43 protein-coding genes, 5 tRNA genes, 2 pseudogenes and 1 riboswitch (1 of these 51 running past the window's edge) are annotated in these 57,671 nt (G+C 71.5%); of the genes and pseudogenes, 22 read left to right on the forward strand and 28 right to left on the reverse strand.

Features of this window, described 5'->3' with window-relative positions; genetic code table 11:
- Nucleotides 1–367: 367 nt before the first annotated feature.
- Nucleotides 368–916, reverse strand: a complete 549-nt coding sequence (locus tag HN013_RS20530; RefSeq protein WP_171168318.1) for a MarR family winged helix-turn-helix transcriptional regulator — start codon at nt 914–916, stop codon at nt 368–370.
- 161 nt (nt 917–1,077) lie between these two features.
- Here HN013_RS20530 and HN013_RS20535 point away from each other — a divergent pair, with 161 nt between their 5' ends.
- Nucleotides 1,078–2,394 carry an MFS transporter gene (locus tag HN013_RS20535; protein WP_171168320.1) on the forward strand — a complete coding sequence of 439 codons (1,317 nt, stop codon included), beginning with the start codon at nt 1,078–1,080 and terminating at the stop codon, nt 2,392–2,394.
- 109 nt (nt 2,395–2,503) lie between these two features.
- On the opposite strand, the gene HN013_RS20540 is transcribed toward HN013_RS20535, so the two are convergent.
- Both HN013_RS20540 and HN013_RS20545 read right to left on the reverse strand, forming a co-directional pair.
- On the reverse strand, nt 2,504–4,234 hold the full coding sequence (locus tag HN013_RS20540) for an ATP-binding SpoIIE family protein phosphatase (protein WP_171168322.1): 1,731 nt from the start codon (nt 4,232–4,234) through the stop codon (nt 2,504–2,506).
- Between the two features lie 266 nt (nt 4,235–4,500).
- Nucleotides 4,501–5,859, reverse strand: coding sequence for an NAD(P)/FAD-dependent oxidoreductase (locus tag HN013_RS20545; protein ID WP_171168324.1), 1,359 nt, complete (start codon nt 5,857–5,859; stop codon nt 4,501–4,503).
- A 380-nt stretch (nt 5,860–6,239) separates the two neighbouring features.
- On the opposite strand from HN013_RS20545, the gene HN013_RS20550 reads away from it, so the two are divergent.
- On the forward strand, nt 6,240–6,986 hold the full coding sequence (locus HN013_RS20550) for a TetR/AcrR family transcriptional regulator (protein WP_171168326.1): 747 nt from the start codon (nt 6,240–6,242) through the stop codon (nt 6,984–6,986).
- Between the two features lie 943 nt (nt 6,987–7,929).
- Complete coding sequence (locus HN013_RS20555; RefSeq protein WP_171168327.1) at nt 7,930–9,924, forward strand: sigma-70 family RNA polymerase sigma factor; 1,995 nt, start codon at nt 7,930–7,932, stop codon at nt 9,922–9,924.
- A gap of 5 nt (nt 9,925–9,929) precedes the next feature.
- Here the strand turns inward: HN013_RS20555 and HN013_RS20560 are convergent, their stop codons facing one another.
- Nucleotides 9,930–12,095, reverse strand: a complete 2,166-nt coding sequence (locus tag HN013_RS20560) for an asparagine synthase-related protein (protein WP_171168330.1) — start codon at nt 12,093–12,095, stop codon at nt 9,930–9,932.
- 760 nt (nt 12,096–12,855) lie between these two features.
- Here HN013_RS20560 and HN013_RS20565 point away from each other — a divergent pair.
- From HN013_RS20565 to HN013_RS20585, 5 genes are all read left to right on the forward strand, one after another.
- Complete coding sequence (locus tag HN013_RS20565; protein WP_171168332.1) at nt 12,856–14,307, forward strand: MFS transporter; 1,452 nt, start codon at nt 12,856–12,858, stop codon at nt 14,305–14,307.
- 366 nt (nt 14,308–14,673) lie between these two features.
- Nucleotides 14,674–15,882: an L-2-hydroxyglutarate oxidase gene (gene lhgO, locus HN013_RS20570; protein ID WP_171168334.1), complete on the forward strand. Its 1,209-nt coding sequence runs from the start codon at nt 14,674–14,676 to the stop codon at nt 15,880–15,882.
- 66 nt (nt 15,883–15,948) lie between these two features.
- Nucleotides 15,949–16,779, forward strand: a complete 831-nt coding sequence (gene trmB / locus HN013_RS20575) for a tRNA (guanosine(46)-N7)-methyltransferase TrmB (protein WP_171168335.1) — start codon at nt 15,949–15,951, stop codon at nt 16,777–16,779.
- A 134-nt stretch (nt 16,780–16,913) separates the two neighbouring features.
- On the forward strand, nt 16,914–18,326 hold the full coding sequence (locus tag HN013_RS20580) for a PrsW family intramembrane metalloprotease (RefSeq protein ID WP_171168337.1): 1,413 nt from the start codon (nt 16,914–16,916) through the stop codon (nt 18,324–18,326).
- Nucleotides 18,327–18,387: 61 nt separating this feature from the next.
- Nucleotides 18,388–18,864, forward strand: coding sequence for a very short patch repair endonuclease (locus tag HN013_RS20585; RefSeq protein ID WP_312018665.1), 477 nt, complete (start codon nt 18,388–18,390; stop codon nt 18,862–18,864).
- Here the strand turns inward: HN013_RS20585 and HN013_RS20590 are convergent.
- From HN013_RS20590 to HN013_RS20605, 4 genes are all read right to left on the reverse strand, one after another.
- Nucleotides 18,781–19,977, reverse strand: coding sequence for a DNA cytosine methyltransferase (locus HN013_RS20590; protein WP_171168339.1), 1,197 nt, complete (start codon nt 19,975–19,977; stop codon nt 18,781–18,783). The two genes, HN013_RS20585 and HN013_RS20590, sit on opposite strands and share 84 nt — an antisense overlap.
- Before the next feature lie 148 nt (nt 19,978–20,125).
- Nucleotides 20,126–21,940, reverse strand: coding sequence for a DEAD/DEAH box helicase (locus HN013_RS20595; RefSeq protein WP_171168341.1), 1,815 nt, complete (start codon nt 21,938–21,940; stop codon nt 20,126–20,128).
- Nucleotides 21,940–23,367 (reverse strand): hypothetical protein, encoded by a 1,428-nt coding sequence (locus HN013_RS20600; RefSeq protein ID WP_171168343.1) that lies wholly within the window; start codon nt 23,365–23,367, stop codon nt 21,940–21,942. The genes HN013_RS20595 and HN013_RS20600 overlap by 1 nt, the downstream gene beginning before the upstream one ends.
- 23 nt (nt 23,368–23,390) lie before the next feature.
- The gene (locus HN013_RS20605; protein ID WP_171168345.1) at nt 23,391–24,083 is read right to left on the reverse strand and encodes a hypothetical protein; all 693 of its coding nucleotides are present in this window, start codon (nt 24,081–24,083) and stop codon (nt 23,391–23,393) included.
- Nucleotides 24,084–24,415: 332 nt separating this feature from the next.
- Between HN013_RS20605 and HN013_RS20610 the strand changes: the two genes are divergently transcribed.
- On the forward strand, nt 24,416–25,174 hold the full coding sequence (locus HN013_RS20610) for a hypothetical protein (RefSeq protein ID WP_171168347.1): 759 nt from the start codon (nt 24,416–24,418) through the stop codon (nt 25,172–25,174).
- A gap of 133 nt (nt 25,175–25,307) precedes the next feature.
- Here HN013_RS20610 and HN013_RS20615 read toward each other — a convergent pair whose 3' ends face one another.
- Nucleotides 25,308–26,540, reverse strand: coding sequence for an MFS transporter (locus HN013_RS20615; RefSeq protein ID WP_171168349.1), 1,233 nt, complete (start codon nt 26,538–26,540; stop codon nt 25,308–25,310).
- Nucleotides 26,541–26,613: 73 nt separating this feature from the next.
- On the opposite strand from HN013_RS20615, the gene HN013_RS20620 reads away from it, so the two are divergent.
- Nucleotides 26,614–27,591, forward strand: coding sequence for a helix-turn-helix domain-containing protein (locus tag HN013_RS20620; protein WP_312018666.1), 978 nt, complete (start codon nt 26,614–26,616; stop codon nt 27,589–27,591).
- 146 nt (nt 27,592–27,737) lie between these two features.
- Nucleotides 27,738–28,043 (forward strand): hypothetical protein, encoded by a 306-nt coding sequence (locus tag HN013_RS20625; protein WP_171168457.1) that lies wholly within the window; start codon nt 27,738–27,740, stop codon nt 28,041–28,043.
- A gap of 60 nt (nt 28,044–28,103) precedes the next feature.
- Here HN013_RS20625 and HN013_RS20630 read toward each other — a convergent pair whose 3' ends face one another.
- The 7 genes from HN013_RS20630 to HN013_RS20660 form a co-directional block, all read right to left on the reverse strand.
- Nucleotides 28,104–29,060: an aldo/keto reductase gene (locus HN013_RS20630; RefSeq protein WP_171168351.1), complete on the reverse strand. Its 957-nt coding sequence runs from the start codon at nt 29,058–29,060 to the stop codon at nt 28,104–28,106.
- A 77-nt stretch (nt 29,061–29,137) separates the two neighbouring features.
- Nucleotides 29,138–30,604, reverse strand: coding sequence for an MFS transporter (locus HN013_RS20635; protein ID WP_312018667.1), 1,467 nt, complete (start codon nt 30,602–30,604; stop codon nt 29,138–29,140).
- A 164-nt stretch (nt 30,605–30,768) separates the two neighbouring features.
- Nucleotides 30,769–32,010 carry a M23 family metallopeptidase gene (locus HN013_RS20640; RefSeq protein ID WP_312018668.1) on the reverse strand — a complete coding sequence of 414 codons (1,242 nt, stop codon included), beginning with the start codon at nt 32,008–32,010 and terminating at the stop codon, nt 30,769–30,771.
- Between the two features lie 11 nt (nt 32,011–32,021).
- Nucleotides 32,022–32,178, reverse strand: a riboswitch (cyclic di-AMP (ydaO/yuaA leader).
- 202 nt (nt 32,179–32,380) lie between these two features.
- Complete coding sequence (locus tag HN013_RS20645; protein ID WP_312018669.1) at nt 32,381–33,550, reverse strand: PP2C family protein-serine/threonine phosphatase; 1,170 nt, start codon at nt 33,548–33,550, stop codon at nt 32,381–32,383.
- A 111-nt stretch (nt 33,551–33,661) separates the two neighbouring features.
- Nucleotides 33,662–35,239: a DEAD/DEAH box helicase gene (locus HN013_RS20650; protein WP_171168355.1), complete on the reverse strand. Its 1,578-nt coding sequence runs from the start codon at nt 35,237–35,239 to the stop codon at nt 33,662–33,664.
- A gap of 396 nt (nt 35,240–35,635) precedes the next feature.
- Nucleotides 35,636–35,839 carry a cold-shock protein gene (locus tag HN013_RS20655; protein ID WP_171168357.1) on the reverse strand — a complete coding sequence of 68 codons (204 nt, stop codon included), beginning with the start codon at nt 35,837–35,839 and terminating at the stop codon, nt 35,636–35,638.
- 255 nt (nt 35,840–36,094) lie between these two features.
- Entirely contained in the window at nt 36,095–36,895 is an 801-nt protein-coding gene (locus HN013_RS20660) for a DUF6227 family protein (RefSeq protein WP_171168359.1), read from the reverse strand.
- A gap of 217 nt (nt 36,896–37,112) precedes the next feature.
- Here HN013_RS20660 and HN013_RS20665 point away from each other — a divergent pair, with 217 nt between their 5' ends.
- Together HN013_RS20665 and HN013_RS20670 are read left to right on the forward strand one after the other, a co-directional pair.
- Entirely contained in the window at nt 37,113–37,442 is a 330-nt protein-coding gene (locus HN013_RS20665; protein WP_212764607.1) for a nuclear transport factor 2 family protein, read from the forward strand.
- A gap of 202 nt (nt 37,443–37,644) precedes the next feature.
- On the forward strand, nt 37,645–38,031 hold the full coding sequence (locus HN013_RS20670; RefSeq protein ID WP_171168363.1) for a winged helix-turn-helix domain-containing protein: 387 nt from the start codon (nt 37,645–37,647) through the stop codon (nt 38,029–38,031).
- Nucleotides 38,032–38,237: 206 nt separating this feature from the next.
- Here the strand turns inward: HN013_RS20670 and HN013_RS20675 are convergent.
- The 5 genes and pseudogenes from HN013_RS20675 to HN013_RS20695 form a co-directional block, all read right to left on the reverse strand.
- Nucleotides 38,238–38,310 (reverse strand) — tRNA-Lys (locus tag HN013_RS20675).
- Between the two features lie 151 nt (nt 38,311–38,461).
- Nucleotides 38,462–40,198: pseudogene (locus HN013_RS20680) on the reverse strand (helicase-related protein); the annotation flags it as partial.
- A gap of 14 nt (nt 40,199–40,212) precedes the next feature.
- Nucleotides 40,213–40,704 (reverse strand): annotated as a pseudogene (locus HN013_RS20685) (DEAD/DEAH box helicase); the annotation flags it as partial.
- 286 nt (nt 40,705–40,990) lie between these two features.
- The gene (locus tag HN013_RS20690) at nt 40,991–41,551 is read right to left on the reverse strand and encodes a hypothetical protein (protein ID WP_171168365.1); all 561 of its coding nucleotides are present in this window, start codon (nt 41,549–41,551) and stop codon (nt 40,991–40,993) included.
- A gap of 98 nt (nt 41,552–41,649) precedes the next feature.
- A complete protein-coding gene (locus HN013_RS20695) occupies nt 41,650–42,000 on the reverse strand; it encodes a metallopeptidase family protein (RefSeq protein WP_171168366.1) in 351 nt (116 codons plus the stop codon).
- Between the two features lie 289 nt (nt 42,001–42,289).
- Between HN013_RS20695 and HN013_RS20700 the strand changes: the two genes are divergently transcribed.
- From HN013_RS20700 to HN013_RS20725, 6 genes are all read left to right on the forward strand, one after another.
- A tRNA-Glu gene (locus HN013_RS20700) sits at nt 42,290–42,362 on the forward strand.
- Nucleotides 42,363–42,399: 37 nt separating this feature from the next.
- Nucleotides 42,400–42,474: transfer RNA gene (locus HN013_RS20705), tRNA-Asp, on the forward strand.
- A gap of 24 nt (nt 42,475–42,498) precedes the next feature.
- Nucleotides 42,499–42,575: transfer RNA gene (locus HN013_RS20710), tRNA-Phe, on the forward strand.
- Between the two features lie 109 nt (nt 42,576–42,684).
- Nucleotides 42,685–46,638 carry an ATP-dependent RNA helicase HrpA gene (hrpA, locus tag HN013_RS20715; protein ID WP_171168368.1) on the forward strand — a complete coding sequence of 1,318 codons (3,954 nt, stop codon included), beginning with the start codon at nt 42,685–42,687 and terminating at the stop codon, nt 46,636–46,638.
- Nucleotides 46,639–46,722: 84 nt separating this feature from the next.
- Nucleotides 46,723–46,797: transfer RNA gene (locus HN013_RS20720), tRNA-Asp, on the forward strand.
- 177 nt (nt 46,798–46,974) lie between these two features.
- On the forward strand, nt 46,975–47,190 hold the full coding sequence (locus tag HN013_RS20725) for a DUF6274 family protein (RefSeq protein WP_171168370.1): 216 nt from the start codon (nt 46,975–46,977) through the stop codon (nt 47,188–47,190).
- Between the two features lie 531 nt (nt 47,191–47,721).
- Here HN013_RS20725 and bldC read toward each other — a convergent pair.
- The gene (bldC, locus tag HN013_RS20730) at nt 47,722–47,928 is read right to left on the reverse strand and encodes a developmental transcriptional regulator BldC (protein ID WP_003980577.1); all 207 of its coding nucleotides are present in this window, start codon (nt 47,926–47,928) and stop codon (nt 47,722–47,724) included.
- A 475-nt stretch (nt 47,929–48,403) separates the two neighbouring features.
- Nucleotides 48,404–49,282: a hypothetical protein gene (locus HN013_RS20735; RefSeq protein WP_171168372.1), complete on the reverse strand. Its 879-nt coding sequence runs from the start codon at nt 49,280–49,282 to the stop codon at nt 48,404–48,406.
- Between the two features lie 203 nt (nt 49,283–49,485).
- Here HN013_RS20735 and HN013_RS20740 point away from each other — a divergent pair, with 203 nt between their 5' ends.
- Both HN013_RS20740 and HN013_RS20745 read left to right on the forward strand, forming a co-directional pair.
- The gene (locus tag HN013_RS20740; protein WP_312018670.1) at nt 49,486–50,613 is read left to right on the forward strand and encodes a Glu/Leu/Phe/Val dehydrogenase dimerization domain-containing protein; all 1,128 of its coding nucleotides are present in this window, start codon (nt 49,486–49,488) and stop codon (nt 50,611–50,613) included.
- Between the two features lie 358 nt (nt 50,614–50,971).
- Nucleotides 50,972–51,229 carry a DUF3073 domain-containing protein gene (locus HN013_RS20745; RefSeq protein WP_171168374.1) on the forward strand — a complete coding sequence of 86 codons (258 nt, stop codon included), beginning with the start codon at nt 50,972–50,974 and terminating at the stop codon, nt 51,227–51,229.
- 68 nt (nt 51,230–51,297) lie between these two features.
- Here HN013_RS20745 and purM read toward each other — a convergent pair whose 3' ends face one another.
- From purM to HN013_RS20765, 4 genes are all read right to left on the reverse strand, one after another.
- A complete protein-coding gene (gene purM / locus HN013_RS20750) occupies nt 51,298–52,368 on the reverse strand; it encodes a phosphoribosylformylglycinamidine cyclo-ligase (RefSeq protein ID WP_171168377.1) in 1,071 nt (356 codons plus the stop codon).
- Nucleotides 52,369–52,393: 25 nt separating this feature from the next.
- Nucleotides 52,394–53,911 carry an amidophosphoribosyltransferase gene (gene purF / locus HN013_RS20755; protein ID WP_171168380.1) on the reverse strand — a complete coding sequence of 506 codons (1,518 nt, stop codon included), beginning with the start codon at nt 53,909–53,911 and terminating at the stop codon, nt 52,394–52,396.
- A 92-nt stretch (nt 53,912–54,003) separates the two neighbouring features.
- Nucleotides 54,004–54,834 carry a sterol carrier family protein gene (locus HN013_RS20760; RefSeq protein ID WP_171168382.1) on the reverse strand — a complete coding sequence of 277 codons (831 nt, stop codon included), beginning with the start codon at nt 54,832–54,834 and terminating at the stop codon, nt 54,004–54,006.
- A gap of 10 nt (nt 54,835–54,844) precedes the next feature.
- Nucleotides 54,845–55,507: a TetR/AcrR family transcriptional regulator gene (locus HN013_RS20765; protein WP_171168384.1), complete on the reverse strand. Its 663-nt coding sequence runs from the start codon at nt 55,505–55,507 to the stop codon at nt 54,845–54,847.
- A gap of 285 nt (nt 55,508–55,792) precedes the next feature.
- Here HN013_RS20765 and HN013_RS20770 point away from each other — a divergent pair, with 285 nt between their 5' ends.
- Nucleotides 55,793–57,355: an MFS transporter gene (locus HN013_RS20770; protein WP_249375189.1), complete on the forward strand. Its 1,563-nt coding sequence runs from the start codon at nt 55,793–55,795 to the stop codon at nt 57,353–57,355.
- Between the two features lie 73 nt (nt 57,356–57,428).
- Here the strand turns inward: HN013_RS20770 and purL are convergent, their stop codons facing one another.
- Nucleotides 57,429–57,671 carry the 3' portion of a phosphoribosylformylglycinamidine synthase subunit PurL gene (purL, locus tag HN013_RS20775; protein WP_171168388.1) on the reverse strand. It continues 2,007 nt past the right edge of the window, so only the last 243 of its 2,250 coding nucleotides appear in the window; the start codon falls outside the window, past its right edge; it ends in the stop codon at nt 57,429–57,431.

Raw genomic sequence — 57,671 nt, forward strand, 5'->3', positions numbered from 1 at the left:
CGGTATTTCGTGTTTCCAACCCTACCAGATCCGTTTTCCGTTCCGTTTCCGGTTCGGAATCCTTTTCCGGTCCCTGTTGGAGGGGGTTTGTTTCGCGCCTTCCGGCGTGATCACTACTTTAGCGGATTCCCCCGGCGACTCCTAATCGGAGTCCGGAACCGAATTCCGGCATGCCGAAATCAATCCCGTTCAAGGGCCGTGCAGTAGTGGATCCCGCCGAGTGGCGTGAGGTACCGCCGCTGAGAACCGGGTCGGCTTCGCGGCAGCTCGGAGTACATTACGGATCCGCTGCCCCAGTGTCAACCCGGAGTCCCGCAGGGGTTCAAGCAGGGGTTCAAGCAGGGGTCGGCAGGCAGCCGACGGGGCGTCAGTCGAGGTCCCTGAGGCGGCCGCCGGCGTCCGGTTGGGCCGTCTCGACCCGGCGGAGCAGGCGGATCAGGAGCTCGCCGAGCTTGCCGCGGTCCTCGCCGGAGAGGTCCTGGAGGAGTTCCTCCTCGAAGACGGAGGCGAGGCGCATGGCCTCCAGCCACTTCTCGCGGCCGTCCTCCGTGATGCCGACGATGACGCGTACCCGGTTGCTGCCGTCGCGCTCCCGGGTGACGAGGCCCTCCGCGACCATGCGGTCGATGCGGTGGGTCATGGCGGCCGGGGTGAGGCCCAGTCGCTTCGCGAGCTCGCCCGGGCCCAGGCGGTACGGGTGGCCGGCGAGGACGAGGGCCTTGAGGACCTCCCACTCGGCGTTGCTGATGCCGAGCTCGGAGGTCTGGCGTCCGTAGGCGACGTTCATGCGTCGGTTGAGCCGGCTGAGGGCCGAGACGACCTTCTCGACCTGCGGATCGAGGTCCTGGAATTCGCGCTGATAGGCGGCGATCTGTTCTTCGAGGCTCGGCTCGGCGGAGCCGGGGGTGTCAGCCATGGGCCGCAGTATGACACGACCGCTTGCCGCTAAAGCCCTTTGATGTGTACTCTTTAGCTTCGAAATTTACATCTGAAGTCTTCAGGCCTGGACTGTTGCTTCCTGGGTGCTCCGCCCCAGGGCCGCCGGTCCAGGCCGTTCCACGACCTAGGAAGGTGAGTGTGACCACCGCGATGGGCGCAGCACTGCGCCGGATCCAGCTGGGCAACGCGCTGAGTGCGTTCGGCAACGGCTTCACGGTTCCGTTCCTGTTCATCTATGTGTCTCAGGTGCGGAACCTCGGTGCGAGTACGGCCGGTGTCGTGCTCGCGACGTTCGCCGTGGCCGCGCTGTTCGTGCTGCCCTTCGTCGGTCGGGTGATCGACCGGCGGGGTCCGCTGCCTGTTGCCGTCGCGGGTACGGTCTCCGCCGCCGTCGGCTCCATGGGGCTCGGGCTGGCCGAGAGCGAGGTGCTGGTGGTCGCCGCGGCGGCGGCGCTCGGTGCCGGTATAGCGGTCGTCCAGCCGTCGCTCGCCACGATGATCGTCTGGTGCTCGACGACGACCACGCGGTCGCGGGCGTTCGCCATGCAGTTCTTCCTCAACAACCTCGGTCTCGGTGTCGGTGGTCTGCTGGGCGGCCAGCTGGTGGACACGTCCGACCCGTCTAGCTTCGTCCGGCTGTTCGCGATCGAGTCCGTGATGTTCCTGGTGCTGGGCGCCACGATCGCGACCGTGCGGCTGCCGAAGGCTCCCCGGGTGGAGGACGCGGTGCCGACGGACGGTTCGGCGCGGAACGGCTGGCGGACGCTGCTCGCGGACCGGGCGATGGTGCAGCTGTCGGTGCTGGGCTTCGTGATGTTCTTCGCCTGCTACGGACAGTTCGAGTCGGGCCTGTCCGCCTTCGCGGTCGAGGTCACGCGGATCTCCCCGGCCACGCTGGGGCTGGCCCTCGCGGCGAACACCCTGGCGATCGTGCTGACGCAGTTCGTGGTGCTGCGCCTGGTCGAGCGGCGCCGGCGGAGCCGGGTCATCGCGCTGGTCGGGCTCATATGGACGGTGGCCTGGGTGGCGGCCGGGATCTCGGGGCTCGTGCCGGGGGCGCACGCCGTCGCGACCACGCTGCTGATCTCGACGTACGCGCTGTTCGGCATCGGCGAGTCGATGCTCGCGCCGACGATGGCCCCGCTGGTGGCGGACCTGGCGTCGCCGGGGCTCGTCGGCCAGTACAACTCGGCGTTCGCCCTGGTGAAGCAGTTGGCGCTGGCCGCGGGTCCGGCCGCGGGCGGGCTGATGGCCGGTGCGGGGCTCTACGCGCCGTACATCGCGCTGCTGATCGCCTGCTCGCTCGGCATCTCCGTGCTGGCGCTGCGGCTGGGCCGCCGGCTCTCGCCCGCGCAGGAGAATCCGCTGCGGGCTCAGGAGCAGCGGGCCGCGGTGGCACGGGCCGTGCCGGAGGACGACCGGGTGTCGGTCTCCGGGGTGTCGGTCTCCGTCTGAGCGGTGCGGGCCGCCCGGACGGCGGTCCGGCAACGGTCACCGGCGTCCGGATGGGGGGCGGGCCGGCCTCTCCGCCCTTCCTGCTCCCTACTCCCTTCGCCCTCTCCCCTCACACATGCGCGTGCTTCGTGGGCAGGGCGAACTCGCACCAGACCGCCTTGCCCCCGCCGGGTGTGCGGCGCGAGCCCCAGGACGAGGCGATGGTGGCGACGATGGAGATGCCGCGTCCGGCCTCGTCGCCGGGTTCCGCGCGGCGGCGGCGCGGGAGGTGGTCGTCGCCGTCGGTGACCTCGATGATCAGGCGTCTGTCGGTGCGGCGCAGGCGCAGCCTCATCGGGGGTGTGCCGTGCTGGAGGGAGTTGGCGACGAGCTCGCTCGCGGCCAGGACGCCCAGGTCGCGGAGGTCCGTGGGGAACCGCCAGCTGGCCAGGACGCCGGAGGCGAAGGCGCGGGCGCGTGGTGCGGCCTCGACGCCGCCGAGCAGTTCGAGCGCTGCGTTGTGGAAGAGCTCGGCGTCGTGGCCGGTGCGGGCGGGGTGCTGGAGGACGAGGACGGCGACGTCGTCGTCGTGCTCGTCGGTGATGCCGAGGGAGCGGATGAGCCGGTCGCACATGACCTGCGGTGAGCCCGTGGCTCCGGCGAAGGCGCGTTCGAGGGCGGCGACCCCGTCGTCGATGTCCTCGTCGCGCCGTTCGACCAGGCCGTCCGTGTAGAGGACGGCGCTGGAGCCGGGGCCGAGGGGGACGCTTCCCGAGGTGTGCAGCCAGCCTCCGGTGCCGAGGGGCGGGCCGGTGGGTTCGGCGGCGCGGTGGACGGTGCCCTCCGGGTCGCGGACGAGGATGGGCAGGTGTCCGGCGGAGGCGTAGACCAGTCGGCCCTCGTTGGGGTCGTGGACGGCGTAGACGCAGGTGGCGATCTGGGTGGCGTCGATCTCGGCGGCCAGGCCGTCGAGAAGCTGCAGGACCTCGTGGGGCGGCAGGTCGAGGCGTGCGTAGGCCCTGACGGCCGTGCGGAGCTGGCCCATGACGGCGGCGGCGCGCACCCCGCGGCCCATGACGTCGCCGATGACCAGTGCGGTGCGGCCGGCTCCGAGCGTGATGACGTCGTACCAGTCCCCGCCGACGGCGGTGTCCTGGCCGCCCGGCTGGTATGTGGCGGCGACGCGCAGGTCGTCGGGTTGTTCGAGCTCCTGGGGGAGCAGGCTGCGCTGGAGGGTGACCGCGGCCTCGCGCTGGCGGCGTTCGCTGGTGCGCAGCCGTTCGGCGGCCTCCACCTGGTCGGTGACGTCGGCGGCGAAGATCAGGACGCCCGGCTGGGTGCCGGTGGCCGAGGGGACGCCCACCCGGAGCGGGGAGCAGGTGAAGGTGTAGTAGCCGTCCCGGGGGCGGGTGGGCGCGGGCGTGCCGCCGGGCGGGCCGGCCGCGATGACGCGACGGGACTTGACGGTGCGGGGTTTGCCGCTGCGCAGCACCTGGTCCAGGAGGGCGAGCAGGCCGAGCTCTTCCAGCTCGGTGAGTGCCTCGCGGGCGGGGGCGCCGGGGGGCCTGGGGCCGAAGACGGCGGCGTAGGCGTCGTTGACGTAGGCGATGCGGTGGTCGGGGCCGTGGACGACGGCGACGAGGGCCGGGACCTGGCCGAGGACGTCGTGGACGGAGAGCCCGTCGAGGGTGGCGGCGGGGGTGCCCTCCGCGCTGTGCGGGCCGGACTCGGCGCGTGCGGCGGGCACGGAGCCGGTGGCGGGCGTGGCCGCGGCGGGGGCGGCCGGGGTGTTGCGGTCGGCGCGCGTCGCGGCCCGGCGCTGTGTGCCGGGGAGCCGGGCGCTCCAGCGGGTGAAGTTCACTGAGGATTACCTCGCGGAGTCGGTCCGGATCAGCTCGGCGACGCGTGGTGGCCGAGCCGCGCGCCCGGCACGGGGGCGCGGTGGTCGGTGCGGGGGCCGGCCCCCGAGGGAATGCAGCAAACGTCCAAATCCTCGCGATCGTTACTCTTCGGAAGTGCGAACCCACCCATGGTCACACGTCCAGTGTGGCCGACCGGACTGACATCCGTGAGACGTCCGAGCCGTCGAAGGGAGTTCCCCGCTCCGGAACCGGCGTGGCGCGTGCGTCAACTGGCCTCCGGGTGGCGGCCCGTACCGGCGGCGAGTTCGAATTCGGCCCGGGGGTTCTCCAGCGAGCCGAGCGAGACGATCTCCCGTTTGAACAGCCCGGCGAGGGTCCATTCGGCGAGGACGCGTGCCTTGCGGTTGATCGTGGGGATGCGGCTCAGGTGGTAGGCGCGGTGCAGGAACCAGGCGGGGTAGCCCTTGAACTTCTGTCCGTAGACGTGGGCGACGCCCTTGTGGAGCCCGAGCGAGGCCACGGAGCCGACGTATTTGTGCCGGTAGTCCGCGAGGGAGTGGCCGCGGAGGGAGCACAGGACGTTGCCGGCGAGGACCTTCGCCTGGCGGACGGCGTGTTGCGCGTTGGGGGCGCATTCCACACCCGGCTCGTGCGCCGTGAGGTCCGGGACGGCCGCGGCGTCACCGGCGGCCCAGGCGTTGTCGACCCCCTCGACGCGCAGGTCGGGCCGGCACTTCAGGCGGCCGCGCTCGTTGCGCGGCAGGTCGGTGGCGGCGAGGACCGGGTGCGGTTTGACGCCCGCGGTCCAGACGAGGGTCCTGGTCGGGTGGCGTGAGCCGTCGCTGAGCACCGCGACGCGGTCCTCGCAGGATTCGAGCCGGGTGTCGAGGCGTACGTCGATGTTGCGGCCGCGCAGCTGCCGGACGGCGTATCGGCCCATGTCCTCGCCGACTTCGGGGAGGATGCGGCCGGTGGCCTCGACGAGGAGGAACCGCAGGTCGTCCGGTGCGATGTTGTGGTAGTAGCGGGAGGCGTAGCGGGCCATGTCCTCCAGCTCCGCCAGGGCTTCCACGCCCGCGTAGCCGCCTCCGACGAAGACGAACCTGAGGGCGGCGTCGCGGACCTCGGGGTCCCGGGTGGAGGAGGCGATGTCCAGTTGTTCGAGGACGTGGTTCCGCAGGCCGATGGCCTCCTCGACGGTCTTGAAGCCGATGCCGTGCTCGGCGAGGCCGGGGATCGGCAGGGTGCGGGAGACGGACCCGGGGGCGATGACCAGCTCGTCGTAGGGGATGGTCAGGGCTTCCGCGCCGGCCTCCTCGGTGGCGAGCGTCCGTACGGTGGCGGTCCGCGCGGCGTGGTCGACCGCGGTCGCCTCGCCGACGAGGATCCGGCAGCGGTCGAGGGCGCGGCGGAGCGGTACGACGACGTGCCGCGGCGAGATGGAGCCGGCCGCCGCCTCGGGGAGGAAGGGCTGGTAGGTCATGTAGGGGTCGGGGCTGACGACCAGGACCTCGGCCTCGCCCTTCCGCAGCTTGCTCTGGAGGTGCAGCGCGGCGTACATGCCGACATAGCCGCCGCCGACCACCAGAATGCGCGGCACGTCCCTCTCTGCCGCTTCCTTCACCGCCGCTTCTTTGGCCAAAGCTGCCCCTTCGCATCCTCGCGGTCACACAGCTCCCTTCCATGACGCACCCGGCGCCGGTGTTTGTCCACAGGGCGGGGAGAAACGTATGACTGGAGGCGAAGCCGGAGGACCGATGTTCCGATTGCCCCCTCGGCGGCAAGGTATGCAGGTCAGCGCGGATCCGCCGGGGTGGTGAGGTGGTGCGGAATCAATCCCGGCCCGGCGCGTACTCCCATTGGGGGTGACCTGTGCGGAACTACCCTCTTCTTTCTTGACCTGGGCTCAACTATGTTCGTACTTCGTCGGGGTACAGGCAGAGGTCTGCCCCGGCAGTCAGGGCGGGGAGTCTCCGGGGGGAGACGTCATAACCGGGGGAACGTATGAGCATTCAGAGCTCTCATTGGTCGACCGCTGTCGCGCCCTCCGACGGGAACGGTGGTCGTAGTACGCCGTTGCGCGTGGACGCTCAGCGCAATCTGGAGCATGTGCTGCGGGCGGCTCGCGAGGTCTTCGGCGAGCTGGGGTACGGGGCGCCGATGGAGGACGTGGCGCGCAGGGCCCGGGTGGGCGTGGGGACCGTCTACCGACGGTTCCCGAGCAAGGACGTACTGGTCAGGCGGATAGCCGAGGAAGAGACGGCACGGCTGACCGAGCAGGCGCGGACGGCGCTGGGCCAGGAGGAGGAGCCGTGGTCGGCGCTCTCCCGGTTCCTGCGCACCTCGGTGGCCTCGGGCGCGGGGCGGCTGCTGCCGCCGCAGGTGCTGCGGGTCGGGGTCGAGGGGGAGTCCGCCGAGCCGGTGGCGCCGCCGCAGGCCCGGGTGCCGCAGCAGCGGCAGCCGGGAGCGGCCGGTGGCCAGCTCCACGAGCTGCGGCTCGTCGAGCAGCGGCCGGTGTCCGACGGGCAGCGGGACGGCTCGGGCGCCACGGCGCTGCTGGAGGTCGTCGGGCGCCTGGTGGACAGGGCTCGTGCGGCGGGTGAGCTGCGGGCGGACGTGACCGTCGCCGACGTGCTGCTGGTGATCGCCACCGCTGCTCCGTCGCTGCCGGACGCGGCCCAGCAGGCGGCCGCCTCGTCGCGGCTGCTGGACATCCTGCTGGAGGGTCTGCGCTCGCGACCGGCGGCTTGACGGCCTCATGGCCGGCCGTACGGCCTCACGGCCGGTGGCCACGGTCCGCCGCGGGGCGGCGGCGGTGGCCACGGTCGGTCGGGGCCACGGCCTGATGGCAGCGGTGGCTCGTGAGCCGGGGCGGCGGCCTGTACGGCGGCTTCCCCGGCTCGTGGGCCCTGGGACGGTGGCCCGGTACGGCGGGTGGACGGACGGCTTCCACGGGTTGTGAGTCGGCGTGGCGTCGTGATGCCGGCTCGGGGGTGTTTCCTCCCGGGCTCTTGGCCGGGGCGGGTTCTCGCTCTCTCGCCGCGGGTTTCGGGCGGCGGTCGCACGGGCCGACTCGGGGCTCCCGGCGCGTCCGCGCGCGATGGACCGTGCCGACGACTTCGTACGAGCGTGACAGGGGCGAGCGTGACAGGGGCGCACCCGGACGAACCGAGTGCGCCCGGAAGGATGGTGGATGTTCGGATAAGTGTTCCTGTTCGAGTGACTCCTGGGGCGGTGGAGACCGGCCGGGGGTGAGTGGTTCCTGACGCTCCGGTGTGCGAACGCTCCCCGGACGAGTGGTTGCCGTTCGTGCGTCTGCACAGCCGCACGCGCGTGTGCCAGGCTGGCCGCTGTTCGGTGTCCGGCGTGCACGGGAGCCTCCGCTATGGGTCTTGACGGGCGGGAAGAGCCGTACGGGAACGAGGAGGCGGGTGCCGCGGCATCGCACCGGGCGCCGTCCGGCGTGCCCGGACAGGGTGGTCCACGCGGCCGCGGTCGCGGGCGGCACGGAGGGTCGCGGCCGAGCGTTCCCCAGCAACGCGGGAGCGAGTGGGGCGGCGCCTTCGACGCAACCCTCGCGCGCCCGTCCGACGGCGCTTCCGGCAGTGGAGCTTCCAGCAGCGGTGCTTCCGGCGGCGCTCTCGTCCCGGGGGCGCCGACGCCTCCGGGCCTGCCCGGTCCCGACGGCGCGTCCATGGAGCCCTCGGCGTCCACGGAGTCCTCGGGCGAGGCCGGGGCCCCCGGGAGCGGTGACGACGCGGGCGGTGACGGCGACGGAAAACAGGCCGGCACCGACGCCGGCAGGGCCGGCACGGAGGACAACGACTGCGCCGAGGCCGATCCGCCGCTCTCCGACACGGAGTTGGTCGCACGGCTGCGCGACGGCGAGGACGTGGGCGGGGAGGCGTACGCCCTGCTCTACCGGCGGCACGCCGCCGCGGTGCGCGGCTACGCCCGCACCTGCTGCCGTGACGTCCACACCGCCGAGGACCTGACCAACGAGGTGTTCGCCGCCACGCTCCAGGCGGTGCGCCGGGGGGCCGGGCCCGACACGGCGGTGCGCGCGTACCTGCTCACCACCGTGCGGCGGGTGGCCGCCGCCTGGGCCCGGAGCGCGCGGCGGGAACAGCTCGTCGAGGACTTCGCGGTCTTCGCCGTGTCCGCGGCCGGCGCCTCGGTGGCCCCCGAGGACACGCCGGTCGACCCGGGCGCGGACGTCCGAGCCATGCGGCAGGCCGAGACCTCCCTCGCCGTCCAGGCGTTCCGCAGCCTGCCCGAGCGGTGGCAGACGGTGCTCTGGCACACCACCGTGGAGGAGGAGACGCCCAGCCAGGTCGCGCCGTTGCTGGGGCTGAGCCCCAACGCCACGGCCGTGCTGGCCCACCGGGCCCGCGAAGGCCTGCGTCAGGCGTACCTGCAGGCCCATGTCAGCGCGTCGCTGACCTCCGCCGGGAGTTGTGCCCAGTACGCCGACCGGCTCGGCGCCTACGCGCGCGGCGGGCTGCGGATGCGGGCCGAGCGGGGGCTGCGGAAGCACCTGGCGGAGTGCGCCCGGTGCCGCACGGCGGCGCTGGAACTGGCGGACGTCAACGCGCGGTTGCGCGCGGTGCTGCCGGTGGCGCTCATCGGCTGGTTCACCGCCGGGGCCTCGGTCAAGGCGGTCGCGGGACTCGCGGCCGGCGCGGGGACGGCCGCGGGCGCCGGTGCCGCGGCGGCGGCCGGGTCCGGAACGTCCGGTGCGGGGGGTACGAGCGGTGGTGCCGCGGTGGGTGAAGGGCTGGGCGCTCCGGCAAAGGTGGCGCTCGGGGTGGGGGCGGCCGTCCTCGCGGCGGGTGCCGTCCTCGCCTACGCCCTGTCCGGCGACTCCCCCGAGCCGCCCAGAAAGCCGCAGGCCAGAAGCTCGGCGGCGCCCGTCGTCCCGTCCCGTGAGCCCGACCCGACCCCGCCGGAGCACCGGTCCCCCGCGCCCCGGCCGGTCGCGAAGCACGCGGCCGCGCCCGCCCCCGCCTCGTCCCCCGCGCCGACCCCGACGCCCGCCGCTTCGCCGTCCGCCACCCCGTCGGCGCCCCCGCCCCCGACCCGCCCCGCTCCTCCCCCACCGCCTGCCCGGAAGCCGTCCCCGAAGCCCACGCCGCCCCCTCCCGAACCCACCGTCTACCGGCTGAACGACCTGGACTTCGACGTGTTCGGGGACGCCGCGGATCCGCAGGTGCGGATCGACGAGGGCAGCCTGGTGTGGCAGCGCGAGGGGCTGCGGGTCGGCGGCGTCACATACCGCCATGGGGTGAGCGTCGGCCCGTCGTCATCGGTCGCCATCGATCTGAACCGTTCCTGCACGGCGTTCGACGCGATGGCGGGCCTCGACGATCTGTCGCTCGGCTTCGGGTCGGTGCGGTTCTCGGTCTTCGCGGACGGGGAGCGCCTGTGGACGTCGCGTGTCGTGCACGGCGGGGATCCGGCCGTCCCCGTCCACACCGCGTTGACCGGCCGTCGGACGCTCCGGCTGGAGGTGGAGACGGTGGCGCCCGGCGAACGGACGCCGGAGAAGTGGGAGGAGTCGGAGGAGCGGCCGGACGGGGGCGACGTGCTCGCGGCGGTGCACCGGGCGGCGCTCGCGTCGGTCGCGCGGACGGCGCTCGCGGAGCCGGCGCTCGCGGACTGGGCGGCGTCCCGGATCACCTGCACCTGAGGGCACTACAGGCTCGGCCGCGGCACCACTCCGCTCGCCACCGCCCGCATCCGCGGTGCCGCCGGGCCCGTCCAGCAGGTACCGCGCCGGGCGAGCAGCCGTCGCAGCCACACCTCCGTGGCGACCAGTTCGGTGAGGCCGTCCAGGGGCAGGGGCGTGCCCTCGGCGGCGGCCTGGAGGGCGTTGCGGACCACTCCGGCCTCGATCAGTCCCGCGTCCGCGAGCAGGGGGGCGTCGAACAGCTGGAGGAGGGGCGCCGCGTAGGCCCGTAGGCCCGCGCGGACGGCCGCGGTGTGCGCCGCGTGCGTGGGCGCGCCCCAGCCGGGCGGCAGGTCGCGGATACCCGCTCCCGCGAGGACGGTGCGCAGGATGGCGGCGCGCGCCCCTGGTTGTACGCGGAGCGCCTGGGGCAGCGCGCGGCAGGCCCGGACGACCTGGTTGTCGAGAAAGGGGGCGTGCAGCCGCTGTCCGCGGATCTCCGCCGCCTGTTCGAGGATGCGGTGGTCCGCCGCGTGCCGGCCGAGGGCGGCGGCGGCCCGCTGCTCCCCAGGGCGCTGCGGCAGTCCCGTCGGCCGGATGGCGGCGGACTGGAGGCGGACCGACACCTCCGCGAGCGCCGTTCCCGTGAGCCACCGTGCGGCGGGTCCGGGGCGGCACCAGGTGAGGGCCGCGAGCGAGGCGTCCACGGCGCCCGGCGGACCGGCGGAGTCCTCGCCCGCGGCGAAGCCGGGTGCCAGGAACCGGGCCGCGGCCTCCTCCAGTCCCTCCCGGTAGGACGTGCGGGCCAGTCGGCGCGCCGCCCGGTAGACGGTGAGGGGGACGAGCACCGAGAACCCCCCGAGCGCCGGCGACCCGTCCGCGCGGGCCAGTGCGGAGACCGGGCGCAGGAGGTGGCGGCGCCGACGGCCCATCAGGAGGTCGGCGAGGCGCGCCGGATGGGCGTCGAGCACCTGTCGGGCCCCGTGTCCCGTGAAGTGGTCCGCGCTGCCCGCCGCGAGCCGGTGGCGGTGGCGGGCGGCCGTGACGAGGGCGGGTGAGGGTTCGTCGGTCAGCGGCCCGTTCAGCAGGTCGGCGTAGGGCAGGGCCTCCTCGGCCGCGGCGACGACGACGTGGTGCAGTCGTGGGTCGGCGGCCAGGGCCCGGGCCCGGCCGAGCTCCGCCTCGCGCGCCCCGCCGCGGTCCGCCACCAGGTCGTTGAAGGTGACGACGTGCAGCCGCTCGCCCGCGCCCGTGCCGTGGCCGAGGGGGGTGCCCGGCAGGCCGGGCAGTCCGGCGGCGAGCAGGGCCAGGGTGGCGGAGGCGCTGCCGCCGGAGAGGTCGGCGCCGATGCCGGGGGCCGGGCCGCCGCGGGCCGCGCGCCGGAAGGCGGGTCCCATGCCGGGCACGGGACCGGGGTCGGAGCCGTCGGGGAAGCCGTTGGCGAAGCCGTCCGGTGCGTGGCGGGGTGCGGCGAAGCGGGTGCGCACGGCCTCGACGAGGGCGTCGCGCACGCCGTCCACGGCCTGGGCGGCGTCGCGTTCGGGGGCGGCCACGGCGAGCGAGGCCGTCGGTTCGTACCCCATGATGTCCCGGGCGCCGTCGCGCACCACCAGCGCGTGCCCCGGCGGGACGCGCCGTACGCCGGTGTAGGGCGTGCCGTCGCCCAGCGCCTCGGGGGAGTCGGGGCAGGCGAGCAGCGCGGCGAGGTAGCCGATGTCGAGCTCCGCCTCGACGAGGTCGGCGAGGGGCAGGGCGGCGGTGGCGTAGGCGGTGCCGCCGGCCCAGGCGGTGTGGAAGACGGGCCGGGCACCGGCCAGGTCGCCGGCGACGGTGATGCGACGGCCGATCTGGGCGACGGCCGTGTAGCTGCCGGGCCATGCGGTGAGGTGGCGCAGGGCGCCGCCGCGGGTGGCGAGGAGTCCGGTGCGCAGCTGGTGGTCGTCGGCTCCGCAGCGGCCGAGGACGACGAGGCGGGCGACGGGCGACGCCGTGGTGTGCCGGGTGCCGTTCGGGGGCGGACCGGCGTGGACGACGCGGATCTCGTCGGGGCGCCAGTCGCCCACCGCCCACAGCGGATCCGGGTCGTCCCACAGGAGTTGGGCGCCCACGGGGCGGACCGCCGGTGCGGTGGGGACGCCGGTCCGGGAACCGGCCCCGGAGGTGGTGCAGCTCCACCCCACCAACCAGCGCATCGCCGCCTCCACAGGCTGTGGACAACTATCGAGTAGCAGTCATCATGCACAGCGGGACGGGCGGCGCACATCGAACGGGCCACTCATGGCCGTCGACGAGAGCCTCAACTGGCGGGAAACCGGGGCGAACTGGCGTCACACCATGGCGCATGCACACCCCATGCTGCCACGGTTGACGGCGCATGAAACGGTTTCCGGCCGGACTCCGCCCGGGGCGCGCCCCGGGCGTACGGCGGGTTTCGGCCGTTTCTCGCGAGGCGCGCGCCCTCCGGCAAGGGGCGCCTCGTGCGGCGGAGGGGTGCCTTATTCGACAGGAGGGCGCCTCGTTCCCTCCCGCGAACACCGTCGGAGGCCGGCCTCCCGGGCTCCTCCGCGGACCGTGAACGCCTCCGGGCGGAGGGGGCGTTCACCCCTGTCGGCGCGGTCTGCGCAGCCCGGGAGGCACGAGCCGCACCCCCCGGACCGGTCCGCCGCCCGCGGGGAATGAGGCGACGGCTTCCCCCAGCCCACTGGAACCAGTGCAGCGGGCCAACCCACGCGGAACCATGGAACCGCTCCGGCGATGGCGTGTACAAGGCGCACAGCAGGCGCACGGCCACACACAGCCGGAGCACGCGCCCCTCGATGCACGTACATGCGGACCAGAATCTCGCCATCCGGGACAACGCCCCTTAACGGTCGGGATGTGGGGAACTACGCTGGGTTTACGAATGCCCCGCGCCTATGCCGGGGCGGGCATCGTTGTTGCCGAGGGGTGCGCATGTCCAGGGAGCCACGCGGACCGAACGAGAAGCTGGGCACGGTCCTCGCTCTCGCGGGGATCAGCAACGCCGGTCTGGCGCGGAGGGTCAACGACCTCGGTGCACAGCGGGGATTGACGCTGCGGTACGACAAGACGTCGGTCGCCCGGTGGGTGTCCAAGGGCATGGTTCCGCAGGGTGCCGCCCCCCACCTGATCGCCGCCGCGATAGCGGGCAAGCTGGGCCGCCCGGTGCCGCTGCACGAGATCGGGCTCGCCGAATCCGACCCCGCGCCGGAGGTGGGCCTCGCCTTCCCGCGCGATGTCGGCCAGGCGGTCCGCTCGGCGACCGAGCTCTACCGGCTGGATTCCGCCGGTCGCCGCGGGGGCGGTGGGATCTGGCAGAGTCTCGCGGGATCGTTTTCCGTCAGCGCGTACTCCACGCCCGCGTCCCGCTGGCTGATAACCCCCGCCGACAGTTCGGTGGCGCGGGAACCGCAGCAGGCGGCCCGGGAGCGGGAGGCCGGCACCGTCCCGGACTGCGGTTTACCGCAACGCGTCGGCCACAGCGACGTGTCCAAGCTGCGGGAGGCGGCGGACGACGCCCGCCGCTGGGACTCCAAGTACGGGGGCGGCGACTGGCGTTCGTCCATGGTGCCGGAGTGCCTGCGGGTCGACGCGGCGCCGCTGCTCCTGGGGGCGTACAGCGACGAGGTGGGGCGCGCGCTGTTCGGCGCGACCGCCGAACTCACGCGGCTCGCCGGGTGGATGGCCTTCGACACCGGCCAACAGGAGGCCGCCCAGCGCTACTACATCCAGGCCCTGCGGCTGGCCCGCGCGGCGGCCGACGTACCGCTCGGCGGATACGTCCTGGCCTCGATGAGCCTCCAGGCCACCTACCGCGGTTACGCGGACGAGGGCGTGGACCTCGCCCAGGCCGCCCTGGAACGCAACCGGGGCCTGGCCACCGCCCGCACGATGAGCTTCTTCCGCCTGGTCGAGGCGCGGGCCCAGGCGAAGGCCGGCGACCAGCCGGCCTGCGGCGCAGCCCTCAAGGCCGCCGAGGGCTGGCTGGAGCGGGCCCGGCCGGGCGACCCCGACCCGTCCTGGCTGGACTTCTACACCCAGGAGCGATTCGCCGCCGACGCCGCCGAGTGCTACCGGGACCTGCGCATGCCGCGCCAGGTCCAGCGGTTCACCGAGCAGGCGCTGTCCCGGCCCACCGAGGAGTTCGTGCGCTCGCACGGGCTGCGGCTCGTGGTGTCGGCCGTCGCCGAGCTGGAGTCGGGCAACCTCGACGCGGCCTGCGCGGCGGGGGTGCGGGCGGTGGAGGTCGCGGGGAGGATCTCGTCGGCGCGCACGACGGAGTACGTCAGGGACCTGCTGCACCGGCTGGAGCCGTACGGGAACGAGCCGCGGGTGGTGGAGCTGCGGGAGCGGGCGCGGCCGTTATTGGTGGCTTCGACGGCGTGAGAGGGGGGTGTGCTTTTCCGGCGCTTCCGGCGCTCCGGGCGCTTTCGACGCTCCCGGCGCTTCCCTCGCTCCCGGCGCTTCCGGGTCGCCGCGGTCCGTCGGGGCTGCTCGTCGGCCGCGTTTCCGGCCGGCTTCCGCCCCCTGGGCCCCTCCGTGCTTCGCCCCCGTTCCACGTCCCCTTCCATGCCCTCTTCTTCGCCCCCGTTCTTCACTCTCCCGGCCTTCACGACCTTTCGGCCGTTTCCGGCCTTTCCCCTGGTCCGACGATGTTTCGGCCCGTTGTCAGTGGCGCACGTCATCATAGGAGCCGTGAGTCGGCCGCAGCGGAGACGGCCGACCGGTGCGGGAGGGCGGGGAGGTGACCTCATGGGGGCGTACGACTGCGACGTGCTGGTGATCGGCGGCGGCATCGTGGGCCTGTCGACGGCCTACGCGGTCACGCGCGCCGCGCCGGGCACGAGCGTCGTCGTGCTGGAGAAGGAGCCCGGTCCCGCGCGGCACCAGACGGGGCGCAACAGCGGGGTGATCCACAGCGGGATCTACTACCCGCCGGGGTCGCTCAAGGCCAGGTTCGCGGTGCAGGGTGCGGCGGAGATGGTGAAGTTCTGCACCGAGCACGGCCTGCCGCACGAGGTCACCGGCAAGTTGATCGTCGCCACCGACCGGGCCGAGCTGCCGCGCCTCCACGCCCTCGTCCAGCGCGGCCGGGGGAACGGCATTCCCGTCCGCGAACTGGGCCCGGCCCAGATAGCCGAGTTCGAGCCGGAGGTGCGGGGCGTGGGCGCGATCCACGTCGGCACCACGGGGGTGTGCGACTTCGGCGCGGTCGCCGCCCGCCTGGCCCGGCTCGCCGAGGACGCGGGGGCCTCGGTGCGCTACGGGGCGGAGGTCCGCGTGGTGGGCCGGCGCGGGTCGACGGTCGCCGTACGGACGGCGGACGGCACCGTGGTGCGCGCCCGCGCCCTGGTCAACTGCGCGGGTCTGCACAGCGACCGGGTGGCGCGGCTGGCGGGTGACGACCCGGGGGTACGGATCCTCCCCTTCCGCGGCGAGTACTACGCGCTCGCGCCCTCCGCGGAGGGCCGGGTGCGCGGCCTGGTCTACCCGGTGCCCGACCCGGCCTTCCCCTTCCTCGGGGTCCACCTCACCCGGGGCATCGACGGCCATGTGCACCTGGGTCCGAACGCGGTGCCCGCGCTGGCCCGCGAGGGGTACGCGTGGCGGACCGTACGGCCCCGGGAGCTGGCCGGCACCGCCGCCTTCCCCGGCACGTGGCGGCTCGCCCGCAGGCACTGGCGGTACGGAGCGGGCGAGGTGCGGCGGTCCCTGTCGAAGCCCGCCTTCACCGCGGCGGTCCGCCGCCTCCTGCCGGACGTCACGGCCGACGACCTGATACCCGCCCCGTCGGGGGTCCGCGCCCAGGCGGTGCTCCGGGACGGCACGCTGGCCGACGACTTCCTGTTCGCCCGTTCCCCGCGCATGGTGCACGTCCTCAACGCGCCGTCGCCCGCGGCGACGGCCTCGCTGCCGATCGGACGGGAGGTGGCGCGGAGGGTGCTGGCGGAGCTGCGCTGAGCGGCGCGGTGGCTGTCATGTGCAGAACGTTCCAGGTGGGGCGCCCGCCCGTACTATGGAAGAACTGTGTCCGAGAACCACGCCACCCCCGACGCCCTCGCAGGCCCCGCCTCCGGCAGCCCGGCCGCCGCGCCCCCCTCCGTACCGGCCCCGGCCCGCGCCCGGCGGGAACCGATGTTCCCCGACGGCCCGGCCCCGGACCCGGCCGGCTCGCACCACGAGCGTCGCATCCGCTCGTTCCAGCCGCGCCGCAGCCGGGTCACGACCGGACAGGGCGAGGCCCTGCGCCGCCTGTGGCCCGTGTGGGGGCTGGACATCGACGGCCTGCGCCGGATCGACCTCGACGAGCTCTTCGGCGACCCCGGCCTGCCGGTGGTCCTGGAGATCGGCTTCGGCATGGGCGAGGCCACGGCCGCCATGGCCGCCGCCGACCCGGGCACCGGCATCCTCGCGTGCGACGTCCACACCCCCGGCCAGGGCAACCTGCTCGCCCTCGCCGAGCGGAACGGGCTGAACAATGTCAGGGTCGCCAACGGCGACGCGATCATCCTGCTCCGCGAGATGCTGGCCCCCGACTCGCTCGCCGGGATACGCGTCTACTTCCCGGACCCCTGGCCCAAGAAGCGCCACCACAAGCGACGGCTGATCCAGCCGGAGTTCCTCGCCCTGGCGGCGACGCGGCTGGCGCCGGGCGGGCTGCTGCACTGTGCGACCGACTGGGAGCCGTACGCGGAGCAGATGCTGGAGGTGCTCACCGCCGCTCCGGAGTTCGAGAACACCCAGGAGGACGGCGGCTTCGCCCCGCGCCCCGACTTCCGGCCGCTGACCCGCTTCGAGGGGCAGGGCCTGGACAAGGGCCACGTGGTGCGGGACCTCCTGTTCCGTCGCCGCGGGTAGCGCGGGGGCGGGCCGGGGCCCAGGTGCGGGGCTCAGGAACGGCGCCCAGATCCCGGGCCCAGGCCCGGGGCTCAGGTGCGGCCCTGAAGGCAAACCGCTCCACCCGCACCACGGCCCTTGGCTAGGGTCGTCAAGTGCATGAGTCCCAGCCTCACCAGCAACAGCCCGCCGCTCCGGGCCCGATACCCGTCCACGGGGCACCGCCGGGCTTCGCCGCCCTGCCCGCCCCGGCCCGCTGGCACTACAAGCCGCGCCGCGCGCTCTGGGACAACAAGGCCGTCCGGGCCGGCACCCTCATCCTGCTCCTGGCCCTCTGCGGCCTGCTCATCCTCGCGCTCGTCCGCGAACAGACCGGCACGCAGGGCTTTCTCGTCGGGCTCGGACTCGCGGTACTGCCGGTCCCGCTGCTCATCGCCGCCTTCCGCTGGATGGACCGCGTCGAGCCCAAGCCCTGGAAGGACCTGATCTTCTCCTTCGCCTGGGGAGCCTGCGCGGCCACCCTGCTGGCACTCATCGCGAACAGCTACGCGACCGAGTGGATCATGAACACCGTCGACGTCGCCCCCCGCGAGGACGCCGGCACCTTCGGAGCCACGTTCGTCGCCCCGGTGGTGGAGGAGAGCGCCAAGGCCGCCGCCCTGCTCCTCCTCTTCCTCTTCCGCCGCCGCGACTTCAACGGCATCGTGGACGGCGTCGTCGTGGCCGGCATCACGGCCACCGGCTTCGCCTTCACCGAGAACATCCTCTACCTGGGCAACGCCTACGCCTCCGACCAGAGCTTCGGCGCCTCGGGCTTCTCCACGACGGCGGCCACGTTCTTCGTCCGCGTCCTGATGTCGCCCTTCGCCCACCCCCTCTTCACCTCCATGACGGGCCTGGGCTTCGGCATAGCCGCCGCCCTGCCCACCCGCCGCCGCCTCCTGCGCACCGCGGTCCCCGTCGCGGGCCTGCTCACCGCCATGGTCCTGCACGGCGTCTGGAACGGCTCCGCCTCCCTCCCGGGCCTGGGCTTCCTGGCCGTCTACGCCCTCTTCATGCTCCCCGTCTTCGGCACCCTCACCTGGCTGACGATCTGGTCCCGCCAGACGGAACTCCGCACCATCCGCGCCCACCTCCCCGAATACCAGGCCGCCGGCTGGCTCACCCCGCCCGAGCCCCTCGCCCTCTCCTCCATGCGCGCCCGCGGCATCGCCCGCGACCTCGCCAAACGCACCGGCGGCCCCACCGCCGCCCGCGCCGTCGCCGAATACATCTCCCTCGCCACCTCCCTCGCCTTCCTCCGCCAACGCGCCTACGCCGGCCGCATCGCCCCCGACTTCACCGCACGCGAGCAGGAGCTGCTCCACCACCTCTGGCAGCGGAAGGACGTGGCACAACCGGCGCTGGAACGGGCTTCGATGTCGGTGGCGAGACCGGTGATGGGGCCGCAGGGCGGTTACGGGGTGCCGGGTCCGTATCCGCAGACCACCCCCGGCGCGGGGTGGCAGCCCCCTGGGCCCTACGGTCTGCCTACACCTCCGCCGCAGGGACCAGGCCTGTACCGGTAGCGCTCTGGCACCAGAGACATCGCGTTCAGCCACAGCAACAAAGCGCACTACCCTCAGAACTGTGGCTGACGAGACCGAATGGACACCGCCTGAAGGATCTTGGGCTTCATCGGCTGCCCGCCGCCGCAACATGCAGGCGATCCGCAGCCGGGACACCAAGCCCGAGCACTTGATCCGCCGACTGGTGCACGCCCAGGGGCTGCGCTACCGGGTAGCAGCGAGGCCGCTGCCGGACCTGCGCCGGACAGCGGACCTCGTTTTCCGCCCTGCCAAGGTCGCAGTGTTCATCGATGGCTGCTATTGGCACGGGTGCCCGGAGCACTATGTGCCCCCCAGGACCAATCCTGGCTACTGGTCCGACAAGGTCGCGCGCAACATGGCACGCGACCGTGACACGGATGAGCGGCTGATCGCAGCAGGCTGGTGTGTGCTCCGTTTTTGGGAACACGAACCGTCAGAGACTTGCACCCTCAAGATCATCGCCACGGTCAGAGACCGCCGCGCTGAGCTCAACGCTTCGGCGGACAGCCGGGATTAGCTCCCGGTCCTCCGATGCAGAAGCAGCGCCCGATGTCAGCCATGGCTGGTCAACGGGGCGGAGAACTGCCTTGATGGCCTCGCCGACGGCCCTCGCAACTGGAGGCGGGAAAGCGTTACCGACCTGCCGGTAGCGGGCTGTCTTCCCGCCCTCGAACTGCCAGTCCTGGTCGAAGCCCTGGATGATCGCTGCTTGTGCCACGGTCAGCATCGGACCGTCAGGTCTGAACAGGTCACGCTCGGGGACACATTTGTCAGGATCGTTGGCAACGCCCATGCCGTCAATGCCCAGGGCGGCCCAAGCCGCCTTGGCGCGGCTTGGGCCCAGGTCCGCACCTCCGTGCTTTTTAGAGCCGCCAACGAGAGTCGGGGCTTCACTCTTGCTTGCAGCGTCAAACCACTCGTTGTAGCGGTTCTTGCCCTTGTCTCCATGCGGGGCGAACCGGTCCCACATCGTGTCTTTAAGAGCCTCAGCTACCGAGAGCATCTTGTCGTCGCCAGCTGGCCACTCAAATTTGGCGTCCGCCAGGAACTTCTTATCGATCATTACGAGGATCGCTCGCGGCCTGAGTTGTGGCACTCCATAACGACGGGCCTCAATGAGCTCCCACCCGCAAAACTCGTAGCCGTAGCCTTCCAGATCCGCCACGATCTGATCTCTGTATCCGGCGAACTTCGCATCGAGAATTCCTCGAACGTTCTCGATCATCACAGCCTTGGGCCGAAGCTGTTCAGCGAGGGAAATCATCTCGGGGAAGAGGTCGCGCTCATCTTCCTCACCGAGCTGTTTTCCAGCGACCGAGAACGGAGGACAAGGCACCCCACCGGCCAGCAAATCCAGATCACCCGGCTTCAGGCGGAACTTCTTCAGCTGCTCATGCTCAAAAGGATTGACCCCTTTTACATCCCCCTCAATGACCTCGCACCCTGCCCAGTCCGGAAGCCGCTCTACGTTCTTCCTCAGCGTCTTACAGGCGTACTTGTCGATCTCCAGGAGGGCCAGATGACGGAAACCAGCCTGATGCAGCCCATATGCCTGCCCGCCGGCGCCGGCACAGATCTCAATCGAGGTCAACGGCTCAATCTCTGGGGCTCCTCGGCCGTCAACGCTCATCGGCATGCTCCTCCTGGTACGACGGACACAGATGCCCAAGTTTCGCAGAGCTACCACTGAGCTGCTCGGCATCTCGTACCGGGGAGTCTTGCAGCTGAGGGTGGCGCTGTCCCCATCGGGGCCAGCGCCACCCTCAGCATGGACCTCGCTAAGCCATGTGCTGGAGCAACGCGGCTATATCGCTGGGGGCCAGCCCTGCTGCTACCGAAGGCTCCTCTTGCAGGTCAGCAAGCTGCTGCACCGACGGGTCGTCGAGGATCTGCCCCATGAAGGCGAGCTTCTGGTCAAGCCGCACTTCGACCACCTGATCGATGGTGTTCCGAACGGCAAGCACAGTGACCCTGGTCTCAGTGCCGGGAGCAAGGCCCAGCCGGTGGATCCGGTCAAGGCTCTGGAGGTACCGCCCTGCCATGAAGTCACGGTCCACGTACACCGCGTCGTGGCAGACGTGATGCAAGCTGATGCCCTCCCCGAGGGTCGCAGGGTTCGAGACGAGGACCATGCAGTCCGGATCCTGGCGGAATCGCCGGAGCTGCTCGTCCCGGTCGAGGGTTCCACCATGCACAATCGCTGGGTCAAACTCGCTCAGCAGCCGCTCTAGCGTGGTCAGGCTACGCACGAACGTCGTCCAGACCAGAGTCTTGCGCCCCATCGCCGCATTCTCAGCGACGATTGCAGCTGCCTCCTTGTACTTCGGCGACAGCTCGTAATCAGGCAGGTTCTGCATGAGCCTGTAGAGCGAGTCCCCGGGCGGAACATCCAGAGGGGGGAGCTGGTAGGCAAGGGGCTCATAACGGCTCGAGCCCTCCAGCAGCAGTGCCGGGCTCGTGGCTGCCATCAGCAGACGCAGTGCCGTCTTGCCGAGGGAACTGAGGTCTTCACGGGCCGCTCCCGCCCTCTCCCCCCCAACTAGAGCCTCGTAGATCTGGGCATGCAGGCCCGGCATGTCCACGTACCGCACCCGCGGCTCCATGGGCGGCAAGCCGAGCTCCTGCTTCGTGGTGCGGGTGAAGAGAGGCCGCAGAACCGTACTCGCATGACCGAGATCTCCGCCGGCCACCGCTTGTGCAACAGTCCGCTGGCCATGACCGGGCCACACAAAGCCGAGAAGGTTCTCCAGGTCCTTGGTCCCGTTCGGGGCAGGCGTACCCGTGAGGATCAAGCGGCGCTGGGCCAGCGGACCGAGCGCCATGCACGCCGCGCCATAGGTTCCTCGTGCCCCGAGTTTCATGCGGTGTGCTTCATCGAGAACAATCATCGACGGGGCAGCCTTCAGCCAGGCAGCAAGGGTGCCGAGTGAACGGTCGAGGCGCTCATAGTTGACGATCAGCACCTCGGCCATGTGGTCTGGAGCGGTCCCATCGAGAATGTGCGTGCGCAACCCTCGGTTGAAGCAGGCTTCTGCCTCGTATTGCCAAGACTCATAGGCGGACTTCGGGCTCACGACAAGCAGCCTTCTCACCCGGCCCTCGGCCTTCTGCGTGGCATACACCGCGAGCGCCACGCGGGTCTTGCCGGCACCAGGAACGCTGAAGTTCGCTCCATGCTGCAGCGACAGCAACTTGGCGATGTCGCGACGCTGGAAGATTCCCAGCTCAGCTACCCACCCGTCCCCAAGCAGCTCCGGCACGTCGTCAGGCGAAACCTCAGTGCTGTGGTCAGAAGCATGAAGCCGCTCCTTGACCGTCTCGGCATCTTTTGTGATGCCGACCACGAGGTCCCGGAGATCCGAAGCCCATTCCACACCGACGTGGTGGGGCCAGCTGCTGAGGTTACTCAGCCCCGAAAGCAGGTCTTCAAGTTCTACAGAAGCGGCAAGCTGGCCGAGCTGGCCGCCCGTCCGAAAACGGGCAGCCAGCTGGACGAGGTCTTGCCGGTACTTCTCCGTGGTCCTCAGGATGACCTTGGTTCGCGTGTCGTCGAATCCCAGGTGCAGAGAGGTCTCACCGGCAGTGGCCTGCATCAGGCGTCCTCCAGCAAAGCCGCCTCAAGCAGCCAGGCGACTCCGTCACCAGGGTGCGGAAGCCCCCGCCCTGCCTGCTGTGCCAGCTTCCGCAGGCTGGACCGGAACTTCAACACCGCTTCGTCGAACGCCTCCTCGTCCAAAGTGCGGGACGCCCGCGCCTGGACAAGGTCGATCACACACTGATCGATGTCTGCACATGCTTCGGCAAGACGTGCCGGTGCAAGCTGCTGACGCTTCCGGACCCGGGCATCGCGTCCGGCAGTGTCAATCGCGCTGTCAAAGGCGGCCTTGGCCTCGCCGACGAGCTTCTTGGCACTGGTGATCTCTTCGTCGGCCAGGCCGTGTTCAGCGCTGCTCACAGCAGCCTTGGCACGGAGGATCTGGTCGTTCAGTGACCGCGCCGAGGCAACAGCGGAAGTCGCTCCGGGCACCACCACGCCAAGGCCAGGGATTGCTACAGACTGCTCTTCCACAGCCGACGCCGGGGAGCTCAGGCTCGACGGCAACGCCTTTTTCAGGTAGCCCTTCTCCAGGAATTTCTCATCAATATGACGGATATCCGTCTTAGCGAAGTCCAGGAGCATTGCAGCGAGTCGCCACTCCTTAAGCACTTCTGCCTGATCCCGGTCAACGGTCTCAAGCTTCTCGTACAGACGATGAAGCTCCTTGAGTTTCTCCTGATGATGCTCGAAGTCAACCAACCGAAGGGATGCTCCACCTCCACTCTTGCTGCGGTCAATCAGCTCCTGGATCGTGCTCAGAATCCACCGTTCCTGGTGGTAGGTGGCCTTGCGGATCCGGAATTCCTTGGCGATCTCATCCGGCGTCCGGCCGAGTGCCGCCTGCTCCTCCATGGCGAGAAGCCGGTTGATGTACGAGTAGTCGCGCCGGTGATCCTTGCGCAGCTGCAAGGAGAGCTCAACGGCATTGATGTCTGCCCAGGTGAAGGACGCGGGCAGCACACCCACACGCATCGTCTGCTTGCCCAGCTCCCGGAGGGCTGCTGCACGCGTGTTGGCGTTGACGATAACGCCCTGGTGGGTAACCAGCCCGGGATCGTTCTGCCCAAAGCGTTCCAGATCCTCCTTGAGCTTATCGAAACCCGGATCGCGGCGGTTCGTGTCCGCCGGGTCAGCCTGCAGGAGGAATGCCAGGTACGCCTGGCTTTCACCGCACCACGGATCTTCGTCAATCGCCACGTCCTTCTTCGGGTCGTGGCTACGCTGAGCGCGGATCCGGTGCGTGCCAGGGTTGTAGTACAGCCCACTGAGAGGCAGGTCGATAACCTCGACGTACAGCGCCTGACCGTTCCAGTCAACCGTTACCGTCTCTCGGGTTCCGCCGGAATCCTTCACCTCCTCAAGGCGTTTCGCGATCAGCTCGCTAAACTCTTCCGCACGCGGCGGCGGCGGGAACTCCCGCATGGTAACCATCCGTCCTTCCCCGGCTACTGCTCGCCGGCACGCTCTATAGCCCGCTTAACCGTCTCCCGGGCATCCTCCGGCAACGACCGGTAGACACCCCACAGCTTCTCCAAGCCGCTCAGCTTGCGCTGGTCGTCTTCGACCCAGGAGGCGAAGACCCTCTGTTCAATAGGGATCAACTCCTCCCAGCCCTTGATGACGGCATCAAGGTCAGCCACACGGTCGCGGCCGCCAATGCGGCAACGGCTGCATTCAGTTACCAGCTGCACTTCCTCCAGACCGTTCTCCAGCCGCACCCTGCGCCGGGCAACGTCCAGCTGCGACTGCCCCCCATCGCTGTAGAACTCGCCAGCGCCGATCCCGCACGACCGGCAGAGGAAGCTGTCGGCCACCATGGTCTTGGTCCGCTGAGCAGCCGTCAGGCTCGGCTTCAACTTTTCGGACTTCGCCTGGCCCGGGATCCAGATCTCGGCGCCCTTCTTGACGTACCGCTGCTCCTCCTGCTTCAGGGAGGGATCCTCACGCTTCGTGTGGATCGTCCAATCGTGATCGCGGAGGTCACGCATGCGCCGGTCGATCTGCGCAACATCCGGGAAGGCCTCGCGCAGCTGAGGCTTGGTGAAGATGTTGCCCTCCCCTACGACCGTCTCAAGCCACAGCGCGGCGCGGACCTTGCTCCCGTACTTCCCCTTGTCCTGCCACGACGGCAGCGCCATAAAGACTCCATTCAGTCATGCCGAACCCGCCGGGCCGCGTGCTACGGCCTGGCCTCCCCCGGATGTCGGCGGCGGGTTCCATAACACCCCCCGAGCGAAGAGAAATCCAGAGGAAACCCAGGTTGCTCGCTAGATGGCAACAGGCCCCTGATGCACACTAGATGCCCTCGACCGGCAGCTCAGGGGGATCGGTATTGCGTCAGCGCCAACGTGAAGTGACCCGTCAAGGCCGCAGCGAGGGCGGCATCCCGCCGGGCAGGCAGGCCCTTGCCGAGGGGCTGCAGGAGCTCCGCAGCCTCTTGAAGCCATCACGGCCTACCCTGCAGCAACTCATGGACCGCCTCAGGAGCGAAGCTCAGTACCACGTGGACCGGGCGTCGCTTAGCCGGTATTTCCGCGGCAAGCGCGTCGCTCCCCTGACCTTCGTAGCAAAGCTGTACAAGCTGGCAGAACACGATTCAGCGGGCGTGGAGATGAAGCCGCACTCTCACTTCGTCAAGCTGCAACAGCAAGCGGAGCCAAAGCTCTGCGCCTCCTGCGCAGAACTCCGCCAGAAGCTCCAGTCGCTGAGGGGCGAGTGCGCATCGTTGAAGGCGGGCTGCACGAAGCACTCGCACAGCGAGTCTGTCGAGGCTGAGGTTCACAGAGAGGCTGAGGTTCACAGAGAGCAAGACTCACAAGCCGGCACTCAGCAGTTCTCCGCTGACACCAGCGAGCTGGCAACGCACCTGCCGGTCCCCCCTCCCTACGGGGACCGGCAACACAGTGCCGCCGATGTTGCCGCCGCGACGCAACTAGCCAACCGGGCGGCGAAACTACTCAAAGGGGATAATAAAAACGCGTCAGGGGAGGTCCTCACGTTGCTGCGGGACACCGTGAAGGTCCTGACACCGCTGGAGAGTGCCGCTTCCCTGACCTTGCTTCGGCAGCAGCACGGCCATCTGGCCGATACATTCATCGAGCTCTTCGGGCGGGAGCAGCCGAGCAACCTGGTCATCCGTGTCGCGCTTCAGCTGAACGAGTTCGGCATGACGAGCGACGCGAATGCGATTCTCCGAACGTCTCTCAAACACGCAGATCCAGCTGAGTAGAACAGCGGGCGAGGAGCATCAGCCACCTCGCCCGCGCCGTAGTTCTGCCCAGCCTGCTCAGCCGGCAGCGACGTTGAAGCGCCGTACTGAACCAAGCCTTACCTAACGCTTCACCTTTGCCGCCCTCATCCGCCTACGCGTCGGCCAGTTCGGCTCCCGCATCCTTCGTGGCGGTCTCGGGCACGGCCGTCTCCGCGTTCCCCGCCCGCCGTCCGATCGCCGGTGCCAGGGCTCCGATGGCGAGGGCTGCGGCGACGCCCGCGAGGGCGCTGAACCACCAGATGAAGGCGGGGCCGGTGTTGGCGTAGAGGGTGGTGCCGAGGGCGAGGGCGGTGAAGCGGGCGACGCCCCAGGTCCATTGGTAGGCGCCCTGGTAGCGGCCGCGGGCGTGGGTGGGGGCGAGGCCGGCGACGATGGCGCCGGCGGTGCCGCCGAGGGTGGCTTCGCCGAGGGACCAGAGGACGACGGTGGCGGCATAGGCCCAGGTGGTGTGGGCGAGGCCGGTGAGGGCGACGCCGAGGGCGGTGAGGATGCTGCCGGCGACGTAGACGGGGATCTGGCGGAAGCGGGCCAGGACGGTGGTGGCGACGGGCTGGAGGACGACGACGAGGACGGCGTTGAGGGTGGACATCAGGCCGAGGGTGGTGGCCGAGAGGCCGTCGTCGCGGATGGCCAGGGGGAGGGCCACCTCGGTGAGGGTGTAGATGATCAGGGCGACGTAGAAGAGGGGCAGGAGGGCCCGCATCAGGGGGTCGCGGGCGACCACGCCGTAGCCCTGGCCGTCGGCCTTGGAGGGGACGGCGGTCCGGCCGCGAGGCAGCATGGTCGCGGCGATCAGGGCGTAGGCCAGGGTGCTCGCCGCGTTCACCACGAACAGCAGCCAGTAGCCGCGGGCCGCAAGGAAGCCGCCGAGGACGCCGGCGACGGCGGTGCCGATGTTGACGGCCCAGTGGAAGAGGGAGAAGGCGGCACGGCGGCGGTCGGCGGTGACGCTGTCGGAGAGGAGGGCTCCCGCGGCCGGGCCGACCATGCTGCCGGCGCCGCTGAGGAGGGCGGCGGCCGCGGCGAGGGTGACGGTGTTCGGCGCGGCGAAGAGGAGGCCCTGGCCCGCCGCGGTGCCGAGCAGACCGGTGAGCATGGTGGCGCGGCGGCCGATGCGGTCGGCCAGCAGGCCGCCCACCGCGGGCCCGACCAGGTTGCCGGCGCCCAGCGCGCCCAGGATGTAGGGGATCTGGTCGGTGGGGATGCCGCGGGAGCCGAGGAAGAAGACGAGGAAGGGGGTGACGAGGTAGCCGAGTCTGTTGACGACGGTTCCGCTGAAGACGATCCAGGCGGTGCGGGGGAGGCCGCTGAAGGTGGAGAGCATGAGCAGACCTTCGCCCGGTGCCCGGACGGCGGCCATTGATTAAGCTCAGCCTGAATGCAACCGGACGACGGGGGTGTCCGTGCTCTCCGAACTGGCTTTTTCCGCCGACGATCTCGCGCTCACGCGCTTCGCGGTCTCACCGATGTGGGAAGTGGTCTCAAGCTTCCGGCTGCTCATGTCACGGGCCGCCCACCCGGTGCACCACCCGTGGGTGGACCAGGTGCGACCGAGGGTGGCCGACGCCGGGCTGACCGCGGGCTGGCTGGCCGAGCTGGTGCCCGCCGACGGCTACCTCTGCGACTTCCTCACCCCGTTCCCCGCCGAGCCGTCGCCGTCCCTGGACGCCGAACTGGCCGCCATCAGGGCGACCCCGGCCGAGTCGGTGGTGGCCGACCTCGACAACCTGGGCCGGAGCTCCGCGCGGTGCGAGGCGCTGCGGTCGGCTCCCGAGGCGTGGCTGTCGCAGGTCACGGAGGAGATCGAAACGTACTGGGAGCTCGCGCTCGCCCCCTACTGGGCGAAGATCCGCAGCGTGCTGGACGCGGAGGTCTTCCACCGCGCCCGCCAGGTCGCCGAGCACGGCGCCGGACGGTTCTTCAACGACCTGCACACCTCGGTGAGCTGGGACGACAACACCCTCCGGCTGGTCCGGCGGAGCTGCCTGGTGACGCGCCACACAACGGGTCCCGGACTGCTGCTGGTCCCCTCCGCGTTCGCCGCGAACGTGCTGACCTGGACGCGTCCCCCGGCACCGCCGCAGCTCGCCTACCCCGCCCGCGGGACGGGCACGCTGTGGGAGCACCGGCCGGTGGCGCGGGCCGAGGCCATCGCCGCCGTCCTCGGCCGCTCCCGGACCCGGCTGCTGACCGAGCTCGACGCGCCCGCCTCCACGACGGAGCTGGCCGGCCGCACCGGCATCTCCGCCGCCGGCGTCTCCCAGCACCTGGCGGCGCTGCGCGGGGCCGGGATGGTCAGCGCGCACCGGGCGGGACGGTCGGTGCTGTACGCCCGTACGGCCGTCGCGGAGTCGCTGCTGACGGCACCGGTCTGAGCCGGACCGCCGGACCGGGTGCGGAGGGTCGCCTTCCGCCCTCTCGCCGACAACCCCCGCGGGAGCGCGCGTTAGTGTCGGGACAGACGTGCGCGTCTCTTGATGTCTTTGATGCGGAGGTTGCCGGAATGGCAGCGATGAATGCAGTGACACGAGTTCCGGCGTCCGTGGTGGCCGCGACCGGGCTCGTCGGTGGATACAGCGTGGCCCGGCTGACCGGGAAGCGGCCCCTCGGCGGGCTCGCCCTCGGGGCCGCCGGGATCATGGCCGCCCGCCAGTGGGCCGGCAAGGTGGGGTCCGGCAAGGCCGCCGCGCTGACCGGGCTGTACGTGGCCGGGTTCGCCGGATCCCACCCGCTGGCCAAGAAGGTCGGCGCCTGGCCGTCCGTGCTGGGCGTGGCGGGGAGCGTCGCGCTCGCCTCCTGGGCCGTGGAGCGCACGGCGGCGCGCTGAGCGAGACCGGTGGAACGTGGTTCCTCCCCCGCCGTCATCGGGAGAGGAACCGACCCGGAACTACTCCGACGCCTCCGTGAGACGCGCCAGCTCCGCCTCCGTCAGCTTCAGGTCCGCCAACGCCAGCAGCGGCGGCAGCTGTTCGACGGTGCGCGCGCTCGCCAGCGGGGTGGCGACCGTCGGCCGGCTCGCCAGCCAGGCCAGGGCCACCGTGGCGATCTCGGCGTCGTGCGCGGCGGCCACCTCGTCGAGGGCGGCCAGCACCCGGCGTCCGCGGGCGGTCTCCAGGTGCTGGGCGGCGGTTCCCGCGCGGGCGCTGTCGACCGTGCCGCCCGGGCGGTACTTGCCGGTGAGGAAGCCCGAGGCCAGGGCGTAGTACGGAACGGCGGCGAGGCCGTGCCGGGCGGCGACGTCGGCGAGCGGGCCCTCGTAGGTGTCGCGCGAGACGAGGTTGTAACCGGGCTGGATCGCGACGTACTTGGCGATGCCGGCGGAGTCGGAGAACTCCAGGGCCTCGGCGAGCCGTTCCGGTGTGACGTTGGAGGCAGCGATCTCGCGGACCTTGCCCTCCTTCACCAGCGCGTCGAGCGTGGTGAGGTACTCCTCGACCGGCAGGGACGGGTCGTCGTAGTGCGTGTAGTAGAGGTCGATGTGGTCGGTGCGCAGCCGGCGCAGGGAGCCTTCGATGCCCTCCTTGATGGCGGCCGCGGACAGCCCGCGGCGCTCCGGGTAGCCGGCACCGACCTTGGTGGCGACGACGATGTCGTCGCGGTTGCGGCGGGAGGCCAGCCAGTCGCCGATGACGGTCTCGGACTCACCGCCCGAATTGCCGGGGGCCCAGGCCGAGTAGGCGTCCGCGGTGTCGATGAAGTTGCCGCCCGCCTCGGCATAGGCGTCCAGGACGGCGAACGACTCGGCCTCGTCGGCCGTCCAGCCGAAGACGTTGCCGCCGAGGGCGAGCGGGTGGACGGAGAGACTGCCGATCTTCCGGGTGTGGTGATGGTGCTCGTCGGTCATGTCCTGTTCCAGCGTGCTCGTGGGAAACGCTATTCCTCCGGGGCCGCGGCGGATTCCCGCCCCGGCCCCGGAGGGAGCTATTCCACCGGCGCGGTGGCCGGCAGCGGCTCCGGCTGGACGGAGAGCGGCGTGGCGATGTCCTCCAGGGACCGCCCCTCGGCCCGTACCGCCAGGAAGGCGGCGATCACCCCGGCCAGGCACATCAGCGTCGCGCCGATCTGGAACGCCAGGACCGCGTCGCCGACGACGCCGGTGCTCGTCAGCTGGGCGAAGAGCAGCGGGCCGCTGATGCCGCCCGCCGCCGTGCCCACCGCGTAGAAGAAGGCGATGGCCATGGCCCGGGTCTCGGTCGGGAAGACCTCGGAGACCGTGAGGTACGCGCTGCTCGCCCCGGCGGAGGCGAAGAAGAGGACGACGCACCAGCAGCCGGTCAGGGTGTTCGCGCTCAGGTGGCCGGCGTCGAAGAGCCAGGCCGTGCCGAAGAGCAGCACCCCGGACAGCAGGAACGTCGACGAGATCATGATGCGCCGGCCCACGGTGTCGAACAGTTTGCCGAGGAAAAGCGGACCGAGGAAGTTGCCCACCGCTATGACCGCGAAGAAGTAGCCGGTGCGCCCGGTGGAGACACCGAAGAATTTGGTGAGGATCTCCCCGAAACCGAAGGTGATCGCGTTGTAGAGGAACGCCTGTCCGATGAACAGGGCGAGCCCGAGGACGGCGCGGCGCCGGTAGTCCGTAAAGACCGTGCGGGCGATGTCACGGAATCCCGTGCGCTTGCGCTGGCGAATGGTGATCCGCCCGGCGGGCGGGGCCAGCTTGATGCCCTTCTCGGCCTCGATGCGCAGCTCGATGGCGTCGACCAGGCGTTCGGCCTCCTCCGCCTTGCCGTGGATGAAGAGCCAGCGGGGGCTTTCCGGCACTTGGCGGCGGACGAGCAGGATGACGAAGCCCAGGACCACGCCCAGGCCGAACGTCAGCCGCCAGCCCACGTCCTTCGGGAAGATCCGGGTGTCCAGGAGGAATATCGACAGCAGCGAGCCGGCGATGGCCCCCAGCCAGAAGCTGCCGTTGATCACGAGGTCGATGCGGCCCCGGTAGCGCGCCGGGATCAGCTCGTCGACCGCGGAGTTGATGGCCGCGTACTCGCCCCCGATGCCGAAACCGGTGAGGAACCGGAAGGCGAAGAACCACCAGGAGGAGTACGAGAGCGCGGTCAGGGCCGTGGCGCCCAGATAGACCGCGAGGGTCACCATGAAGAGTCTTTTACGGCCGAAACGGTCGGTGAGCCGGCCGAAGAACAGGGCGCCTATGCAGGCGCCCGTCACATAGAGCGCGGCGGCCACGCCGGTCACCTGGGCTCCGGTGATGGGCAGGCCGCTCCCCCGTTCGGAGAGGCGCCCCGCGATGTTCCCGACGACCGTGACCTCCAGGCCGTCGAGGATCCAGACCGTGCCCAGTCCGATCACCACAGTCCAGTGCCACCGGGACCAGGGCAGCCGGTCCAGGCGCGCGGGCACAGAAGTGCTGATGGTCGCGGTCGTCACACAATCTGAGTTCCCGATCGCACACGGAACATTCGCGGCAAATTTCCGAATCGGGGTGCGGGCGGGGAACCACGGCGCACGGGAGGGGCTTCGAGCCCCGGGCCCCACGCCCGAGCCCCTCGCCCCACATCCGGGCCCCGCGCCCCCTCACCCCAACGCTCGCCCTACGGACGCAGCCCCTTCGACCGGAGCCAGTGCAGCGGGTCGACCGGATGCCCGCCGTGCGGCCTGACCTCCAGGTGCAGGTGCGCGCCCGTCACATTGCCCGTCGCCCCGACCCGGCCGATGACCTGCCCGGCGGCGACCTTGCCCTTGGTGCGGACGATGGACGACAGATGGCAGAACCACAGCTCCGTCCCGTCGTCCAGGCGCAGCACGATGCGGTAGCCGTACGAGCCGGCCCAGCCCGCGTGGGTGATCCTGCCGCCGTGCACCGCCTTGACGGGGGTGCCCGTGGGGGCGGCGAAGTCCGTACCCGTGTGCCGGTGCGACCACATGCCGCCGGACTGGCCGAAGCGGGCGGTGATCCGGTACGAGGAGACGGGCATGACGTAGGTGCGCTTCGCCCGGGTGGCGTTGATCCGGTCCGCCGCGCGCCGGGTCTCGCTCTGGGCCCTGCTCGCCGCCTTGGCGGCGCCGGCCTGCGCGGCGGCGTCGGCCCGGGCCTTCGACGCCTGCCCGGCGGTCCGCGGCGCGGAGTGCGGCTGCCCGGCCTGCCGGGCGCCCGCGGCCGCCTGCGACGCGTCGGAGTGCGCCGTCGCGGACGATTCCGCGGCGGACCGCACCGAGGCCGTGGCCTGTGCCTTGCGCTCCGCCGTCAGCTTCGTGGCCGCCGCCACCTTCGCGGCCGCCATCCGCCGGGCGTCCGCCTCGGCCCGCTCCTGCGCCTCGTGCGTCACCTCGGCGCCGGCGGAGTCCCGCTGGTGCTCGGCCTGCTGGAGGATACGGGCGCGCAGCGCCTCGCCCGCGTCGGACGAGCCCTGCGCCAGATCCGCGGCCTCGGGGGCCCGGGCGGCCTCCGCGCGGGCCTCGGCGTCCGTGCTCTCCTCGTCGTCGTCCCCGTCGTCGAACAGGTGCGGGCCGACGTCCGGCACGGATATCGCCGCCGGGCGCTCCTGCGCGCTGGCCATACCGCCCGCGCCGACCGCGGCGATCACGCCGACGCCGAGGACGGCACCGCTGCGGGCCATCGAGCCGCCGCGCTGCTTGGGGACCCGGTGCCGGCCGCGGGCCGGGAGGTCGTGCTCCGCGACGGGCCCGGGCAGGCCTGTGTCGTAGCCGTCGGGGCCGTCCGTACCGCCGTGGTGCGGCGGGTGGACGGGGGAAGGGCCGGGTTCGTCCCCGTGAGGGGACCCCGGCCAGGAGCCGTGCGAACTGTCTCCGCCTGCGGACCTGTTGGACGCCACGGGGGCGCTCTCCTTTCCTTCCCTCTCGCCTGCCGGGTGAGCGGTGGGGTTCCCCCCAGGCCGTTCGGGAAGAAGATCTCTACGGGCCGGAACACGGCCCGTCGCACCCCAAGGGTCGGTGGTTCCCCGGTTCCCATTCGTACCCACGGGATTCGGCGAAGGCGCGCGGTGCCGCCTCTTGCGGCGGTATGAGGAACGCGCTGCGTTATCGAACGTTAATAGACAGGGCTGGTTGTTTCCAAGCCGAAAGCGGGAATCCACGGGCCTGTTGGCAAGATCGGGTCGTGATTCGCACTGATGGTGTGTCACTCGTTATTCAGCGTGGCGACGGGTCGGCGCGGCGCCGGACGGGGGCGGAGGGACAGGGGGATCAGAAACGGCCGCGCGCCACGTTCCGGGCGACGCCCGAGCTCATCGCGCGGCCGGCGGGGTGGTGGTGCTCGGTCCGCCGGACGGCCAGCAGCGCCATGTCGTCGTCACCGCTGCCGCCCGTGTGCCGGGCCACGTCCGCCACGAGGTGGTCGAGGAGGGCGTCCGGGTTCCTGAACTGCCGCCCGGCCAGGCGGTCCTGCGGGTCGTAGAAGACCCCGGCGGCGTCCCGCGCCTCCGTCACCCCGTCGGTGAACAGCAGCAGCGTCGCCCCGGGCGGGAACGCCCACTCCTCCACCCGGTCCGGCCACTCCCCCAGTTCGCCCATGCCGAGCGGCAGGGCCGGCGTCCGCGGACCCGTCTCGGCCACCGTGCCGTCCGCGCGGAGCAGCAGCGGGGGCGGGTGGCCGCGGTTCACCAGGCGGAGGACCTCGCCGTCGCCGTGCGGCACCTCGGCCAGGACGGCGGTGGTGAACCCCTCGAACTGGTCGATGTTGGCCCGCCGTCCGCCCTCCCGCCGCAACGCGCGCTCCAGCCGCGACGCGAGCCCCGACAGCGTCGGCTCCCCCTCAGCCGCCTCCCGGAACGCGCCGATCACGACGGCCACGGCCTCCACGGCGCCGAGCCCCTTGCCGCGGACGTCGCCGACGATCAGGCGTACGCCGTGCGGGGTGGCCTGGACGGCGTACAGGTCGCCGCCGATCCGGGCGTCGGCCTGCGCCGCCACGTAGCGGGCCGCGACGCGCAGCCCGTCCAGGCGGGCCGGCGGGGCGGGCAGGACGGCCCGCTGCGCGGCCTCGGCGATGCCGCGGGCGGACCTGAGGCGGCTGTCGCTGCGGCGCACGACGCGGTTGATGCCCAGCGCGAGGAGGGCGACGGTCAGGACCGTGACGTTCTCGGTGACCGATTCGCCGGTGCTCGGGGCGCCGCGGTGGACGGTGATGTCCACGGACGCCAGCACCGCGATCACCGCCGTCACCACGGTGGCCCGGGCGGAGAGCAGGGAGGCGGCGACGAGCGGGGCGGCGGCGAAGAAGGGGGCGGAGTTGTAGTTGGGGGGCGTGAGGAAGGCGAAGACCTCGCCCGCCACGAGGAGGACCGCGGGGAGCCAGCACGCGGCGCGCAACAGCACGTTCGGGGCGGTGCGTTCCGGCCCGTCTCGCTTCCCCACCGTGCGCTCTCCTGACCCGGCCGGCGTCTGCTCCCTCCCACCCTGGTCCCAGGGGGAGGCGCCGTCCATCGGGGGTGGGCCGTGTGGGGGCCGGGCCGGCCCCCGGGTCCCCTACCCTGCCGACGACCGCCGCGTACGGCCACCGCCGCGCGCCGCCGGTGCCGCGCCGTCCGGGCGGGGGCGGCGGCGGGGTCCCCGCCGGCCCTCGGTACCCGCCTCGGTACTCGTCTTGGCGCCAGACTTGGTGCCCGTCTTGGTGCCCGTGTTGGTGCCCGTCTTGGCACCCGAGCCGGCGCGTCCGCGCCCGCGCCCGGAGCGCGTCCCGGAGGACGCGCTGCGGGCCGGGGCCGGCGGGGTCGGCGGGGTGATCACCACGGGCACCCCACTGGGCTCACGCGCCCCGGTGATCCGTGCGACCTCGGCGTCCTCGGGAACCACCCGGGTCACCTGCGGCGCGATCTTCGCGTTGGTCATCATGCGGGTCATCTCGCGCCGCTGCTCCGGCAGCACCAGGGTCACCACCGTGCCCGACTCCCCCGCACGGGCGGTCCGGCCGCCGCGGTGGAGGTAGTCCTTGTGGTCGACGGGCGGGTCGATGTTGACGACCAGGTCCAGGCCGTCGATGTGGATGCCGCGGGCCGCCACGTTGGTCGCGATGAGCGCGGTGACCTCGTCGGTGCGGAACTGCTCCAGCGTGCGGTTGCGCTGCGGCTGGCTCTTGCCGCCGTGCAGGGCGGCAGCGCGGACGCCCTGGGACAGCAGCCGCTTGGTCAGCCGGTCGGCACCGCGCTTGGTGTCCACGAACATGATCACGCGTCCCTCACGGGCCGCGATCCGGGTCACCGCGTCCTTCTTCGCGTCGTCGTCCGCGAGGTGGAACAGGTGGTGCTCCATGGTGACGACCGCCCCCGCGGACGGGTCCACGGAGTGTGTCACGGGGTCGCTGAGGAAGCGGCGGACGAGCCGGTCGACGTTGCGGTCGAGCGTCGCCGAGAAGAGCATCCGCTGCCCGCCCGGGGCGACCTGCTCCAGGAGCCGGGTGACCTGCGGCAGGAAGCCCATGTCGGCCATCTGGTCGGCCTCGTCCAGGACGGTGATCGCCACATCGGCCAGGGAGCAGTCGCCGCGCTGGATGAGGTCGGCGAGCCGGCCCGGCGTGGCCACCAGGACCTCGGCGCCACGGGCGAGCTGGTTGGCCTGGCGGCCGATGGACATGCCGCCGACCACGGTGGCGGTCCGCAGGTTCACGGCCGTGGCGTACGGGGCCAGCGAGTCGGTGACCTGCTGGGCCAGCTCCCGGGTGGGGACGAGGACGAGCGCGAGCGGACGGCGGTGGTCGGCCCGGCGGCCGGCGGTGCGGGCCAGCAGCGCGAGGCCGAAGGCCAGGGTCTTGCCGGAGCCGGTGCGGCCGCGGCCGAGGACGTCGCGCCCCGCGAGCGAGTTCGGGAGGGTGGCGGCCTGGATCGGGAAGGGCGCGGTGACACCCTCGCGGGTCAGGGTCGACAGCAGCCCGGCGGGCAGGCCGAGGTCGTCGAAGGACTCCACCGGCGGCAGCGCGGGCGTCGTGCTCACCGGGGTCTCGAACTCCGCCGGACCGTCGGCGGGCGGGGCCGGCCTGCGGCGCGCCGACTGGCCGCCGCGCGTACCGGTGGAACGGGGCGGACGGGCGGGGCGGGCGGAGCGTGGCATGCGGGACCTTCCCTGGCTGGGCGTGGGTGGTGCGGAGTGGTGCGGGTGCGGAGTGGTGCGGGTGCGGCGCTGTCAGCTGTGCGTCGGCTGGAGCGGCGGGTTCGGCTGGAGCGGCTGTACGTCTGCTGGACCGGAGCTGTACCTACTGAACCGGCTGTATCTACCGGACCGGCTGTACCTGCCGGACCAGCTGCACTACCGGACCGGCTGTACGACCGGACCGAAAATGGGGCCCGCACCCAGTGGTGCGGGCCCCATGGCCTCGTGCGTCGGGCGACACCCATGCGCCGAGGGCCCGCCCCTCACGGGGACGGGAGCCGTTCGCGCGCGGGTGTCGCCCGTGCGTCGAGAGTCGTCGGAACGACGACGATAGTCGTCACCGGGTGACGACGAACGTCAGATGCCGACGATGTTCTCCGCCTGCAGGCCCTTCTGGCCCTGCGTGACGTCGAAGGAAACCTTCTGACCCTCGAGCAGCTCACGGAAGCCGGTGGAGGCGATGTTCGAGTAGTGGGCGAAGACGTCGGGGCCGCCGCCGTCCTGCTCGATGAAGCCGAAGCCCTTCTCCGAGTTGAACCACTTCACGGTGCCAGTAGCCATGTCTATCTCCTTGGTAATGGGATGGGGCCCCACCGCCGGAATAGACCGGCATAAACAAAAGTGCGCCATCGGCTACATGGCCGAGGCGCACACGAGTTCATGGGTACCACAACTGCAACTCGAACAACCGTAGCACATCGGACGGCGGCCCCCCGTTGGCTTTCCGCCCCGCCCTCCTCCGGCCGTCCATTCCGGCGCCGGGAACACCCGGCCGCATTTCCCGGGGGAACCCGCCCGGGCCCCCGGAATCCCGGCCTATAACTCGACTCCCAGGGCCCTGGCGTGCCGGTCGGCCGCCACCTCGGCGTCCGCCTCGTCGAGGTACACCTCACACACGAGCCGGCCGTCGGACGTCATGTTGTGCTCCAGTTCCCAGAGCGAGACCTCGCCCCCGCCCTCCAGCAGGAAGGCGTGCTCGTAGAACCGGCACCAGGTGGCGTCCCGGCCGGGCCCGCGCCGCCGGGGCTTGGTGATCAGCGCGATGTGGTGGCCGAGGGCGCCCTGGAGGATCTCGCCGACGACCTCGCCAGGACCGTCCGGGTTCTCGGCCCGGCGCAGCAGCCGCCGGGCGTGGTCGGGCGAGGCCTCGGAGACGTACTCGCGGCGCGGCCGGACGGGCCCCATGGCCAGCAGCAGCTCCTCGGCCAGCCAGGCCGGCAGCTCCTCGTCCTCGCAGCCGGGCCCGATGCCCCCGCCGATCCGCTCGTGGACCCGGCGCTCGGCCTCGTCGAGGGCGTCCTCGCGGGCGTACAGCTCGTACTGGAGATCCTCGCCCGTCCCCGTGTCGTGCTCCAGCTCGTACAGCAGCAGGCTACTGCCGTCGGCGAGGAGGAAGATATGGCGGTAGGTGTTGCACCGCAGCGGGCGGACGCCGTCGTTGCGCTGCCGGTACGAGCGGAGCTCCGCCTGGTGCATCAGCGCGGTGCGCAGCCGCTCCAGCAGGGGCTCGGCGATCTCGAAGCCGTTCTGCGCGCGTCCCAGCAGCTCGGCCACGTGCTCGGCGGGCGTCGGGCCGCCGTTCCGGTTGTCTCCCCCGCCCGTGCGCATCTGCTCCATGCCTCTCGACCTCCCGGCCTTCTTCCTGCCCACCCCGCGCACTTACGGTAGCGGCGCGAACACGGGACAGGGGCGGGTTCGCCGCATCCGCCGGGGCGCCCGCCGGGCCGGCGGACGCGCGCCCCACGGGTCCCCGGCCTACAGTCGAAGACGTGTGCCGGATGCCGCACGAGGCCCGCGGCACCGCCCATCGGCACCCGACGCGCAGGAGGCCGCCTTGTCCCCCGCCCTGTCCCCCGAGGAACTCAGCGATCCGTCCGTCCGAGCCGTGGTCATCGCGGTGCGCGACGGCGACCGGGACGCCTTCTACGGAGCCTTCGCCGACCACGCCGAGCTCACCGACGACGGCGCCCTCCAGGACCTGCGGGCCTGGGCGGAACGCGAGGTGTTCGGCGCACACGGGCGCATCGAGGTCGAGGAGGAGCGGCAGCACGGGCGGTACGTGCTCGGCCGGTTCCGTTCGGACCAGTGGGACTTCCCGAAGACGTTCTGGCACTTCCAGATCAGCGAGGGGCGGATCACCCGGCTGGACGTGGGCCAGGGCTGACCGGGCGGCCGGGAGCCGGCACCGGAGGTTCCGATTCCGCCACCCGTCCCCCACCCGTCCCGCACCCGACCCGCACCCGTCCCGCCCATGCGTGAGGATGTTGTGCGCACGCCGGCCACCGGGGCAACCCGCCTCCCGGCGCTTCCTTCTTACTGCCGACGGGAGGTGACCGCCTCCCGACGGGGTCAGAGGAGGAACGTTCATGTCCCTGCACTCCCCGCGGGCCCTCCGGAGCCGTCCGGCCCACCTCGTCGGCCCGGCCGCGGTCCACGGCCACCGGCCGGCGAACGAGCGGGTCGCCCTCGACTACCAGCGGCGCACGGCCGTCGTCGGCGGACGGGAACTCCGGCTCACCGATCGCGAGTTCGAGCTCCTGGCGCATCTGGTCACCCGTCCGCACCAGGTGCACACCCGGCGCCAGCTCCTGGCGTCCGTGTGGGGGCCGACCGCCGTCGGCGGCGGCCGGACCGTGGACGTCCACATCGCCCGGCTGCGCGGCAAGCTCGGCCCGGAGCACCGCACGGTGATCACGACGGTGCGGCACGTCGGGTACGCGTACGACCCGTCGCGGCCGTCCACCGTCGGCTGATCCGTTCTACGCCTCCTCCGGCAGCCCGTCGGCGACACGGAGGTGACGCACATCACCATTCGGAAGGCCGGGTCCATTGCCGGCCCGGCCTTCCCGCTCCACCGGTACGGGCAATTCGGCCGGGCATTGGCCGGACCACTGTCGTCCAATGCCCGGAAAACACCGAGAGGCCCAGATCAGAACCTCTCTGACCTGGGCCTCGGCGGTAGGCCGTGTGGGACTCGAACCCACAACCAATGGATTAAAAGTCCACTGCTCTGCCAATTGAGCTAACGGCCCGCACCCCGCAGCATAGCCCGGCAGGGCGCCGGAACCAGAGTCGTTATCCCCGGCACTTTCCCGGAAGGCCTCTTGGAGGGAGGCCTTCCGGTACCGGAGTCCCGTTACGGGCCCTCAGTTCCGCTGGTGGGAAGGGTGGTCGGCCGAAGGCTCAGCCGTTGCGCTTCCAACGCGGCTTGTCGGCACGGCGGTCGAACGACGAACCGGCGCCGCGGTGGTCGTCACGACGGCCGTGGGGGCGGTCGCCGCCACCGGAGCGGTAGCCACCGGACGGACGGTCGTCACGGCGGTCACGGTTGAACGGACGGTCGCCGCCGCCGGAGCGGTAGCCACCGGACGGGCGGTCGTCGCGGCGGAAGCCGGAGGACGGACGGTCGTCGCGACGGAAACCACCGGAGGGGCGGTCGTCGCGGCGGAAGCCACCGGAGCGGTCGTCGCGACGGTCGTCACGGCGGAAGTCGCCCGACGGGCGGTCGTCGCGGCGGAACGACGGACGGTCGTCCCGGCGGAAACCACCGCGGTCGCCGCGGTCGTCACGACGGTCATCGCGGCGGAAGCCACCGGACGGGCGGTCGTCGCGGCGGTCACGGTTGAACGGACGGTCGTCGCGGCGGAAGCCGCCACGGTCGCCCCGGTCGTCACGACGGTCGTCCCGGCGGAAGCCACCGGAGCGGTCGTCACGGCGGTCGTCACGGCGGAAACCGCCCGAGCGGCGCTCGAAGTTGCCCCGCTCGTCACGGCGCTCGTGGACCGGCTCGGCCTGCGTGGGCACGGTGGCGGCCCGCTCGGCGATCCGGGCGGCCTCGGCGGCGGCCTCCTCGGCCGCGGCGGCCACGGCGGCCTCCGGGTCCTCGCCGCGCTCACGGGCGGCACGGGCCAGCAGGCGGTCGGCCTCCTCGCGGAGCTCGGTGGCACGGCGCTGGGCGCGCTCCAGCTCGCGGTTCAGGTCGGCGAGGTCGCGCTCGGCCTGCTTGGCGGCGTTGGCGGCCGAGTCGGCCTGCACCTCGGTGAGGGAGCGGGCACCGGTGATCTCGGCGACCTCGGGGTCGAAGGCACCGGCACCGCCGACGATGTGACGCGAGGCGTCCACGCCCGCGTCCTCCATCAGACGGAAGATCTGGCGGCGCTGGTGCGGCAGGGCCAGCGAGACGACCGTGCCGGACTGGCCGGCACGGGCCGTACGGCCGGAGCGGTGCAGGTAGTCCTTGTGGTCACCGGCCGGGTCGACGTTGAGGACCAGGTCGATGCCGTCCACGTGGATACCGCGGGCGGCGACGTCGGTGGCGACCAGGACGCCGACACGGCCGGACTTGAAGTCCTCCAGGACGCGGGTACGGGCACCCTGGGTCATGCCGCCGTGCAGGGCGTCGGCGCGCACGCCGGAGTCCACCAGCTGCTCGGCGACGCGGTCGGCGCCCATCTGGGTGCGGACGAAGATGATGGTGCGGCCCTTGCGGGCGGCGATGGCGGCGGTGACCGGCGCCTTGTCCTTCGGCTTCACGACGAGGACGTGGTGGGTCATGGTGGTGACCGCGCCCTGCGCCGCGTCGACCTCGTGCGTGACCGGGTTGACCAGGTAGCGCTTGACCAGCGTGTCGATCTCGTTCTCCAGCGTCGCGGAGAACAGCAGGCGCTGGCCGCCGGACGGCACCAGGTCGAGGATCTCGGTGACCTCGGGCAGGAAGCCCATGTCGGCCATCTGGTCGGCCTCGTCGAGGACGGCGACCTGGACCTTGTCGAGCGAGGCGGCACCGCGGTTGATGATGTCGCGCAGCCGGCCCGGGGTGGCGACGAGGATGTCGACGCCGCGCTCCAGGGCGTAGATCTGGTTGCCCATGGACGTACCGCCGCAGACGACCTTCATCTTGAGGCCGAGCACGTCGCCGTACNGCCCGGGGTGGCGACGAGGATGTCGACGCCGCGCTCCAGGGCGTAGATCTGGTTGCCCATGGACGTACCGCCGCAGACGACCTTCATCTTGAGGCCGAGCACGTCGCCGTACGGCTGGAGGGCGTCGGCGACCTGCATCGCCAGCTCACGGGTCGGGGTGAGGATCAGACCGCGCGGACGCTTCTTCTCGGTGTGGCCGTCCGCGAGGGTCGACAGCAGCGGCAGACCGAACGAGAGGGTCTTGCCGGAGCCGGTGCGGCCGCGGCCGAGGATGTCCTTGCCGGCCAGGGCGTCCGGGATGGTCGCGGCCTGGATCGGGAAGGGGGTGGTGACGCCGTTCTGGGCGAGCTTGCGGACGATCGCGTCGTCCAGGCCCAGGTCGGCGAAGGTGATCTGCGGCTCGGCGGGCTCGACGGCCTCGGCGGCCTCGACGACCTCTGCGGCGGCCTCGACGATCGCGTCGTCGGCCTCGGGCATGGTGGTGGTGTCAGGCGAAATGGACATGCGAAATGCGAAACCTTCCGGAGTTTCGGCACGCGCCCAAGCTCCGTGTCGGCTTCACAAATGACCGCCTCGATGCGGTCAGCCACGGCAAGGTAAGGAACGCGCCACGCGGCGCGCATCAATAGGCGCCGGGCAAATGGGATCAAACGATCTACCACCATACGCACTCATCGCCGTCCGGCGCAACCCCGCCCTCCGGATCCCCCTGTGGCCCGCCCCACAATGCCCCCCAACATCCCACAGTGCCCCGCGGCGTCCCACAGCGGCCCGCGCCCGGCCCGGGTGCCTACGCGACCGGCCCGGCCTGCGGCGTCGGGTGCGGCGCGGGCGAGTCGGTGGTGGCCGGCGACGGGGGCACGGGCTGTGTCGGGGCCGGGTCGGGAGTCGGACGGGAGGGCGGTGCGGAGGACGCGGGCGGCTTCGCCGGGGCGGGGGACACACCCGGCGCCGGGGGCTTCTTCCGGTCACCCGGCTTGGCCGGTCCGGCCGGCGGCGGGGACGCCGAGGCACCCGCCTTCGCATCGGCGGAAGGAGCAGCGCTCGAAGCCCCGCCGCGCGCCTCCTTCACCGAGGGGCTGCCGCTGACGCCGCGCGCCCCCTTCGCGTCCGCACGCCCCTGCCGGTCGCCCGGCGCCGACTTCCCGCCGTCCGGCCGGGCCCCGGACTCGCGCTGCCGCCCGGACTCCGAGGGCGCCGGCCGGCCCGGCTCGCTCACGCTCATGCAGCCGCCGAGAGCCAGGGTCGCCACGGCCACGGCCGCGAAACGGGTGACCGCCGAGTGCAGCAGGGTGGACGCCGGCCGCACCCGGCCCACGGGGGGCGCGGGGTGCACGGGGATCGCGCGCATGGGAGGGACCGCCTTCGGGGCTCGCGGGGACAGGCTCCCTGCCCAACTGGCCCCGCACCGCGCAGGACACGCGCCCCGGCACACCGGAGGCGGCGGGCTCAGCCGTAGCCGAGCGCGTGCAGCCGCTCGTCGTCGATACCGAAGTGGTGGGCCACCTCGTGCACCACGGTCACCTCCGCCTCGGCCACGACCTCCTCCCTCGTCGCGCACATACGCAGCGTGGGCCCCCGGTAGATGGTGATCCGGTCCGGCAGCACCCCCGCGTACCACTCACCGCGCTCCGTCAGCGGCGTCCCCTCGTAGAGCCCGAGCAGCTCCGGTTCGTCCGCCGGGGGCTCGTCCTCGACGAACACGGCGACGTTGTCCATCAGCCGCGTCAGCTCCGGCGGGATCCGGTCCAGCGCCTCGGCGACCAGCTCTTCGAACTCCTCGCGCGTCATCTCCAGCACGCTCGCCATTGTCGGGTACGCACCCGGCCGACGGCCCGTCCGGCGGGCATACGGGCCCGATGCGAGCCGTGCCGAGGGTGATCCGCGGCCCGTCACCTATTCGGTTTGGCCGTGCGCGCGGCGGCGTGTACAGTCTTGACCTGCCAAAGGGCAGCGGTCAGGGCTTGACCGTCCCAAGACCGAAAGGTCGAAGGAGAAGCGGAACCCTCCGGGGGAAAGCGGAGTCACATGCTTCTCACGTCCTCCTCTCTGGAGGCACTTCCAGAAGCACAGCAGTACTGGTCAGTTAGCCCTCATCGTCTAGTGGCCCAGGACGCCGCCCTTTCAAGGCGGTAGCACGGGTTCGAATCCCGTTGGGGGCACGCAACATCGTGTGAGACACTGTTTCGCACATAGCTTGGTCCTGTGGAGCAGTTTGGAGTGCTCGCCACCCTGTCAAGGTGGAGGCCGCGGGTTCAAATCCCGTCAGGACCGCTGTGATTCCCCCGGGAATCGCGTGGCTGGGTAGCTCAGTTGGTACGAGCGTCCGCCTGAAAAGCGGAAGGTCGCCGGTTCGACCCCGGCCCCAGCCACCACAGAAGGCCCCGATCCCCGGATCGGGGCCTTCGTCGTGCGCCCCCCGGCCCACCGGCCGGGGAAATGCGTTCGCCGCTTCGTCCCGCCTGGTGCGATCCTGGGTCCCGTATGTCTACGCAGCCTGCCCTCACCCCTGCCGACCTCGCCGCGCGCCTGCCCGAGCTGTCCCTGCGCGACGCGCAGCGACTGGGTCGCAGGCTGGACGGTGCCCGCCGGATCCGCAAACCCGAGGCCCGGGTGGCGGTCCTCACCGAGATCGACGCCGAGATCGGCCAGGCCGAGGAGCGCGTGGCGCGCCGCGCGGCGCGGGTGCCGGCCGTCACGTACCCCGAGCAGCTCCCGGTCAGCCAGAAGAAGGACGACATCCTGGAGGCGATACGCGACCACCAGGTCGTGATCGTCGCGGGTGAGACCGGCTCCGGCAAGACCACGCAGATCCCCAAGATCTGCCTGGAGCTCGGCCGCGGCGTCCGTGGCCTGATCGGGCACACCCAGCCCCGCCGGATCGCCGCGCGGACCGTGGCGGAGCGGGTCGCGGAGGAGCTGCGCACACCGCTGGGCGAGGCGGTCGGCTGGAAGGTCCGGTTCACGGACCAGGTCGGCCCGGACACCATGGTCAAGCTGATGACCGACGGCATCCTGCTGGCCGAGATCCAGACCGACCGCGAGCTGCGCCAGTACGACACGATCATCATCGACGAGGCGCACGAGCGCAGCCTCAACATCGACTTCATCCTGGGCTACCTGGCCCAGCTGCTGCCGCGCCGCCCCGACCTCAAGGTCGTCATCACCTCGGCGACGATCGACCCCGAGCGCTTCTCCCGGCACTTCGGCGACGCGCCGATCATCGAGGTCAGCGGGCGGACGTACCCGGTGGAGGTGCGGTACCGGCCACTGCTGGAGGAGGAGTCCGCGGACACCGACCGCGACCAGGTCACGGCGATCTGCGACGCGGTGGGCGAGCTGCAGCGCGAGGGCGACGGCGACATCCTGGTCTTCCTCTCCGGCGAGCGCGAGATCCGCGACACCGCGGACGCGCTGGAGAAGAAGAAACTGAGGTTCACGGAGATCCTGCCGCTGTACGCGCGGCTGTCCCACGCCGAGCAGCACCGGGTCTTCCAGCGCCACACCGGCCGCCGTATCGTCCTCGCCACCAACGTGGCCGAGACGTCGCTGACGGTGCCCGGCATCCGGTACGTCATCGACCCCGGTTTCGCCCGGATCTCCCGCTACAGCCACCGCACCAAGGTGCAGCGGCTGCCGATCGAGCCCGTCTCGCAGGCCAGCGCCAACCAGCGCAAGGGCCGCTGCGGCCGGACGAGCGACGGCATCTGCGTCCGGCTGTACTCGGAGGACGACTTCCTCTCCCGTCCGGAGTTCACGGACGCGGAGATCCTGCGGACGAACCTGGCCTCCGTCATCCTCCAGATGACCGCGGCGGGTCTGGGGGACATCGAGAAGTTCCCGTTCATCGACCCGCCGGACCGGCGCAACATCAAGGACGGCGTCGACCTGCTCCAGGAGCTGGGCGCGCTCGACCCGCAGCAGAAGTCCCCCCAGTCGGGACAGAAGGGGCAGCGGCTCACCCCACTCGGCCGGAAGCTCGCGCAGCTGCCCGTCGACCCCCGGCTGGCCCGGATGGTGCTGGAGGCGGACCGCAACGGCTGTGTGCGCGAGGTGATGGTGATCGCCGCCGCGCTGTCGATCCAGGACCCCCGCGAGCGGCCCTCGGAGAAGCAGCAGCAGGCCGATCAGCAGCACGCCCGGTTCAAGGACGAGACGAGCGATTTCCTCGCCTTCCTGAATCTCTGGCGCTATGTGCGCGAGCAGCAGAAGGCGCTGTCGTCGTCGGCGTTCCGGCGGATGTGCAAGTCGGAGTTCCTGAATTACCTGCGCATACGTGAGTGGCAGGACATCTACACACAGTTGCGCACGGTCGCGAAGTCGATGGGCGTGCACCTGGCGGAGGAGGACGCGGCGCCGGAGCGCGTCCACCAGTCGCTGCTGGCGGGTCTGCTGTCCCATCTGGGGCTGAAGGACACCGAGAAGAACGAATACCTGGGTGCCCGCAGCGCGAAATTCGCCGTCTTCCCGGGTTCCGCGCTCTTCAAGAAGCCGCCGCGCTGGATCATGTCGGCGGAACTGGTCGAGACCTCCCGGCTGTGGGCCCGGGTCAACGCCCGTATCGAGCCGGAATGGATCGAACCGCTCGCCCAGCACCTGGTGAAGCGCACCTACAGCGAACCGCACTGGGAGCAGAAGCAGGCGGCCGTGATGGCGTACGAGCGGGTGACGCTGTACGGCGTGCCGATCGTCGCCCAGCGGAAGGTCAATTACGGCCGGATCGACCCGGAGATCAGCCGTGAGCTGTTCATCCGCAACGCACTGGTCGAGGGCGACTGGAAGACGCACCACCAGTTCTTCCACGACAACCGCAAGCTCCTCGGCGAGGTCGAGGAGCTGGAGCACCGGGCGCGGCGGCGCGACATCCTGGTGGACGACGAGACGCTGTTCGACTTCTACGACCAGCGGCTGCCCGACCACGTCGTGTCCGGCGCGCATTTCGACTCGTGGTGGAAGCACAGGCGGCGCGACGAGCCGGAGCTGCTGAACTTCGAGCACTCGATGCTCATCAACGAGAACGCCGAGGCGGTCACCAAGGACGACTATCCGGACTCGTGGCGGCAGGGCCGGCTGAAGTTCCGGGTGACGTACCAGTTCGAGCCGGGGGCGGACGCGGACGGCGTGACCGTCCACGTCCCGCTCCAGGTGCTCAACCAGGTCACCCCGGAGGGCTTCGACTGGCAGATCCCGGGGCTGCGCGAGGACCTGGTGACGGAGCTGATCCGCTCGCTGCCCAAGCCGCTGCGCCGCAACTGCGTGCCGGCGCCGAACTACGCGCAGCGCTTCCTCGATGGCGTCGTCCCCGTGCAGGAGCCGCTGACGGCCGCGCTGGCGCGCGAGCTGCACCGGATGACGGGCGTGCGGATCGAGGCGGACGACTTCGATCCGGGGCGCGTCCCCGACCACCTGAAGATCACCTTCCGGATCATCGACGAGCGCAAGCGCAAGATCGCCGAGGACAAGGACCTGGAGGCGCTGCGCACCCGCCTCAAGCCCAGGACCCAGGCCGCCATCACCAAGGCCTTCGAGAGGGCCTCCACGGCCCCCGGGGCCCCCTCCGGGCCCGAGCAGCGGTCCGGGCTCACCCAGTGGACGATCGGGGCCCTCCCGCGCACCTTCGAGACCAAGCGGGCCGGCCAGCCCGTCAAGGCGTACCCGGCGCTGGTCGACGAGGGCACGTCGGTCGCCGTGCGGCTCTTCGACACCGAGCCCGAGCAGCGGCAGGCCATGTGGCGCGGCACCCGCCGGCTGATCCTGCTCAACCTGCCGTCGAATCCCGCCAAGTTCGCCCAGGACAAGCTGAGCAACCAGCAGAAGCTCGCCCTCTCCAGAAACCCGCACGGTTCGATCCCGGCGCTCTTCGACGACTGCGTCGCGGGCGCGGCGGACAAGCTGATCGCCGGCCACGGCGGGCCCGCCTGGGACGAGGAGGGCTTCCGCAAGCTCTTCGACGCGGTACGGGCGGACATCGTCGACGTGACGCTCGACACCATCCGCAGGGTCCAGGAGGTGCTGGCCGCCTGGCAGGCGTGCGAGCGCCGGCTCAAGGCCACCACCAGCCCCGTCCTGCTGACGTCCCTCACCGACGTCAAGCAGCAGCTCGCGGAGCTGGTCAAGCCCGGCTTCGTGACCGCCCACGGGGTGCGCCGCCTCCCCGACCTGCTGCGCTACCTGGTGGCCGTGGACCGGCGGCTGACGCAGCTGCCCACCAACGCGGAGCGGGACCGGGCCCGGCTGGCCAAGGTCAAGGAGATGCAGGACGAGCACGCCTGGCTGCTGGAGCAGTTCCCGAAGGGGCGCCCGGTGCCGCAGGAGGCCCTGGACATCCGCTGGATGATCGAGGAGCTGCGGGTGAGCTACTTCGCGCACGCGCTCGGCACGGCCTTCCCGGTCTCGGACAAGCGCATCGTCAAGGCCATCGACGCACTCGCCCCCTGACCTCGGGAAGGCGAGTTCGACCGCACCCCCTGACCTGCTGTAGAGTCTTGCCACGCAGCACCGCGAAGGCGGGAAAGCAAGCAAGGTCCTGTGGAGCAGTTTGGAGTGCTCGCCACCCTGTCAAGGTGGAGGCCGCGGGTTCAAATCCCGTCAGGACCGCAGCAGTACGAGGCCCGTTCTCCCGAGGGAGAGCGGGCCTCGGCGCGTTCCGGAACCCCTCTCCGCACCACGATCGGCGAATGGCCGACGGACCACCCCCGGGACCGGCCCCCGGGGTGGCGCTCCTTGACGGCGACACGTGCCAGGGGTACCCAGTCAGTGGGAGGTGTGCGCCCGATGACCACGACCAGCCCGACCGGGAAGACCCGGCACGAGACCGGGGCGCTCCTGCGAGCCCACCTCTCGGCCTCCGTCGGCTACCGCCACCTGACCCGCCACTGCGCAGTCTGTCACCGGCTCCTGCGCCTGGCCCTGGAGACCGGGGGCGCCTCCGGCGATCCGGGCCCCGCGGCCGCCCCCGCGGGCGGGAGCGAGGGTTCCGCGGCATGGTGAGCGACTCCCGCCGCATGGCGGCCAACGGCGGCTCCGGGCAGGGCAGTCGACCGTCCGGCCGGTACGGAGTCCCGGCCGGAACACCGCCGTACCCCGGAAACAGACGGGATGGTCGGCTTCTCTATCGCGGCATCGCGGCGGACGGCAAGCTCGGCGTGCTGTGACGGGAGTCACCGAAAGAGTTACGGAGATGACGGAAGTCACGCCCTGTCGCTCACCGGTCAATTTAATATGTGCAATTGCACCGGCCGCTCAACCAATCCCGCAAGGGGGCCGGCGGGTCGCCGGGGGCCCTTCCGCGCGCTTCCGCCGACCTAACACGGACGGAAATCACGGGCTGCCCGCGGACATAAAAAAGACCGCGCTGGACCCGGCGGAGCCCAGCGCGATCGACGACGTCACCCGGTTCGGGCGCGGATTCCCGTTGGGGGCAGGTTTCCGCAGTCGTGTGGTGCATGGTGGAGCTGGTGGAGCTGAGGATGGACGGTCACCGGGTTGGGGGCCCCGGAAAACGCCCGGTCATGCGGTGGATCAGGACTCGCTGCGCTGCTGGGGGATGCCCGCCAGCAGTGCCCGGACCTCCGCCTCGCGGTAGCGGCGGTGTCCTCCGAGCGTGCGGATGGACGTGAGCTTGCCTGCCTTGGCCCACCGCGTGACCGTCTTCGGGTCCACGCGGAACATCGTGGCAACCTCAGCCGGGGTCAGCAGCGGCTCGGCATCAGGGGTGCGAGCGGTCATGAGCGGCCTCCTCGGGAGAACCGAGTTCAGGATCGGTTCTTTCCTCTAAATTCTGCACCTTGACCCGCGTTGCCCGAAATGGCAGACGCGGGCCGAGTCGGTTATAGGACGAACGGCTTGTCCTCGGCACTACAACTACACCATCTGTCCAGCCACGTCGGCCAAACCGATGGAATTGCCCTCTCAGGTGTTCAACCTCGACGGAAGCCGATGGACCATGCCATAGCGGACAGTCACGCCACCGTGACGATCAGTCACAGCGGGATCAGGGGTCACCAGACCCGCCAAGGAGTGCAATACCGATCTATCCACCCTTACTCGGACGGAAGGAGTCCTTCCCGGACTCCTTGTCCTATTTTGCCACGAGGGTGGGCGATGGGCGCAAGACCTGACGTAAGTGCGTTAGATCACGGTTGTGGCAATTGGCCGGATCAGGACCTAGGTCCTGATCGACCGAATCCCCGGCCGGCACCGGTCAGTTCGCGAACTGGCGATCCCGCACCGCCCGCCAACGTTCCGTCAGCCGCTCGTACGCCTCCCCCGCCCGGACGCCGTCCCCGGCCCTGAGGGCGGCCAGCCCCTCCGCGGTGTCGGCGGCGGAGCGGTCGTCGGCCAGCTGCGCCTCCGGCACCATATGCACCAGCCCGCCGTAGTCCAGCTCCACCAGCGACCGCGGATGGAACTCTTCCAGCCACCTGCCCACGTCGACCAGGCCGTCGATCAGCGGTCCCTCCTCGATGGTGTCCCGCAGCGTGCGCAGCCCCCGGGCCACCCGCCGGCGGGCCTCCACCATGGCCGTCCGGTACCGCAGCACCAGCCCCTCCTGCACCGCGCCGCCGGAGGCGGTGGGGCCTGCGGTTCCGACGGGCGCCTTGCCGTACTCGCGTTCCTCGTCGGAGAAGAGTACGAACCAGCGGAGCGGCACCTGCCAGGTGGCCGTCCTGATCCACGGCCGGGCGTCGGGGTTGCCCTCCAGCCAGCGGGCGTAGTCCGCCTCGGCCTGGCGCCGCACGACCGGCGGCAGCACGGCGTCCAGCACCGGCGCGGGGAACCGCTCGGCGAGCTCCTCCAGGGCCAGCCACCCGCGCAGCCGGGTGCGCCAGGGGCAGACGCAGACGACGCCGTCCACGACGGCCACGAAGGCGTCACCGCTCTCGTGCACCGGCACGGGGACGGGCGGCGTCGGCAGCAAGTCGGCCAGGGACCGGCGGAGTTCGTCCTGTGCGGTGGGCAGCGCGGCGCGCCGGGCGTAGGCCTCCCAATGCCGGCGCTCCGGCCGGGGGAAGGCGCTCAGCGGTTCGTAGACCCGCAGATAGGCCGCGTACGGGACGGTCACCGACGACGCCAGACCCACGCTCGCTCCCTCAAGCAGCAGGACACCCCGGGGAGCCGTGCGGTCCTCCCCGTACGGACGGAATCGTCCCACGGGACGGGAGCCCGGGAGAGTGATCCTCGGCACCGGACCCGTGCGCCGGGCCGTCAGGCCCTACCCTCGTGCCAACCGGCCCTCCTCCACCCCCGGGAGGGCGACACCGCGAGACTTATGGAGTCACCACCGTGACTGACGTACGTCCCACCACCGACGCCGAGAGCGTGCTGCACACCCTGTTCGGCTCCGACCTCGGCGGGCATGAGCAGGTCGTGCTCTGCCAGGACCGCGAGACCGGCCTCAAGGCGGTCATCGCCCTCCACTCCACCGCACTGGGCCCGGCGCTCGGCGGCACCCGCTTCTACCCCTACGCCTCGGAGGAAGAGGCCGTCCGCGACGCGCTCAACCTGTCACGCGGCATGTCCTACAAGAACGCCCTGGCGGGTCTTGAGCACGGTGGCGGAAAGGCCGTGATCATCGGCGATCCGGACACGATAAAGACCGAACAACTCCTGCTGGCCTACGGTCGGTTCGTGTCCTCCCTCGGCGGCCGCTATGTCACCGCGTGCGATGTCGGCACGTACGTGCGGGACATGGACGTCGTCGCCCGGGAGTGCCGCTGGACCACCGGCCGCTCCCCCGAGAACGGCGGCGCCGGTGACTCGTCCGTGCTCACCGCCTTCGGGGTCTTCCAGGGCATGCGGGCCGCGGCCCGCGCCCAGTGGGGCGAGCCCACGCTGCGCGGCCGGCGGGTCGGCGTCGCGGGGATCGGCAAGGTCGGCCACTACCTCGTCGAGCACCTGGTCGAGGACGGCGCCGAGGTCGTGGTCACCGACGTCCGGGCCGCCGCGGTCGAGCGGGTCACCTCGCGGTATCCGCAGGTCACCGCGGTGGCGGATGTGGACGTCCTGGTGCGCTCCCCGCTCGACGTCTACGCCCCCTGCGCCCTCGGCGGCGCCCTGGACGACGAGACCGTCGCCGCCCTCACGGCGACCGTCGTATGCGGCGCGGCCAACAACCAGCTCGCCCATCCGGGGGTGGAGAAGGACCTCGCCGACCGCGGGATCCTCTACGCGCCGGACTATGTGGTGAACGCCGGTGGGGTGATCCAGGTCGCGGAGGAGCTCCGCGGGTTCGACTTCGACCGGGCGAAGGCCAAGGCGGCCAAGATCTACGACACCACGCTGGCCATATTCGACCGGGCGGCGGCGGACGGCATCCCGCCCGCCGCGGCGGCCGACCGGCTCGCCGAGCAGCGTATGGCCGAGGCGCGCGCACCACGGGTGGCCGGCGTTCCGCACCAGGTGCGGCAGTGACGGCTGGGAAACCAGGGAAAATCTAGGCCCGCTCTGATGGTCGGGGCCCGCACAGTGGTCCCGACAGAGCGACCCGCCGGGGGCGGTGGGGGGACGGCAAGCGAGAGATCCCTCACCACCCCTCGGCGGGTCGCCGCCGGGGACGGGTTAAAATCGCAGCTGACCAGCGGGGACGGGGCGCCTCGCCGGTTGTGCTCCGTGGCACGTCATGCGGGCGACGTACCGTATGGCCGCGGAAGCAGGTACCGTTGAAGTCCTACAGGCCGGATCCCCTCGCGGGGATCCGCTCTGACTCATGACAGTGAACGCGTGTCAAGACTCTGGGGCCGTCGAGCCCCGTAATTGAGGGGGTCGAGCCATGGGGCGCGGCCGGGCCAAGGCCAAGCAGACAAAGGTCGCCCGCCAGCTGAAGTACAACAGCGGTGGGACCGACCTCTCACGCCTGGCCGACGAGCTGGGCGCATCGCCGACGAAGCAGCCGCCGAACGGTGAGCCGCAACTCGACGATGAGCTGGACGACGACCCGTACGCTCAGTACGCGGCGCGTTACAACGACGAGGACGACGAGGACGACCAGCAGGCGTCCGGCCAGTCCGTCTACCGTCGCCGCGCTTGACGCGATAGCTTTCTCCGACCCGGTCCGGGGCCCTGCCCCGGACCGGGTTCTGTGCTGCCCGGGCCTGGTCAGGCGGTGTGGTCACCGTTGAGGACCACGGCCTCGGTACGGTCGCCACGCTCCGTGATCTCGCCGGCGACCCAGGACTCCACGCCCCGGTCGGCGAGCGTGGTCAGGGCGGCGTCCGCCGATTCCCGCGGTACGACGGCCATCATGCCGACGCCCATGTTGAGGGTCTTCTCCAGTTCGTGGCGCTCGACCCCGCCGGCCTCGCCGACCAGGCCGAAGACGGCGCCCGGGGTCCAGGTGGACCGGTCGATCTCCGCGCGCAGATGGCCGGGGATCACCCGGGCCAGGTTGTTGGCCAGTCCGCCGCCGGTGATGTGCGAGAAGGCGTGCACCTCGGTCGTCCGGGTGAGGGCGAGGCAGTCGAGGGAGTAGATCCGGGTGGGCTCCAGCAGCTCCTCGCCGAGGGTGCGGCCGAGCTCCGGGACCTCGCGGTCCAGCGTCCAGCGGGCCCGGTCGAAAAGCACATGGCGTACCAGCGAGTACCCGTTCGAGTGAAGTCCCGACGAGGCCATCGCGATGACGACGTCACCCTTGCGGATGAGATCGGCGCCGAGCAGCCGGTCGGCCTCGACGACGCCCGTGCCGGCGCCGGCCACGTCGAACTCGTCCGCGCCGAGCAGCCCGGGGTGCTCGGCGGTCTCGCCGCCGATCAGCGCACAGCCCGCGAGGGTGCAGCCCTCGGCGATGCCCTTGACGATCGCGGCGACGCGCTCGGGGTGGACCTTGCCGACGCAGATGTAGTCGGTCATGAACAGCGGTTCGGCGCCGCAGACCACGAGGTCGTCGACGACCATGCCGACCAGGTCGTGGCCGATGGTGTCGTAGACGCCCATGCGGCGGGCGATATCCACCTTGGTGCCGACGCCGTCGGTGGCGGAGGCGAGCAGCGGACGCTCGTAGCGCTTGAGGGCGCTCGCGTCGAAGAGGCCGGCGAAGCCGCCGAGGCCGCCGACGACCTCGGGGCGGGTGGCCTTCTTCACCCATTCCTTCATGAGTTCGACGGCGCGGTCGCCCGCCTCGATGTCGACGCCCGCGCTTGCGTAGCTGGCACCAGTGGTCTCAGGAGACATTGTCTTGAGATCTTTCGTGTCGTTCTTACGGGCGGCGCAGGGCGTCCGCGGCGTCGGGGCCGCCTGCGAGCTCGGTCTCCAGCAGGTGCTTGCCGAGCAGCTCGGGGTCGGGCAGGTCCATCGGGTACTCGCCGTCGAAGCAGGCGCGGCAGAGGTTCGGCTTGGCGATGGTGGTCGCCTCGATCATGCCGTCGATGGAGATGTAGGCCAGCGAGTCGGCACCGAGGGACTTGCCGATCTCGTCCACGGTCATGCCGTTGGCGATCAGCTCGGCGCGGGTGGCGAAGTCGATGCCGAAGAAGCAGGGCCACTTGATCGGCGGCGACGAGATCCGGATGTGGACCTCGGCGGCGCCGGCCTCGCGGAGCATCCGCACCAGGGCGCGCTGGGTGTTCCCGCGGACGATGGAGTCGTCCACCACGACCAGGCGCTTGCCGCGGATGACCTCCTTCAGCGGGTTCAGCTTCAGCCGGATGCCGAGCTGGCGGATGGTCTGGCTGGGCTGGATGAACGTCCGGCCGACGTAGCTGTTCTTGACCAGGCCCGAGCTGTAGGGGATCCCGCTGGCCTCGGCGTAGCCGACGGCGGCGGGGGTGCCGGACTCCGGGGTCGCTATGACGAGGTCGGCGTCGGCGGGGGCCTCGGCGGCGAGGCGGCGGCCCATCTCCACCCGGGAGAGGTAGACGTTGCGGCCCGCGATATCGGTGTCGGGGCGGGCGAGGTAGACGTACTCGAAGACGCAGCCCTTGGGGCGGGCCTCGGCGAAGCGGCTGGTGCGCACGCCGTTCTCGTCGATGGCGACCAGCTCGCCGGGCTCCACCTCACGGACGAAGGCCGCGCCGACGATGTCCAGGGCGGCGGTCTCGGAGGCGACCACCCAGCCGCGCTCCAGGCGGCCGAGGACCAGCGGGCGGATGCCCTGGGGGTCGCGGGCGGCGTAGAGGGTGTGCTCGTCCATGAAGACGAGCGAGAAGGCGCCCTTGACGTCGGGGAGGACCTTGGCGGCGGACTCCTCGACGGTCAGCGGCTTGCCGTCGTCGTCGGTCTGGCCGGCGAGCAGGGCGGTGACCAGGTCCGTGTCGTTGGTCGCGGCGACCTGGGTGGCCCGGCCGCCGTCGCGCGGCAGCGCGGCGACCATCTCGGCCAGCTCGGCCGTGTTGACCAGATTGCCGTTGTGACCGAGGGCGATGGAGCCGTGGGCGGTCGCGCGGAAGGTGGGCTGGGCGTTCTCCCACACCGAGGCCCCGGTGGTGGAGTACCGGGCGTGGCCCACGGCGATATGGCCGGTGAGCGAGCCGAGGGAGGTCTCGTCGAAGACCTGGGAGACCAGGCCCATGTCCTTGAATACGAGGATCTGGGAGCCGTTGCTCACCGCGATGCCCGCGGACTCCTGTCCGCGGTGCTGCAGCGCATACAGCCCGAAATAGGTGAGTTTGGCGACCTCTTCACCCGGAGCCCAGACACCGAAGACGCCGCAAGCGTCCTGGGGGCCCTTTTCGCCGGGGAGCAGGTCGTGGTTGAGTCGTCCGTCACCACGAGGCACACCTCGAGTCTATGGCAGGGACGAGGTTCATCCGAACCGGGGACGACCGGGGATGCCTCACACCACGGACAGCCACGCCTCGTCACAGCGGATCACAGGGATCGCCCGGACAAGGGCAGTTGCGCGGACAGGTCCGCTCGTTCGCCACTGGCGCCGACCAGGGCGTTCTCGATGGCGTCGGCCCAGTTCAGACGGCCGGTGGCCAGCCGGATCCAGGTGAGGGGGTCGGTCTCGACGACGTTCGGCGGGGTGCCTCGGGTGTGCCGGGGGCCGGCGACGCACTGGACGACGGCGAAGGGCGGGACGCGGACCTCGACGGAGCCGCCGGGGGCCGCGGCGGCCAGCGCGTCGGCGAGCAGCCGGGTGACGGTGGCGAGGGCCTGGCGGTCGTGGGCGACGGGGATGCCGGTGGCGGCCGTGAGGTCGTCGGCGTGGACGACCGCCTCCAGCAGGCGGGTGACCGTGTAGTCGAGGACGGTCATCGGGCCGAGCGCGGTGGGCAGCGGCGCTGCCGGGTCGGCGGTGGCGACGGCGTCGGACAGGCGGGTGGCGGCCTCGTCCAACCTGCCCGCCACGTCGGACGGTTCGCCGTCCGGGGCCCGGTCGGCGGCGGCCGCGCTCTCGGCGGCCGTCCGCGCGGACGCCAGGTATCGCCGCAGGTCCAGCCGGGGTTCGGCGGGGTCGGGCGAGGGTTCGGCGAGGCGGTCCGGCAGTGCTTTCAGGGCGGCGGCGAGGTGGGCGAGCAGGTCGCGGACCGTCCAGTCGTCCAGCCGGGTGGCCGCGGCGAGTGCCGCTTCCGCGTCGGGGCGGGCGCTGAGCGCGGTGACCGCCTCGCGCACCGCGCGGAGCTGGCCGTCCAGCGCGGCCCGTACCTTGGCGGGGTCGTAGCTGCGAGGACGGGGCGTGCGTGGTGCGGCGGTCATGGTGGCGAGCCTATTGCGCCGGTTGCGCGCTCGTCGCGCGGGCGTATGCGCCGAGGCCGGACTCGACCATGGCGAAGGCCCGTTCGGCCATCGCGACCGCGTCGGGGTAGGCCGTCTCGGCGGAGTCGCCGGCGAGCAACCGGCTCCTGTTGTAGGAGATCAGCGCGTTGCGCGCGCCCATCAGCATGGCCGCGGCGACCGGGGCCAGTTCGCCGCCCTCCTCCCCGGCGGCGGCCGCGAGCTCCTCCTCGAGCAGCTGCTGGGACCGCGCGCAGGCCATGAGCGCGCGGGACCGCAGGGCGGGCGTCTCGTCGATCAGCCGTCGGATGGCGAGGACGCGGGGCTGGTCGTCGAAGCCGACGGAGGCGTCGTGCAGGGCCAGCGCGTCCAGGAACTGCCTGCGGAAGGCGGCCACGACGGACTCGCCGGGCCGGCGGTCGCGCACCGCGCGTGCCGCGTCCGCCACGTGCTCCTCCATCGGGCCGAGGACCAAGTCCTCCTTGGAATGCACGTAGTTGAAGACCGTCATCTTCGAGACCTCGGTGGCGGCCGCGATCTCGGCGACGGACACGTTGTCGTAACCCCGCTCCAGGAACAGCTCGATCGCGGTGCGCCCGAGGGCGCGCCGGGTCTGCTCCTTCTTGCGCTCACGGAGGCCCTGCCCTTGTGCCATGAGGTGACTGTACCAGGACGATATATGAGCCTGGTCGATAAACGTACCCGGATGAATGATTGACCCGGTACAGGTTGAGGGGGCATGGTGGTCGTGGGCGCCGATTGCCGGCCGATTCCCGGCCGCCTGCCGTCCGTTGCTCGTCCGTTGCTCCGTCCGTTGCTCCGTCCGTTGCCTCCAGGGGGATCCATGTCCGCACCCGTTCCGCCGCCCTCACCGTCCCCGCGGCCGGAACCGGAACCGCCGCTGTCGGAGGGCCGGTTCAAGGCCGCTCTCGCTGTGTGCATGGCGACGATCCTGCTGGCGGTGCTCGACCAGAACATCGTGTCGGCCGTCACCGTGCCCATCGCCCGGGAGCTGGACCCCGTGCACGGCATCGACCGGATCCCCTGGCTCGTCAGCTCCTTCTCCCTCGCCGCGACCGCCGCCCTGCCGCTGTACGGGAAGCTGTGCGACACCCTCGGCGCGAAACGGATCTTCCTCGGCGCGGTCGGCACGTTCCTGCTCGGCTCCGCGCTGTGCGGTGCCGCGCAGTCCATGGGGCAGCTCATCGCCTTCCGCGCGGTGCAAGGGCTGGGCGGCGGGGGCCTGATGAGCGTCACGATGGTCGTCCTCGCGCAGCTGCCGAGGCCGGGCGCGGAGGTCGGCGGCGGGAGGGGGTTCGCCGGGATCGGCGGGATCATCGCGGGGGCCGGGATGGCGCTGGGGCCCGTGCTCGGCGGGCTGCTGGCCGACACCGCCGACTGGCGCTGGGTGTTCTACGTCAACCTGCCCATCGGCCTGGTCGTGCTCGCCCTCGCGACGGTCCTGATCCGGATTCCCCACCGGACGAACCGGCGCCGCGTCGACTTCCTCGGTGCCGCGCTGGCCGCCGCGTTCTCCACCGCGCTGCTGCTGATCGCCGAGTGGGGCGGCAAGGAGCACGCGTGGGGGTCGCCGACGGTCCTCGGCCTCATCACCGCGGCGGTGGCCCTGCTCGGCCTGTTCGTCCTCCGGCAGGCGACCGCCGCGGAACCGGTGCTGCCACTGTCGCTGTTCAGGAACCGCGTGCTGCTGAACAGCTTTGTGGTCCAGGGGATCACGGGCATGGCCATGCTGGGCTCGATGGTCTACATCATCATCTATCTGCAGGTCGCCCGGGACATCGCCGCCACCTCCGCGAGCCTCTTCATGATCCCCATGGCGGCGGGCCTGTCCGGCGTGGGCCTGCTCTCCGGCCGGCTCACCCGGCGCGGCTGGTCGAGGCGGACGTTCGTGGTCAGCGGTACGGGTTGTGCGGCGGCCGCCCTCGGGGCTCTCGCCCTGACGGGCCCCGCGACGAGCCTCTGGCTGATCGGCGCCGAACTCCTCCTGCTGGGCGTCGGGTTCGGGCAGCTGCTGGGGCAGCTCGTGCAACTGGTGCAGGAGACGGCGCCGCGCGACCAGCTCGGGGTGGCGACGACCGCCATCCGCTTCTTCCAGAGCCTGGGCGGTGCCCTGGGGACGGCGCTGTTCGGGACGGTGGTGGCCCGGGTGTACGAGTCGAGGATGCCCGGCGGCTCGACCAGCCGGATCCGGGGGCTGGAGGGTGCCGAACACGCCCGCGCGGTCGAAGTGTTCGTGACCTCGGTCGACGTGGTGTTCGCCTGCGCGGCGGCCGCGATGCTGGTGGCGCTGGTGCTCGCCACCCGGTTGCCCCTACCCGCACCGGTGGCGGCGGACGCGGACGCGGAGGGCTCCGGGGCGGTCGGTGCGGCGTCGCCCGGGGACCGGATATCCGGGGAGGAGGAAGGGGTCGGGGCGGGCCGCGCCGCCTCCCCGTCGGGCCCGGCCCCGGCCTCGACCTCGACTCCGGCCTCGGACCGGTAGCGGCAGGGGGCTTGCCCCCGGTCCCGCACGCCCGGGTGAGAGCGGGCGGGACCGGCAGCCGGGCGGCCGGGTGTCAGGCGAACAGGGCCGGGATCGTCGCCTCGTGCGCCTCGCGCACCTCGGCCAGCGGCAGGCCGAAGTGGCCCTGGACGTCCAGGGATTCGCCGTCGATGACGCCGATCCGGGTGGCGGGCAGGCCCCGCGCCCCGCACATGTCGGTGAAGCGGAGCTCCTCGCTGCGCGGTACGGCGACCACCGCGCGGCCGGCCGACTCGGAGAAGAGGAAGGTGAACGCGTCCAGACCGTCCGGGACGAC

Origin of the sequence: Streptomyces sp. I05A-00742 (assembly GCF_013055795.1) — a bacterium.
GTDB lineage: Bacteria > Actinomycetota > Actinomycetes > Streptomycetales > Streptomycetaceae > Streptomyces.

What these genes read in the sequence shown, in the direction of transcription:
- HN013_RS20610 (WP_171168347.1), top strand. Translation starts at nt 24,416, where the DNA reads ATGGACCGCCTCAGGAGCGAAGCTCAGTACCACGTGGACCGGGCGTCG.
- HN013_RS20555 (WP_171168327.1), top strand. Translation starts at nt 7,930, where the DNA reads ATGGAGCCCTCGGCGTCCACGGAGTCCTCGGGCGAGGCCGGGGCCCCC.
- HN013_RS20760 (WP_171168382.1), bottom strand. Translation starts at nt 54,834, where the DNA reads ATGACCGCCGCACCACGCACGCCCCGTCCTCGCAGCTACGACCCCGCC.
- HN013_RS20745 (WP_171168374.1), top strand. Translation starts at nt 50,972, where the DNA reads ATGGGGCGCGGCCGGGCCAAGGCCAAGCAGACAAAGGTCGCCCGCCAG.
- HN013_RS20560 (WP_171168330.1), bottom strand. Translation starts at nt 12,095, where the DNA reads ATGCGCTGGTTGGTGGGGTGGAGCTGCACCACCTCCGGGGCCGGTTCC.
- HN013_RS20550 (WP_171168326.1), top strand. Translation starts at nt 6,240, where the DNA reads ATGAGCATTCAGAGCTCTCATTGGTCGACCGCTGTCGCGCCCTCCGAC.
- HN013_RS20605 (WP_171168345.1), bottom strand. Translation starts at nt 24,083, where the DNA reads ATGGCGCTGCCGTCGTGGCAGGACAAGGGGAAGTACGGGAGCAAGGTC.
- lhgO (WP_171168334.1), top strand. Translation starts at nt 14,674, where the DNA reads ATGGGGGCGTACGACTGCGACGTGCTGGTGATCGGCGGCGGCATCGTG.
- HN013_RS20615 (WP_171168349.1), bottom strand. Translation starts at nt 26,540, where the DNA reads ATGCTCTCCACCTTCAGCGGCCTCCCCCGCACCGCCTGGATCGTCTTC.
- HN013_RS20765 (WP_171168384.1), bottom strand. Translation starts at nt 55,507, where the DNA reads ATGGCACAAGGGCAGGGCCTCCGTGAGCGCAAGAAGGAGCAGACCCGG.
- HN013_RS20770 (WP_249375189.1), top strand. Translation starts at nt 55,793, where the DNA reads ATGGCGACGATCCTGCTGGCGGTGCTCGACCAGAACATCGTGTCGGCC.
- HN013_RS20565 (WP_171168332.1), top strand. Translation starts at nt 12,856, where the DNA reads ATGTCCAGGGAGCCACGCGGACCGAACGAGAAGCTGGGCACGGTCCTC.
- HN013_RS20590 (WP_171168339.1), bottom strand. Translation starts at nt 19,977, where the DNA reads ATGAGCGTTGACGGCCGAGGAGCCCCAGAGATTGAGCCGTTGACCTCG.
- HN013_RS20660 (WP_171168359.1), bottom strand. Translation starts at nt 36,895, where the DNA reads ATGGAGCAGATGCGCACGGGCGGGGGAGACAACCGGAACGGCGGCCCG.
- hrpA (WP_171168368.1), top strand. Translation starts at nt 42,685, where the DNA reads ATGTCTACGCAGCCTGCCCTCACCCCTGCCGACCTCGCCGCGCGCCTG.
- HN013_RS20595 (WP_171168341.1), bottom strand. Translation starts at nt 21,940, where the DNA reads ATGCAGGCCACTGCCGGTGAGACCTCTCTGCACCTGGGATTCGACGAC.
- HN013_RS20725 (WP_171168370.1), top strand. Translation starts at nt 46,975, where the DNA reads ATGACCACGACCAGCCCGACCGGGAAGACCCGGCACGAGACCGGGGCG.
- purM (WP_171168377.1), bottom strand. Translation starts at nt 52,368, where the DNA reads ATGTCTCCTGAGACCACTGGTGCCAGCTACGCAAGCGCGGGCGTCGAC.
- HN013_RS20600 (WP_171168343.1), bottom strand. Translation starts at nt 23,367, where the DNA reads ATGCGGGAGTTCCCGCCGCCGCCGCGTGCGGAAGAGTTTAGCGAGCTG.
- HN013_RS20690 (WP_171168365.1), bottom strand. Translation starts at nt 41,551, where the DNA reads ATGCGCGCGATCCCCGTGCACCCCGCGCCCCCCGTGGGCCGGGTGCGG.
- HN013_RS20650 (WP_171168355.1), bottom strand. Translation starts at nt 35,239, where the DNA reads ATGCCACGCTCCGCCCGCCCCGCCCGTCCGCCCCGTTCCACCGGTACG.
- HN013_RS20670 (WP_171168363.1), top strand. Translation starts at nt 37,645, where the DNA reads ATGTCCCTGCACTCCCCGCGGGCCCTCCGGAGCCGTCCGGCCCACCTC.
- HN013_RS20630 (WP_171168351.1), bottom strand. Translation starts at nt 29,060, where the DNA reads ATGACCGACGAGCACCATCACCACACCCGGAAGATCGGCAGTCTCTCC.
- HN013_RS20530 (WP_171168318.1), bottom strand. Translation starts at nt 916, where the DNA reads ATGGCTGACACCCCCGGCTCCGCCGAGCCGAGCCTCGAAGAACAGATC.
- bldC (WP_003980577.1), bottom strand. Translation starts at nt 47,928, where the DNA reads ATGACCGCTCGCACCCCTGATGCCGAGCCGCTGCTGACCCCGGCTGAG.
- HN013_RS20655 (WP_171168357.1), bottom strand. Translation starts at nt 35,839, where the DNA reads ATGGCTACTGGCACCGTGAAGTGGTTCAACTCGGAGAAGGGCTTCGGC.